General features: G+C 69.2%; 59 protein-coding genes, 1 tRNA gene and 1 pseudogene. 52 read left to right on the plus strand and 9 right to left on the minus strand.

Features of this window, described 5'->3' with window-relative positions; translation table 11 throughout:
• From rpsJ to VNW53_RS01870, 23 genes and pseudogenes are all read left to right on the plus strand, one after another.
• Window positions 1–84 (plus strand): annotated as a pseudogene (gene rpsJ, locus VNW53_RS01760) (30S ribosomal protein S10); the annotation flags it as partial.
• A 12-nt stretch (window positions 85–96) separates the two neighbouring features.
• Window positions 97–954 (plus strand): 50S ribosomal protein L3, encoded by an 858-nt coding sequence (gene rplC, locus VNW53_RS01765; protein WP_325553214.1) that lies wholly within the window; start codon window positions 97–99, stop codon window positions 952–954.
• The gene (rplD, locus tag VNW53_RS01770; protein ID WP_325553215.1) at window positions 954–1,592 is read left to right on the plus strand and encodes a 50S ribosomal protein L4; all 639 of its coding nucleotides are present in this window, start codon (window positions 954–956) and stop codon (window positions 1,590–1,592) included. The genes rplC and rplD overlap by 1 nt, the downstream gene beginning before the upstream one ends.
• A complete protein-coding gene (locus tag VNW53_RS01775; RefSeq protein WP_293371489.1) occupies window positions 1,592–1,894 on the plus strand; it encodes a 50S ribosomal protein L23 in 303 nt (100 codons plus the stop codon). The genes rplD and VNW53_RS01775 overlap by 1 nt, the downstream gene beginning before the upstream one ends.
• Before the next feature lie 4 nt (window positions 1,895–1,898).
• Window positions 1,899–2,735 carry a 50S ribosomal protein L2 gene (rplB, locus tag VNW53_RS01780; RefSeq protein WP_325553218.1) on the plus strand — a complete coding sequence of 279 codons (837 nt, stop codon included), beginning with the start codon at window positions 1,899–1,901 and terminating at the stop codon, window positions 2,733–2,735.
• A 3-nt stretch (window positions 2,736–2,738) separates the two neighbouring features.
• On the plus strand, window positions 2,739–3,017 hold the full coding sequence (gene rpsS / locus VNW53_RS01785) for a 30S ribosomal protein S19 (RefSeq protein ID WP_293370216.1): 279 nt from the start codon (window positions 2,739–2,741) through the stop codon (window positions 3,015–3,017).
• Window positions 3,018–3,019: 2 nt separating this feature from the next.
• A complete protein-coding gene (gene rplV / locus VNW53_RS01790; RefSeq protein ID WP_325553220.1) occupies window positions 3,020–3,400 on the plus strand; it encodes a 50S ribosomal protein L22 in 381 nt (126 codons plus the stop codon).
• On the plus strand, window positions 3,400–4,161 hold the full coding sequence (gene rpsC / locus VNW53_RS01795; protein WP_325553222.1) for a 30S ribosomal protein S3: 762 nt from the start codon (window positions 3,400–3,402) through the stop codon (window positions 4,159–4,161). Before rplV ends, rpsC begins: the two co-directional genes overlap by 1 nt.
• Before the next feature lie 11 nt (window positions 4,162–4,172).
• Window positions 4,173–4,604 carry a 50S ribosomal protein L16 gene (rplP, locus tag VNW53_RS01800; protein WP_325553224.1) on the plus strand — a complete coding sequence of 144 codons (432 nt, stop codon included), beginning with the start codon at window positions 4,173–4,175 and terminating at the stop codon, window positions 4,602–4,604.
• Window positions 4,604–4,798, plus strand: a complete 195-nt coding sequence (gene rpmC, locus VNW53_RS01805) for a 50S ribosomal protein L29 (protein ID WP_325553226.1) — start codon at window positions 4,604–4,606, stop codon at window positions 4,796–4,798. Before rplP ends, rpmC begins: the two co-directional genes overlap by 1 nt.
• Window positions 4,799–4,811: 13 nt before the next feature.
• Window positions 4,812–5,063 (plus strand): 30S ribosomal protein S17, encoded by a 252-nt coding sequence (gene rpsQ, locus VNW53_RS01810; RefSeq protein ID WP_325553227.1) that lies wholly within the window; start codon window positions 4,812–4,814, stop codon window positions 5,061–5,063.
• 13 nt (window positions 5,064–5,076) lie between these two features.
• Complete coding sequence (rplN, locus tag VNW53_RS01815; RefSeq protein WP_325553228.1) at window positions 5,077–5,445, plus strand: 50S ribosomal protein L14; 369 nt, start codon at window positions 5,077–5,079, stop codon at window positions 5,443–5,445.
• Window positions 5,445–5,762: a 50S ribosomal protein L24 gene (rplX, locus tag VNW53_RS01820; RefSeq protein ID WP_325553230.1), complete on the plus strand. Its 318-nt coding sequence runs from the start codon at window positions 5,445–5,447 to the stop codon at window positions 5,760–5,762. Before rplN ends, rplX begins: the two co-directional genes overlap by 1 nt.
• A complete protein-coding gene (rplE, locus tag VNW53_RS01825; RefSeq protein ID WP_325553232.1) occupies window positions 5,755–6,324 on the plus strand; it encodes a 50S ribosomal protein L5 in 570 nt (189 codons plus the stop codon). The genes rplX and rplE overlap by 8 nt, the downstream gene beginning before the upstream one ends.
• A 19-nt stretch (window positions 6,325–6,343) precedes the next feature.
• Window positions 6,344–6,649, plus strand: coding sequence for a 30S ribosomal protein S14 (gene rpsN, locus VNW53_RS01830; protein WP_325553233.1), 306 nt, complete (start codon window positions 6,344–6,346; stop codon window positions 6,647–6,649).
• Window positions 6,650–6,661: 12 nt separating this feature from the next.
• Entirely contained in the window at window positions 6,662–7,057 is a 396-nt protein-coding gene (rpsH, locus tag VNW53_RS01835; protein ID WP_325553234.1) for a 30S ribosomal protein S8, read from the plus strand.
• Between the two features lies 1 nt (window position 7,058).
• Window positions 7,059–7,592 (plus strand): 50S ribosomal protein L6, encoded by a 534-nt coding sequence (gene rplF, locus VNW53_RS01840; protein WP_325553236.1) that lies wholly within the window; start codon window positions 7,059–7,061, stop codon window positions 7,590–7,592.
• A gap of 3 nt (window positions 7,593–7,595) precedes the next feature.
• Window positions 7,596–7,955, plus strand: a complete 360-nt coding sequence (gene rplR, locus VNW53_RS01845) for a 50S ribosomal protein L18 (RefSeq protein ID WP_325553238.1) — start codon at window positions 7,596–7,598, stop codon at window positions 7,953–7,955.
• Window positions 7,956–7,965: 10 nt separating this feature from the next.
• The gene (rpsE, locus tag VNW53_RS01850; protein ID WP_325553240.1) at window positions 7,966–8,550 is read left to right on the plus strand and encodes a 30S ribosomal protein S5; all 585 of its coding nucleotides are present in this window, start codon (window positions 7,966–7,968) and stop codon (window positions 8,548–8,550) included.
• Between the two features lie 6 nt (window positions 8,551–8,556).
• A complete protein-coding gene (gene rpmD / locus VNW53_RS01855) occupies window positions 8,557–8,736 on the plus strand; it encodes a 50S ribosomal protein L30 (RefSeq protein ID WP_325553242.1) in 180 nt (59 codons plus the stop codon).
• 208 nt (window positions 8,737–8,944) lie between these two features.
• A complete protein-coding gene (gene rplO / locus VNW53_RS01860; RefSeq protein ID WP_325553243.1) occupies window positions 8,945–9,430 on the plus strand; it encodes a 50S ribosomal protein L15 in 486 nt (161 codons plus the stop codon).
• Between the two features lie 99 nt (window positions 9,431–9,529).
• The gene (gene secY, locus VNW53_RS01865; protein WP_325553244.1) at window positions 9,530–10,879 is read left to right on the plus strand and encodes a preprotein translocase subunit SecY; all 1,350 of its coding nucleotides are present in this window, start codon (window positions 9,530–9,532) and stop codon (window positions 10,877–10,879) included.
• 48 nt (window positions 10,880–10,927) lie between these two features.
• Window positions 10,928–11,497 carry an adenylate kinase gene (locus VNW53_RS01870; protein WP_325553245.1) on the plus strand — a complete coding sequence of 190 codons (570 nt, stop codon included), beginning with the start codon at window positions 10,928–10,930 and terminating at the stop codon, window positions 11,495–11,497.
• 45 nt (window positions 11,498–11,542) lie between these two features.
• Here VNW53_RS01870 and VNW53_RS01875 read toward each other — a convergent pair whose 3' ends face one another.
• Entirely contained in the window at window positions 11,543–12,559 is a 1,017-nt protein-coding gene (locus tag VNW53_RS01875; protein ID WP_325553247.1) for an adenosine deaminase, read from the minus strand.
• 39 nt (window positions 12,560–12,598) lie between these two features.
• Entirely contained in the window at window positions 12,599–13,924 is a 1,326-nt protein-coding gene (locus VNW53_RS01880) for an amidohydrolase family protein (RefSeq protein WP_325553248.1), read from the minus strand.
• Window positions 13,925–14,265: 341 nt separating this feature from the next.
• Between VNW53_RS01880 and rpsM the strand changes: the two genes are divergently transcribed.
• The 13 genes from rpsM (at window position 14,266) to VNW53_RS01945 (ending at window position 24,981) form a co-directional block, all read left to right on the plus strand.
• Entirely contained in the window at window positions 14,266–14,634 is a 369-nt protein-coding gene (gene rpsM / locus VNW53_RS01885; RefSeq protein WP_293367171.1) for a 30S ribosomal protein S13, read from the plus strand.
• A gap of 15 nt (window positions 14,635–14,649) precedes the next feature.
• Complete coding sequence (gene rpsK / locus VNW53_RS01890; protein WP_293367170.1) at window positions 14,650–15,039, plus strand: 30S ribosomal protein S11; 390 nt, start codon at window positions 14,650–14,652, stop codon at window positions 15,037–15,039.
• Window positions 15,040–15,115: 76 nt separating this feature from the next.
• Entirely contained in the window at window positions 15,116–16,132 is a 1,017-nt protein-coding gene (locus VNW53_RS01895; RefSeq protein WP_325553251.1) for a DNA-directed RNA polymerase subunit alpha, read from the plus strand.
• Window positions 16,133–16,320: 188 nt separating this feature from the next.
• Entirely contained in the window at window positions 16,321–16,731 is a 411-nt protein-coding gene (rplQ, locus tag VNW53_RS01900) for a 50S ribosomal protein L17 (protein WP_325553253.1), read from the plus strand.
• 105 nt (window positions 16,732–16,836) lie between these two features.
• Window positions 16,837–18,069 carry an ectonucleotide pyrophosphatase/phosphodiesterase gene (locus VNW53_RS01905; protein WP_325553255.1) on the plus strand — a complete coding sequence of 411 codons (1,233 nt, stop codon included), beginning with the start codon at window positions 16,837–16,839 and terminating at the stop codon, window positions 18,067–18,069.
• 24 nt (window positions 18,070–18,093) lie between these two features.
• Window positions 18,094–18,540 (plus strand): DUF1801 domain-containing protein, encoded by a 447-nt coding sequence (locus VNW53_RS01910; protein WP_325553257.1) that lies wholly within the window; start codon window positions 18,094–18,096, stop codon window positions 18,538–18,540.
• 54 nt (window positions 18,541–18,594) lie between these two features.
• Window positions 18,595–19,083 carry a VOC family protein gene (locus VNW53_RS01915; RefSeq protein ID WP_325553258.1) on the plus strand — a complete coding sequence of 163 codons (489 nt, stop codon included), beginning with the start codon at window positions 18,595–18,597 and terminating at the stop codon, window positions 19,081–19,083.
• On the plus strand, window positions 19,076–19,531 hold the full coding sequence (locus tag VNW53_RS01920; RefSeq protein ID WP_325553259.1) for a VOC family protein: 456 nt from the start codon (window positions 19,076–19,078) through the stop codon (window positions 19,529–19,531). Before VNW53_RS01915 ends, VNW53_RS01920 begins: the two co-directional genes overlap by 8 nt.
• Entirely contained in the window at window positions 19,528–19,869 is a 342-nt protein-coding gene (locus VNW53_RS01925; RefSeq protein WP_325553260.1) for a metalloregulator ArsR/SmtB family transcription factor, read from the plus strand. The genes VNW53_RS01920 and VNW53_RS01925 overlap by 4 nt, the downstream gene beginning before the upstream one ends.
• Window positions 19,866–20,342 (plus strand): SRPBCC family protein, encoded by a 477-nt coding sequence (locus VNW53_RS01930; RefSeq protein ID WP_325553261.1) that lies wholly within the window; start codon window positions 19,866–19,868, stop codon window positions 20,340–20,342. Before VNW53_RS01925 ends, VNW53_RS01930 begins: the two co-directional genes overlap by 4 nt.
• Window positions 20,343–20,347: 5 nt before the next feature.
• Window positions 20,348–21,688, plus strand: a complete 1,341-nt coding sequence (locus tag VNW53_RS01935; protein WP_325553263.1) for a TCR/Tet family MFS transporter — start codon at window positions 20,348–20,350, stop codon at window positions 21,686–21,688.
• A gap of 69 nt (window positions 21,689–21,757) precedes the next feature.
• Entirely contained in the window at window positions 21,758–23,164 is a 1,407-nt protein-coding gene (locus tag VNW53_RS01940) for a Do family serine endopeptidase (protein ID WP_325553265.1), read from the plus strand.
• An 83-nt stretch (window positions 23,165–23,247) separates the two neighbouring features.
• Window positions 23,248–24,981, plus strand: coding sequence for a serine hydrolase domain-containing protein (locus tag VNW53_RS01945; protein ID WP_325553266.1), 1,734 nt, complete (start codon window positions 23,248–23,250; stop codon window positions 24,979–24,981).
• 58 nt (window positions 24,982–25,039) lie between these two features.
• Here VNW53_RS01945 and VNW53_RS01950 read toward each other — a convergent pair whose 3' ends face one another.
• Window positions 25,040–25,666, minus strand: coding sequence for an FMN-dependent NADH-azoreductase (locus VNW53_RS01950; protein ID WP_325553268.1), 627 nt, complete (start codon window positions 25,664–25,666; stop codon window positions 25,040–25,042).
• A gap of 79 nt (window positions 25,667–25,745) precedes the next feature.
• Here VNW53_RS01950 and VNW53_RS01955 point away from each other — a divergent pair, with 79 nt between their 5' ends.
• From VNW53_RS01955 to VNW53_RS01985, 7 genes are all read left to right on the plus strand, one after another.
• The gene (locus tag VNW53_RS01955) at window positions 25,746–26,225 is read left to right on the plus strand and encodes a helix-turn-helix domain-containing protein (protein WP_325553270.1); all 480 of its coding nucleotides are present in this window, start codon (window positions 25,746–25,748) and stop codon (window positions 26,223–26,225) included.
• 9 nt (window positions 26,226–26,234) lie between these two features.
• Window positions 26,235–27,539: a replication-associated recombination protein A gene (locus VNW53_RS01960; protein ID WP_325553271.1), complete on the plus strand. Its 1,305-nt coding sequence runs from the start codon at window positions 26,235–26,237 to the stop codon at window positions 27,537–27,539.
• Between the two features lie 186 nt (window positions 27,540–27,725).
• A complete protein-coding gene (locus VNW53_RS01965) occupies window positions 27,726–28,463 on the plus strand; it encodes an RluA family pseudouridine synthase (protein ID WP_325553273.1) in 738 nt (245 codons plus the stop codon).
• A gap of 82 nt (window positions 28,464–28,545) precedes the next feature.
• Window positions 28,546–29,037 carry a CC0125/CC1285 family lipoprotein gene (locus tag VNW53_RS01970; protein WP_325553275.1) on the plus strand — a complete coding sequence of 164 codons (492 nt, stop codon included), beginning with the start codon at window positions 28,546–28,548 and terminating at the stop codon, window positions 29,035–29,037.
• Window positions 29,038–29,077: 40 nt separating this feature from the next.
• Window positions 29,078–29,461 (plus strand): fluoride efflux transporter CrcB, encoded by a 384-nt coding sequence (crcB, locus tag VNW53_RS01975; RefSeq protein WP_325553276.1) that lies wholly within the window; start codon window positions 29,078–29,080, stop codon window positions 29,459–29,461.
• On the plus strand, window positions 29,458–30,450 hold the full coding sequence (locus VNW53_RS01980; protein ID WP_325553278.1) for an RluA family pseudouridine synthase: 993 nt from the start codon (window positions 29,458–29,460) through the stop codon (window positions 30,448–30,450). Before crcB ends, VNW53_RS01980 begins: the two co-directional genes overlap by 4 nt.
• On the plus strand, window positions 30,447–31,946 hold the full coding sequence (locus tag VNW53_RS01985) for a putative 2OG-Fe(II) oxygenase (protein ID WP_325553279.1): 1,500 nt from the start codon (window positions 30,447–30,449) through the stop codon (window positions 31,944–31,946). Before VNW53_RS01980 ends, VNW53_RS01985 begins: the two co-directional genes overlap by 4 nt.
• A 153-nt stretch (window positions 31,947–32,099) precedes the next feature.
• Here VNW53_RS01985 and VNW53_RS01990 read toward each other — a convergent pair whose 3' ends face one another.
• Both VNW53_RS01990 and VNW53_RS01995 read right to left on the minus strand, forming a co-directional pair.
• Window positions 32,100–33,347, minus strand: coding sequence for a DUF1501 domain-containing protein (locus VNW53_RS01990; protein ID WP_325553280.1), 1,248 nt, complete (start codon window positions 33,345–33,347; stop codon window positions 32,100–32,102).
• Window positions 33,344–34,858, minus strand: coding sequence for a DUF1800 domain-containing protein (locus tag VNW53_RS01995; RefSeq protein ID WP_325553282.1), 1,515 nt, complete (start codon window positions 34,856–34,858; stop codon window positions 33,344–33,346). The genes VNW53_RS01990 and VNW53_RS01995 overlap by 4 nt, the downstream gene beginning before the upstream one ends.
• 93 nt (window positions 34,859–34,951) lie before the next feature.
• Here VNW53_RS01995 and VNW53_RS02000 point away from each other — a divergent pair, with 93 nt between their 5' ends.
• The 5 genes from VNW53_RS02000 to VNW53_RS02020 all read left to right on the plus strand — a co-directional run bounded on the left by VNW53_RS02000 (window position 34,952) and on the right by VNW53_RS02020 (window position 39,529).
• Window positions 34,952–35,683: an ATP12 family chaperone protein gene (locus tag VNW53_RS02000; protein ID WP_325553283.1), complete on the plus strand. Its 732-nt coding sequence runs from the start codon at window positions 34,952–34,954 to the stop codon at window positions 35,681–35,683.
• Between the two features lie 72 nt (window positions 35,684–35,755).
• Window positions 35,756–36,109, plus strand: coding sequence for a hypothetical protein (locus tag VNW53_RS02005; protein WP_325553284.1), 354 nt, complete (start codon window positions 35,756–35,758; stop codon window positions 36,107–36,109).
• Window positions 36,110–36,186: 77 nt separating this feature from the next.
• Window positions 36,187–37,719, plus strand: a complete 1,533-nt coding sequence (locus VNW53_RS02010; RefSeq protein ID WP_325553285.1) for an acyl-CoA carboxylase subunit beta — start codon at window positions 36,187–36,189, stop codon at window positions 37,717–37,719.
• 78 nt (window positions 37,720–37,797) lie between these two features.
• Window positions 37,798–38,904: a BON domain-containing protein gene (locus VNW53_RS02015; protein WP_325553287.1), complete on the plus strand. Its 1,107-nt coding sequence runs from the start codon at window positions 37,798–37,800 to the stop codon at window positions 38,902–38,904.
• Window positions 38,905–39,001: 97 nt separating this feature from the next.
• Window positions 39,002–39,529, plus strand: coding sequence for a hypothetical protein (locus tag VNW53_RS02020; protein WP_325553289.1), 528 nt, complete (start codon window positions 39,002–39,004; stop codon window positions 39,527–39,529).
• A 16-nt stretch (window positions 39,530–39,545) separates the two neighbouring features.
• Here VNW53_RS02020 and msrB read toward each other — a convergent pair whose 3' ends face one another.
• Window positions 39,546–40,040, minus strand: a complete 495-nt coding sequence (gene msrB, locus VNW53_RS02025; protein WP_414693228.1) for a peptide-methionine (R)-S-oxide reductase MsrB — start codon at window positions 40,038–40,040, stop codon at window positions 39,546–39,548.
• A gap of 57 nt (window positions 40,041–40,097) precedes the next feature.
• Between msrB and VNW53_RS02030 the strand changes: the two genes are divergently transcribed.
• On the plus strand, window positions 40,098–42,077 hold the full coding sequence (locus VNW53_RS02030) for an acetyl/propionyl/methylcrotonyl-CoA carboxylase subunit alpha (RefSeq protein ID WP_325553293.1): 1,980 nt from the start codon (window positions 40,098–40,100) through the stop codon (window positions 42,075–42,077).
• Window positions 42,078–42,125: 48 nt separating this feature from the next.
• Window positions 42,126–42,533 (plus strand): DUF805 domain-containing protein, encoded by a 408-nt coding sequence (locus tag VNW53_RS02035; protein ID WP_325553294.1) that lies wholly within the window; start codon window positions 42,126–42,128, stop codon window positions 42,531–42,533.
• Here VNW53_RS02035 and VNW53_RS02040 read toward each other — a convergent pair.
• The 3 genes from VNW53_RS02040 to lipB all read right to left on the minus strand — a co-directional run bounded on the left by VNW53_RS02040 (window position 42,530) and on the right by lipB (window position 46,316).
• A complete protein-coding gene (locus tag VNW53_RS02040; RefSeq protein ID WP_325553296.1) occupies window positions 42,530–44,584 on the minus strand; it encodes a S9 family peptidase in 2,055 nt (684 codons plus the stop codon). The genes VNW53_RS02035 and VNW53_RS02040 overlap by 4 nt on opposite strands.
• Before the next feature lie 64 nt (window positions 44,585–44,648).
• On the minus strand, window positions 44,649–45,548 hold the full coding sequence (locus VNW53_RS02045; protein WP_325553297.1) for an SPOR domain-containing protein: 900 nt from the start codon (window positions 45,546–45,548) through the stop codon (window positions 44,649–44,651).
• 42 nt (window positions 45,549–45,590) lie between these two features.
• The gene (lipB, locus tag VNW53_RS02050) at window positions 45,591–46,316 is read right to left on the minus strand and encodes a lipoyl(octanoyl) transferase LipB (protein WP_325553299.1); all 726 of its coding nucleotides are present in this window, start codon (window positions 46,314–46,316) and stop codon (window positions 45,591–45,593) included.
• A 67-nt stretch (window positions 46,317–46,383) separates the two neighbouring features.
• On the opposite strand from lipB, the gene VNW53_RS02055 reads away from it, so the two are divergent.
• Window positions 46,384–46,635, plus strand: coding sequence for a FliM/FliN family flagellar motor switch protein (locus VNW53_RS02055; RefSeq protein ID WP_293369979.1), 252 nt, complete (start codon window positions 46,384–46,386; stop codon window positions 46,633–46,635).
• Window positions 46,636–46,712: 77 nt separating this feature from the next.
• Window positions 46,713–46,797 (plus strand) — tRNA-Leu (locus VNW53_RS02060).
• Window positions 46,798–46,903 lie beyond the last annotated feature (106 nt).

Here is a 46,903-nt window from a genome sequence, read left to right on the forward strand (position 1 = left end):
ATCGTCGACCCCACCCCGCAGACCGTGGACGCGCTGATGAAGCTCGACCTGTCCGCCGGCGTGGATGTCGAGATCAAGCTTTAAGGGGTCAGCCAGATGCGTACCGGCGTGATCGCCAAAAAGCTGGGCATGGCCCGCTTCTTCGATGAAGCGGGGACCCATGTGCCGGTGACCGTCCTCAGCCTCGAAGGCTGCACGGTCGTCGCCCAGCGCACCCAGGACAAGGACGGCTATGTGGCCCTCCAGCTGGGCGCGGGCGCCAAGAAGCCCAAGAACACCTCCAAGGCCATGCGCGGCCATTTCGCCAAGGCGGAAGTGGAGCCCAGGCGCCAGCTCGCGGAGTTCCGCGTGTCCGAGGACATGCTGATCGACGTGGGTTCGGAGTTCACCGCCGACCACTACGTTCCGGGTCAGAAGATCGACGTCACCGGGACCACGGTCGGCAAGGGCTTCCAGGGCGCCATGAAGCGCTGGAACTTCGGCGGCATGCGGGCCACCCACGGTGTGTCCGTCTCCCACCGGGCCCACGGCTCGACCGGCCAGCGCCAGGATCCGGGCAAGACCTTCAAGGGCAAGAAGATGGCCGGCCACCTCGGCCAGGAAACCGTCACCACCCTCAACCTCACCGTCTGGCGCGTCGACGTCGAACGCGGCCTGATCCTGGTGAAGGGCGCCGTCCCCGGCACTGAAGGCGACTTCGTGAAGATCCGCGACGCGGTGAAGATCGCCGCGCCCAAGGACATCCCGACCCCCGGCGCCTTCCGCAAGGCCGGCGAAGAGCCCAAGGCTCCCGCCGCTGAGGAAGAGACCCCGGTCGTGGAAGCCGCCGCCGAGGCGCCCGCCGCGGAAGAACCCGCGGTGACCGCGGCGCCGGAAGCCGAGGCTCCCGCCGCCGAGGCCACCGAAACCGAAGCGCCGGCCGCGCAAGCGCCGGAAGCCGGGGATGAAGCGTAATGAAACTCGACGTCCTTAAACTCGACGGCGGGAAGGGCGGCTCGATCGAGCTGTCCGACGAGATCTTCGGCATTTCCGAGATCCGCGCCGACATCCTGCAGCGCTGCGTGACCTGGCAACTGGCCAAGCGCCGCGCCGGCACCCACAAGATCCAGGTCCGCAACGAAGTCTCGCGGACCTCCAAGAAGATGTACAAGCAGAAGGGCACCGGCGGCGCCCGTCACGGTTCGCGCCGTGCGGCCCAGTTCGTCGGCGGCGCCAAGGCCCACGGCCCGGTCGTCCGCAGCCACGCCTTCGACCTGCCCAAGAAGATCCGCGCCATGGCCCTGCGCCATGCGCTGTCCTCGAAGGCCAAGGACGGTTCGCTGATCGTCGTCGACAGCGTCGCCCTGAAGGACGCCAAGACCGCCGGCCTGCGCGAGCAACTGGGCGCCATGGGCGTGACCCACGCCCTGGTGATCGCCGGCGCCGAGGTCGACAAGAACTTCGGCCTGGCCGCGCGGAACATCCCCAATGTGGACGTGCTGCCGAACGCCGGCCTGAACGTCTATGACGTGCTGCGCCGCCGCACCCTGGTCCTGACCAAGGACGCGGTCGAGGCGATCCAGGCGCGCTTCCAAGAGAAGGAGGCTGCGTGATGGCCGAGCAACCTACCGCCCGCCACTACGACACCATCCTGTCGCCGATCATCACCGAGAAGGCGACGCTGCTCAGCGAGCACAACAAGGTGGTCTTCCGGGTCGCCGGCGATGCGTCGAAGGACGAGATCGCAGCGGCCGTCGAGGCGCTGTTCAAAGTGAACGTGACCAAGGTCAACACCCTGAACGTCAAGGGCAAGACCAAGCGGTTCCGCGGCATCAAGGGCCGGCGTTCCGACGTCAAGAAAGCTGTCGTGACCCTGGCCGAAGGCCAGTCGATCGACATCACCACGGGGCTCTGATCCGATGGCCTTGAAGCAATATAATCCGACCTCGCCGGGTCGCCGCCAGCTCGTGCTGGTGGACAAGTCCGAGCTCCACAAGGGCCGTCCTGAGAAGTCCCTCGTCGAGGGACTGACCAAGACCGGCGGGCGTGGCGGCGGCGGCCGCATCGCGGTGCGTTTCCGCGGCGGCGGCGCCAAGCGGCTCTATCGCAAGATCGACTTCAAGCGTCGCAAGTTCGACGTGGTCGGCACGGTCGAGCGCCTGGAGTACGACCCCAACCGCACGGCCTTCATCGCGCTGGTGAAGTACGCCGACGAGGAGCTGGCCTACATCCTGGCCCCGCAACGGCTGAAGGTCGGCGATCAGGTGATCGCCGCCGAGAAGGCCGACGTGAAGCCCGGCAACGCCATGCCGCTGCGCGGCATGCCGATCGGCACCATCATCCACAACGTCGAGCTGAAGCCCCTGAAGGGCGGCCAGATCGCCCGCTCCGCCGGGACCTACGCCCAACTCGTCGGCCGCGACGCCGGCTACGCCCAGATCCGCCTGAACTCGGGCGAGCTGCGCATGGTGCCGGACGGCTGCATGGCCACGGTGGGCGCGGTGTCCAACCCCGACCACATGAACGAGGTCATGGGCAAGGCGGGCCGCAACCGCCACAAGGGCCGCCGCCCGCACGTCCGCGGCGTCGCCATGAACCCGGTCGACCACCCGCACGGCGGCGGTGAAGGCAAGACCTCCGGCGGCCGCAACCCGGTCACCCCGTGGGGCAAGCCGACCAAGGGCGCCAAGACCCGCACCAACAAGACGACGGACAAGTTCATCATCCGGTCCCGTCACGCCAGGAAGGCTCGTTAAGAGATGACCCGTTCTGTCTGGAAAGGTCCGTTCGTCGACGGATACCTGCTCAAGAAGGCCGACGCCGTTCAAAGCTCGGGCCGTAAGGACGTGATCAAGACCTGGTCGCGCCGCTCCACCATCATGCCGCAGTTCGTGGGTCTCACGTTCGGCGTGCACAACGGCCAGAAGCACGTCCCCGTGCACGTGTCGGAAGACATGGTCGGCATGAAGCTGGGCGAGTTCGCGCCCACCCGCTTCTTCCCCGGCCACGCCGCCGACAAGAAGGCCAAGAGGAAGTAGCCATGTCGCAGACGAAGAAAGTTCGCCGACTGGCCGGCATCGAAGCGATGGCCAAGGTGCGCACCCTGCGCACCTCGGCGCGCAAGCTGAACCTGGTCGCCCAGTCGATCCGCGGCCTCAAGGTCCAGCGGGCGCTGAACGAGCTCGAGTTCAGCCACAAGCGCATCGCCAGCGATGTCCGCAAGGCGCTCTACTCGGCGATCTCCAACGCCGAGAACAACCACAACCTCGACATCGACTCCCTGGTCGTGGCCGAGGCCTATGTGGGCAAGAACCTGGTGATGAAGCGCTTCTCCGCCCGTGCGCGGGGTCGGGCTTCGCGCATCGAGAAGCCGTTCAGCGAGATCACCATCGTGGTCCGCGAACTGGGTGAGGCCGCCTGATGGGTCAGAAAGTCAATCCGGTCGGGCTGCGGCTCGGCATCAACCGCACCTGGGACAGCCGTTGGTTCGCCGACGGCGCCGAGTACGGCAAGCTGCTGCACGAGGACATCAAGGTCCGCCGCGCGCTGAAGAAGCGCCTGTATCAGGCCGGCGTGTCGCGCATCACCATCGAGCGTCCGCATAAGAAGTGCCGCATCACCATCTATGCCGCGCGCCCCGGCGTGATCATCGGCAAGAAGGGCGCGGACATCGACAAGCTGCGCAAGGACATCGCGGCCATGACGGACGGCGAGGTTCACCTGAACATCGTCGAGATCCGCAAGCCCGAGACCGACGCCCAGTTGATCGCCGAGAACATCGCCCAGCAGCTCGAGCGCCGCGTGGCCTTCCGCCGCGCCATGAAGCGCTCGATGCAGTCGGCCATGCGCCTGGGCGCCAAGGGCGTCCGCATCAACGTCTCCGGCCGCCTCGGCGGCGCGGAAATCGCGCGGATGGAATGGTATCGCGAAGGCCGCGTGCCGCTGCATACGCTGCGCGCCGACATCGACTACGGCTTCACCGAGGCCAAGACCACCTACGGCATCATCGGCGTGAAGGTCTGGGTCTTCAAAGGCGAAGTCCTCGAGCACGACCCGATGGCGCTGGACAAACGCCTGGCCGGCGAAAGCGGGCCCGCGGGTGAAGGCGGCGGTCGTGACCGCTCCGGCGATCGCCCCGACCGCGGCCCGCGCCGCGATCGGCGCGAGCAGGCGAACGCTTAAGGGTCCGACCGATGCTGTCTCCGAAAAAGACCAAGTACCGCAAGCAGTTCAAGGGCAAGATCCATGGTCTTGCCAAGGGCGGCTTCACGCTGAACTTCGGCTCCTACGGCCTGAAGTCGGTCGAGCCCGAGCGCATCACCGCGCGCCAGATCGAGGCGGCCCGCCGCGCGATCACGCGCCAGATGAAGCGCCAGGGCCGGGTGTGGATCCGGATCTTCCCGGACGTGCCGGTCACCGACAAGCCGGCCGAAGTGCGGATGGGCAAGGGCAAGGGCTCGGTCGAGTACTGGGCCGCGCGCGTCCACCCCGGCCGGATCATGTTTGAAATCGACGGCGTGCCCGACGACGTGGCCCGCGAAGCCCTGCGCCTCGGCGCGGCCAAGCTTCCGGTGAAGACCCGCATCGTCACCCGCATCGACGCCGCCGTCGCGGAGCACGCCTGATGAAGATCGACGAAGTTCGCGGGCTGACGCCCGACCAACTGGCCGACCAGTTGATCAGCCTGAAGAAGGAGCAGTTCAACCTGCGCTTCCAGAAGGCCACCGGCCAGATCGAGAAGACCCACCGCGTGGATCAGGTGCGCAAGGACATCGCGCGCATCAAGACCCACCTGCGGGCCAAGCAGGCGCAGGCCTGAGGAGAGCTGACAGATGCCGAAACGAATTCTCGAGGGCGTTGTCGTCTCCGATAAGGGCGACAAGACGGTGGTGGTGAAGGTCGAGCGGACCTTCCTGCACCCGGTGCTGAAGAAGACCGTCCGTCGGTCGAAGAAGTACCACGCCCACGACGAGGCGAACGCCTACAAGGCCGGCGACAACGCGCGCATCATCGAGTGCGCGCCGAAGTCGAAAACCAAGACTTGGGAGGTGCTGCCCAAGGGCGGCGCCGACCAGGCAGCGTAAGGGATCAGAACCTATGATCCAGATGCAAACTAACCTGGACGTCGCCGACAACTCCGGCGCCCGCCGAGTCATGTGCATCAAGGTGCTGGGCGGCGCTGGGCGCCGTTACGCCGGCGTCGGTGACAAGATCGTGGTCTCCGTGAAGGAGGCCATCCCGCGCGGCCGCGTGAAGAAGGGCGATGTGCTGCAGGCCATCGTCGTGCGCACGAGCCAGGCCATCAAGCGCAAGGACGGCTCGGTCATCCGCTTCGACAAGAACGCGGCGGTGATCGTCAACAAGCAAAGCGAGCCGATCGGCACGCGGATCTTCGGCCCGGTTCCTCGTGAACTGCGCGCCAAGAACCACATGAAGATCATTTCGCTCGCCCCTGAGGTGCTGTGATGGCGGCGAAGATCAAGAAGGGGGACCGCGTCGTGGTCCTCACCGGCAAGGACAAGGGCCGTCAGGGCTCGGTGTCCAAGGTGATGCCGAAGGAAGAGCGCGTCGTGGTCGCCGGCCTGAACCTGGTTCAGCGCCATACCCGCCCCACGCAGGGCGACCCGCAAGGCGGCATCAAGAGCAAGGAAGCCCCGATCCACATCTCCAACGTGGCCGTGGTGGACTCCAAGGGTAAGCCCACCCGCGTCGGCTTCCGCATGGACGGCGACAAGAAGGTCCGGTTCGCCAAGACGACCGGCGAGGTGATTGCAAATGGCTGAGCAAGCCTACGAACCGCGGCTGAAGACCGACTACCGGACCCGTATCCGCAAGTCGCTCAAGGATCAGTTCGGCTACACCAACGAGATGCAGATCCCCAAGCTGGACAAGATCGTCCTGAACATGGGCATCGGCGAATCCGTGGCCGACTCCAAGAAGGTCAACGCCGCCATCGCCGACCTGGCGAAGATCGCGGGCCAGAAGCCCGTGCCCACCAAGGCGCGCACCTCCATCGCCGGCTTCAAGCTGCGCGAAGGCATGGTGATCGGCGCCAAGGTGACCCTTCGCGCGGACCGCATGTATGAGTTCCTGGACCGCCTGATCACCATCGCGCTGCCGCGGGTGAAGGACTTCCGGGGCCTCAAGCCGACCTCGTTCGACGGCCGGGGCAACTACGCCCTGGGTCTTCGCGAACACATCGTGTTCCCGGAGATCAACTACGACGAGATCGACCAGATGTGGGGCATGGACATCATCGTCGCCACGACCGCGAAGACCGACGACGAAGCGCGCGCGCTTCTCAAGGAATTCCAGTTCCCGTTCGTCACGGCCCAAGCGGCTTAGGGCGGGAGGAAAGAGCACCATGGCCAAGAAAAGCGCCGTCAACCGCAACCTGCGGGTCCAGGCCCTCGTCAAGCAATACGCCGCCAAGCGCACCGAGCTGAAGGCGATCGCCAACAACGAGGCGCTGCCGCTGGAAGAACGTTTCGAAGCCCGGCTGAAGCTGGCGGAATTGCCGCGCAGTTCGTCCAAGACCCGCATCCGTAACCGATGCCTGGTGACTGGCCGTCCGCGCGCCTACTACCGCAAGCTGAAGATGAGCCGGATCTCCCTGCGCGACCTCGGTTCGCACGGGCTGATCCCCGGCCTCGTCAAGTCGAGCTGGTAGGGGAGGTCACAGATGGTCAACGATCCCATCGGCGATCTGATCGCCCGCATCAAGAACGCCGCCATCCGCGGCCGCTCGAAGGTGATGACGCCCGCGTCGAAGATGCGCGCCCGTCTCCTCGACGTGCTGACCGACGAAGGCTACATCCGCGGCTACCACCTGGTGGAAAAGCCCGGCGCCTTCCCGGAATTCGAGATCGAGCTGAAGTACTTCGATGGCGCGCCCGTCATCGTCGACATCGCCCGCATCTCCAAGCCCGGCCGTCGCGTCTATTCGTCGATCAAGGACCTGAAGCCCGTGAAGAACGGCCTCGGGATCTCGATCCTGTCGACGCCCAAGGGTGTCATGTCGGACACGGCCGCGCGTGACGCGAACGTGGGCGGCGAAGTCCTCTGCCGGGTCTACTGATATGTCTCGTATCGGAAAGAAGGCGGTCGCCATCCCCAACGGGGTCACGGTGACCCTCGACGGCCAGACGGTCACGGTGAAGGGGCCCAAGGGCCAGCTCGCCTGGACGGTCGCCGAAGAGATCGAAGTGCGCCAGGAGAACGGCGAACTGACGCTCTCCAAGAAGGCCGACAGCCAGCGCGCCCAGGCCATGTGGGGCCTGTCGCGCAGCCTGGTGGCCAACATGGTCACCGGCGTCACCACCGGTTTCGAGCAGACGCTGGAGCTGGTGGGCGTGGGTTACCGCGCGGCGATGAAGGGCCAGGCGCTCTCCATGCAGCTCGGCTTCAGCCACGACGTCGACATTCCGGCCCCGGCCGGGATCGCCTTCGCCGTGCCGAAGCAGACCGAGATCAAGATCAGCGGCATCGACAAGCAGGCCGTCGGCGAGATGGCCGCCCGCATCCGCCGCATCCGCCCGCCGGAGCCCTACAAGGGCAAGGGCGTGCGCTATGCCGGCGAGAACGTGCGCCGCAAGGAAGGCAAGAAGAAGTAGGTCATGGCCCTTTCCTCCCGAGATTCCTCGCAGAAGCGCGCGCAACGTACGCGCACCCGTCTGCGCAAGCTGGCCAACGGGCGTCCGCGTCTGTCGGTCTTCCGTTCGTCGAAGAACATCTACGCCCAGGTCATCGACGATGAGCGCGGCGTGACGCTCGCCGCCGCCTCGTCGCTGGAAGGCGGCGAGAAGAAGACGAAGGGCGCCGACAAGGACGCCGCGGCCCGCGTGGGCGCCCTGGTGGCCCAACGGGCCATCGAAAAGGGCGTCAAGGACGTGGTCTTCGATCGCGGTGGCTATCTTTATCACGGCCGGGTGAAGGCGCTGGCGGATGCCGCGCGTGAAGCCGGCCTGAACTTCTAAGGAACGCTAGATGGCTCGCAGGGACGACAACCGCGGCGGCAATCGCAACAATCGCGAAGAAGAACGCGATAGCGAAATCGTCGAAAAGCTGGTGCACATCAACCGCGTCGCCGCCACCGTGAAGGGCGGGCGCAGGTTCTCCTTCGCCGCTCTGATGGTCGTCGGCGACCAGAAGGGCCGCGTCGGCTTCGGTCACGGCAAGGCGCGCGAAGTGCCGGAAGCCATCCGCAAGGCGACCGAGGAAGCCAAGAAGACCATGATCCGCGTGCCGCTGCGCGAAAGCCGCACCCTGCACCACGACGGCAACGGCCGTTGGGGCGCGGGCAAGGTGATGGTCCGCTCGGCGCCTCCGGGCACCGGCGTCATCGCCGGCGGCCCGATGCGCGCGGTGCTGGAAACCCTGGGCGTGCAGGACGTGGTCGGCAAGTCGGTCGGCTCGTCCAACCCCTACAACATGGTGCGCGCGACCTTCGAGGCGCTGAAGGCTCAGTCTTCGCCCCGCCAGGTCGCCGCCAAGCGCGGCAAGAAGGTCTCGGACGTCATCGGCCGCCGCGCCGACGGCGCCTCGACGCCGGCCGCGGACGTCGAAGGATAAACTGACATGGCAACCGTCACCGTTCGCCAGACCGGCAGCCCGATCCGCCGCAAGAAGGATCAGCGCGCGACCCTTTCGGGCCTCGGCCTGAACCGCGTCGGCCGCGTCTCCACCCTGGAAGACACCCCCTCCGTGCGCGGCATGATCGCCAAGGTCGCCCACATGGTCGAGGTGGTGGAGAAGTAGCTCCGAGCCATCCCTCCTCTTTGGGGGAGGGTGGCTCGCGTCGGAGACGCGAGACGGGCGGGGAAGTCACGATCAAGCGTCGAGCTTGAACCCGTAACCCCCACCCTCGCTCGCCTTCGGCGAGTCGTTCCCTCCCCTGAAGAGGAGGGATGAATTCAACAGCCGAGTCGGGGCTTCGCTCCGGCGCCAGATCTCCAAGGAGAGGCACATGACCAAACTCAACGAACTTTCGCCCCGTGAAGGCTCCGTCAAGGGCCGGATGCGCGTCGGCCGCGGCCCGGGTTCGGGCAAGGGCAAGACCGCCGGCCGCGGCGTGAAGGGCCAGAAGGCGCGCTCCGGCGTCGCCATCGCCGGCTTCGAAGGCGGCCAGATGCCGCTGCACATGCGCATGCCCAAGCGCGGCTTCAACTCGCGCAACCGCAAGGACTTCGCCGAGGTGAACCTGTGGCGCCTGGAGCAGGCGATCGCCGCCGGCAAGCTCGACGCCAAGAAGGCCATCAGCGCCGACGAGCTGCTGAAGGCCGGTGTCATCCGCCGCGCCAAGGACGGCGTGCGCCTGCTGGGTAAGGGCGAGCTCAAGACCAAGCTCGACATCACCGTCTACTCCGCCTCCGCCTCGGCGGTCGCTGCGGTGGAAAAAGCCGGGGGCAAGGTGACCACCACCAAGAAGGAAGCTCCGGCCGTCGAGGCCTGAGCCGGACCCGGGACCATTCCGGCCTCGCAAGTGGGGCCGGCGTGTCCTATCTGGTGGTGACGACGAGTCAGGCTCATCAAGAGTCAGGGGATCTGGTGAATGGCTTCGGCCGCTGAACAACTCGCAGCCAATCTGAACGTCGAGGCCTTTTCGAAGGCCACGGAGCTGCACAAGCGACTGATCTTCACCCTGGTGGCGATGATCGTCTATCGGATCGGCTGCTACGTCCCGATCCCCGGCATCAACATCGCGGCGTTCAGCCAGGCCTTCCAGGGCCAGGCCAGCGGCATCCTCGGCATGTTCAACATGTTCTCCGGCGGCGCCGTGCGGAACATGGCCGTCTTCGCCCTCAACGTGATGCCCTACATCTCGTCCTCGATCATCGTGCAGCTCATGGGCACGATCTATCCGCCCTGGGAGAAGCTCAGGAAGGAAGGCGGCGAGGCGGGGCGCAAACAGCTCAACCAGTACACCCGCTACTTGACGGTGATCCTGGCGCTCTTCCAGTCCTTCGGCATCGCCATGGGCCTGCAGGCGGGGCAGGGGATCGTCGACAATCCCGGCATCTTCTTCGTGATCTCGACGGTGGCGACGCTCACCGGCGGCACCCTGTTCCTGATGTGGCTGGGCGAGCAGATCACCAGCCGCGGGGTGGGCAACGGCGTCTCGCTGATCATCTTCGCCGGCATCGTGGCGGTCTTCCCGCGCTACCTGGCCCAAGCCTTCTCCCTGGCGCGCACGGGGGCGATGAACCCCGGCGCCCTGGTGGTGATCTTCGCCCTGGTGATCGCCGTGACCATGGCCATCGTCTTCATGGAGCGCTCGCAGCGGCGCCTGCTCGTGCAGTACCCCAAGCGCCAGGTGGGCAACCGCATGTTCGGCGGCGACACCTCGTTCCTGCCGCTGAAGATCAACACGTCCGGCGTGATCCCGCCGATCTTCGCCTCCTCGCTGCTGCTGCTGCCGGCGACGGTGATGGGCTTTGCGGCGAACACGAACCTGCCGTCGTGGCTGCAGTGGCTGCCCGGCGCGGTGGGTCAGCTTCAGCACGGCCGGCCGGCGTTCATGATCGCCTACGGGCTGCTGATCGTCTTCTTCTGCTTCTTCTACACCTCCGTGGTGTTCAACCCGGAGGACACCGCGGAGAACCTGCGCAAGTACGGCGGCTTCATGCCCGGCATCCGGCCCGGCAAGCGCACGGCGGAATATCTCGATTTCGTGCTGACGCGCCTGACGGTGATCGGCGCGGCCTATATCGCCGTCGTCTGCCTGCTGCCGGAGGTGCTGATCGGCTACTACAACGCCCCCTTCTATATGGGCGGCACCTCGGTCTTGATCGTGGTCAGCGTCACCATGGACACGGTGACCCAGATCCAGTCCCACCTGCTGGCGCACCAGTACGAAGGGCTGATCAAGAAGTCGAAGCTGCGGGGCAACCGCGGCCGCTAAGGGCAAGCATCGCAGGCTCCGCAAAGAGGGCCGGCGACGGGAGGGCTGATGAATCTGATCCTGTTTGGGCCGCCGGCGGCGGGGAAGGGCACCCAGGCCAAGCGCCTGGTCGAGACCCGCAAGATGGTCCAGCTCTCCACCGGCGACATGCTGCGCGCCGCCATCGCGTCCGGCTCCGAACTCGGCAAGCGCGTGGCCGGCATCATGGAGCGCGGCGACCTGGTTTCCGACGACATCGTCATCGAGCTGATCGAGAGCCGGTTGCCCGAGGCCGAGGCCGCCGGCGGGGCGATCTTCGACGGCTTCCCGCGCACGCTCGCCCAGGCCGAGGCGCTCGACCGCATGCTGGAACACCGCGGCTCGCGCATCGACGAGGTGATCCGCCTGAAAGTCGACGACGAGGCCCTGATGCAGCGCATCGCCGGCCGCTACGCCGAAAGCGGCCGCCCCGACGACAACCCGGAAAGCTTCAAGGTCCGGCTCGACGCCTACAACACCCAGACCGCGCCCCTGCTGCCCTATTACCAGGGCCAGAAGAAGCTGGTGGAAGTCGACGGCATGGGCTCGATCGAGGCGGTGGCCGCCGGGATCGACAAGGCGTTGGACAAGGCGCGGTAGCCTCACCTGCGCCGCTCATCCCCGCGAAAGCGGGGATGAGCGGTGCTATGAGTGCGCGTTGGCATACTCATCCACCGCCGCCAGGTGCGGCGCGACCTCGGCCGCGGTCAGGAACGAGCCGGTGAAGCTGTTCTTGGCGAGCGTGACGAGTTCGTCCCGGGTCAGGCCGACCGCGGCGGCGGTCTGGATCCAGTTCTCCGCCAGGTAGCCGCCGAAATAGGCTGGGTCGTCGGAGTTGACGGTGGCCTTCAGCCCCAGGCCCAGCATCCGCTTCAGCGGATGGGCCTTCAGGTCGTCCACCACGCAGAGCTTCAGGTTGGAGAGCGGGCAGACGGTGAGCGTCATGCCGGACTTCGCCAGGCGCTCCACCAGGGCCGCGTCCTCCAGGCTGCGGTTGCCGTGGTCGATGCGGTCGACGCCCAGCACGTCCAGGGCTTCCCAGACATATTCCGGCGGCCCTTCCTCGCCGGCGTGGGCGACCAGTTTGAGGCCGCGCGCTCGGGCCTCGCGGTAAACCTTGGCGAATTTCGAAGGCGGATGGCCGAGCTCCGAGGAATCCAGGCCGACGCCGGCGATGCGGTTAAGCCAAGGCTCGGCGGCTTTCAGCGTGGCGAAGGCGGCGTCCTCGTCCAGGTGGCGCAGGAAGCAGAGGATCAGCTTCGAGGTGATCCCAAGGCTCGCCTTGGCCTCGGCCATGCCGGACAGCAGGCCCTCGACGGCCACCGAGAACGGCAGGCCGCGGTCGGTGTGGGTCTGCGGGTCGAAGAACAGCTCCACGTGCCGGCAACCGTCGGCGGCGACGCGGCGGAAATAGGCCATGGCCAGGTCGTGGAAATCCTGCTCGGTCCGCAGCACGGCGGCGCCCTGGTAATAGATGTCCAGGAAGTCCTGCAGGTTTCCGAAGGCATAGGCCGCGCGGACCTCCTCCACCGTCGCGAACGGCAGGCTCACGCGGTTGCGCCGCGCGAACTCGAACATCTGCTCAGGCTCGAGGCTGCCCTCGATGTGCAGGTGCAACTCGGCCTTGGGCAGGCCGCGGATGAAATCGGCGTCGGAGGTCATGGGCCGACTGTCGGGACTGCCGATGGCCCGCGTCAAGCGCTAGCGGGCGACCGGCGCGCCCTTGGCCTTGTAGACGACGCCGCCCTTCATCACGAAGGCGACGTGCTCGAGGACGGTGACGTCCTTCAGGGGGTCGGCGTCGACGGCGATGATGTCGGCGTAGCGGCCGGGCTGCACCGTGCCCACGTCCTTGGTGTCGCCGAGCAGGTCGGCGGCGTTCCAGGTGGCGGCCTTGATGGCCTCCATCGGCGGCATGCCGGCGTTGACCATCAGCTTGAGCTCCTGGGCGTTCTCGCCGTGGTTGGACATGCCGAAGGTGTCGGTGCCGAAGGCGATCTTCACGCCCGCCGCGTAGGCGTCGTGCAGGTTCTTCAGCATGGTCGGGATCACCTCGAAGGTCTTGCGCACCGTGTCGGGGTTGAGGTCCTCGGGATGGGTCTTGGCGTGCTCATAGATCTTGGCGCCCACCAACTGGGTCGGCACCAGATAGGTCCCGTGCTCCTTGAACAGCCTGTAGCTCTCGGCGTCGGCGTAGGTGCCGTGCTCGATGGAATCGACGCCCAGGGCGATGGTGTGGTCGATCGCCTGTTTGCCGTGGGCGTGGGCGGCGACCTTCATGCCCAGCGAATGGGCGGTCTCGATGATCGCCTTGATCTCGTCGTCGGCCATCAGTTGCAGGGCCGGATTGTCGCCGATCGAGGCCACGCCGCCGGAGGGCATGATCTTGATCAGGTCCGCGCCGTTGCGGCGCAGGGTGCGCACCGCCCGGCGGCCGGCCTCGGGGCTGTCGACCAGGTTTTCGGTCCAGTGCGGGTGCTCCAGCTCGGGATCCAGGCCGTCGGCCGCGTCGCCGTGGCCGCCGGTGGGGCTCAGCGGAGTCCCGGCCACCCACAGCCGCGGGCCGGGGATCACGCCGGCGTTGATCTGACGCTTCAGGGCCACGATCACCTCGGTGGAGGCGCCCACGTCGCGCGCGGAGGTGAAGCCGGCCATCAGGGTGTCGCGGGCGTAGGTGGTCGCCTCGATCGCCCCGTCATAGTCGGTGTGGGTCATGGCGGTCCGGATGGGGTCGCCCTTGTGATAGCCCTGGGTGATGTGGACGTGGTCGTCGATCAGGCCGGGCAGGACCGTGGAATTGGACAGGTCGACCACCTCGGCGCCCTTCGGCGCGGTGAAGCCAGTCTGAACCGCGGTGATCCGGTCGTCGTGGACCAGGATGGTGACCTGGGTCTGCGGGGCCTTGCCGGTCCCGTCGATCAGCCGTCCGGCGTGGATCGCCAGGTCCTTGGCGGCCGCCGAGGAGCCGCCCAGCGCCAAGACGGCCACGAAACCCGCCGCCGCCATCATCCTGTTGCGCAAGGCCATCACGATCTCCCCCGATTCGACGCGCTAAGTGACGGCGCCGGGGGAATCGACGCAAGGGGGCCAAAGCCTGGGGAATTGCGCCCCGGGGCGTCTTCATGCTTTCCTCAGGCGTTCCCCGGCAGAGTCGAGGGGCGTTATGCGTACGGACGCGGGCGGGGCAGGGCCTTGCGCCCGCCCTTTTCCGTTCATAAATGGGCGTTTCCGTTGTTGACGGACCCGCAACGATCCCTATAACGGAGCGCTTCCGCGAAAGAGCGCGAAGGACGAACCGGCTTGACCTTCGGGGCGAGGGGCCGGGGCGCCGTTCGCGCTTCTCTTGCGTGACCAGGAGAGATCGACACGTGGCCCGTATTGCTGGCGTCAACATTCCGACTAACAAGCGCGTGGTGATCGCGCTTCAGTACATCCATGGCATCGGCCCCGCGAAGGCTCGCGAGATCGTATCCAAGGTTGGCATCGAGGACGCGCGCCGCGTCAACCAGCTCACCGACCAGGAAGTGCTGCAGATCCGTGAGACCATCGACCGCGACTTCACCGTCGAGGGCGACCTGCGCCGCGAGACCGCGGTCAATATCAAGCGCCTGATGGACCTGGCCTGCTACCGCGGCCTCCGTCACCGCAAGGGCCTGCCGGTCCGCGGCCAGCGCACCCACACCAACGCCCGGACCCGCAAGGGCCCCGCCAAGCCGATCGCCGGCAAGAAGAAGTAAGAGAGCTTATCTCCGATGGCCAAGGAACCGGGTCGCGTCAAACGCCGCGAACGTAAGAACATCACGTCGGGCGTGGCGCATGTGAACGCCTCGTTCAACAACACGATGATCACCATCACCGACGCCCAGGGGAACACGATCTCCTGGTCCAGCGCCGGCATGATGGGGTTCAAGGGGTCGCGTAAGTCGACGCCCTACGCCGCCCAGATGGCGGCCGAGGACGCGGGCCGGAAGGCTGCGGAACACGGCGTGAAGACCCTGGAAGTCAATGTTTCCGGCCCCGGTTCGGGCCGCGAGTCGGCGCTCCGCGCCCTGCAGGCCGTCGGCATGACCATCACCACCATTCGCGACGTCACGCCCATTCCGCACAACGGCTGCCGGCCGCCCAAGCGTCGGCGCGTCTAGAGTTCAAGTACCTAATTCCCTGCGCCGGACCGCGTTGGCGGCCGGCGATCCTGCGTTTTCAAGGGACACCTAATCCGTGATCGAAAGAAACTGGAACGAGCTTATCCGTCCCGAGAAGCCGCAAATCGAGACCGGCGCCGACGCGAACCGTAAGGCGCGTCTGGTGGCCGAGCCCCTCGAGCGCGGGTTCGGCGTGACGCTGGGCAACAGCCTGCGCCGCGTGCTTCTCTCCTCCCTGCAGGGCGCGGCCGTGACCGCGGTGCAGATCGACGGCGTCGTGCACGAATTCTCCTCGCTTGAGGGCGTGCGCGAGGACGTCGTCGACATCGTGCTGAACATCAAGCAACTGGCCGTGCGCATGCACGCCGAGGGCCCGAAGCGGATGACGCTGCGCGCCACCGGCCCGGGCGCGGTGACCGCCAGCCAGATCGAGGCTCCCTCGGACATCGAGATCCTCAACGGCGACCACGTGCTCTGCACCCTGGACGACGGCGCCCAGGTGCGCATGGAATTCACGGTCCAGACCGGCAAGGGCTACGTCCCGGCCGAGATGAACCGTCCGGAAGACGCCCCGATCGGCCTGATCGCCGTCGACGCGCTCTATTCCCCGGTCAAGCGCGTCGCCTATCGCGTCGAGCCGACCCGCCAGGGCCAGAGCCTCGACTACGACAAGCTGATCATGGAAGTGGAGACCAACGGCGCGGTCACGCCCGTGGACGCCGTGGCCTATGCCGCGCGCATCCTGCAGGACCAGCTCCAGATCTTCATCACCTTCGAAGAGCCGAAGAAGAAGGTCGAGGGCGAAGCCAAGCCGGAGCTGCCGTTCAACCCGGCGCTGCTGAAGAAGGTCGACGAGCTGGAGCTGTCGGTCCGTTCGGCCAACTGCCTGAAGAACGACAACATCGTCTACATCGGCGACCTGATCCAGAAGACCGAAGCCGAGATGCTGCGCACCCCGAACTTCGGCCGCAAGTCCTTGAACGAGATCAAGGAAGTGCTGGCCGGCATGGGCCTGCACCTCGGCATGGACGTGCCCAACTGGCCGCCCGAGAACATCGAAGAGCTGGCCAAGAAGTTCGAAGACCAGATGTAAGACGTCTTCCGCGCCGACTCCGGGGCCGTTTCGGCGGCCCGGGCCCGATGAAGCCGCAACAGCGGTGAAGGGCTCCGGCGCTTCGCAGTGACCCAGGCGGGAGCAGGCTGGGATTTGGTTAGGCAGGACGGCTTCCCAATGGATCGGGGGCGTCCCCGGTGGGCCAGTCGGCCCAGGAGATACAACAGATGCGTCACGGTTCCGCGCACCGCAAACTGGGACGGACGTCCGCCCACCGCACCGCCATGTTCGCCAACATGGCGGCCAGCCTGATCAAGCACGAGCAGATCGTGACCACGCTGCCGAAGGCCAAGGAGCTTCGCCCCTTCGTCGAGAAGCTGGTGACGCTGGGCAAGCGCGGCGACCTGCATGCCCGCCGCCAGGCGATCAGCGCGGTGCGCGACGTCGAGCAGGTCGGCAAGCTGTTCGCCGTGCTGGGCCCGCGCTACGCGGAACGTAACGGCGGCTACATCCGCGTGCTGAAGGCGGGCTTCCGCCACGGCGACAACGCGGCCATGGCGGTCATCGAGTTCGTCGACCGCGATCCGTCCGAAAAGGGCAAGGACAGCGGTCCGGTCGCCGAGACCTACGGCGACTGAGCCGACCCGCCGACAAGCTGAATTCGAAAGCCCCGGAGCGACCCTCCGGGGTTTTTGTTGCGCGGCTGTCCTCGAACTGACGGAGATAGCGGCTAAGCTGGTGGCATGACCCGACTCCTGCGCCCGCTGTTCCTCGCCGCCGCCCTCGTTCTGGGCGTCCTCGCCCAGCCCGCGTCCGCCCAGGCGCCGAAGCCTGCGCCGCTCACCATCCTCGTCTCCATCGACGGCTTCCGCGCCGACTATCTGCAGCGCGGCAAGACGCCCGCGCTGGCCGCCATGGCCGCCGACGGCGTGCGCGCCATGGCCATGCGACCCTCGTTCCCCAGCATCACATTCCCCAACCACTACACCCTGGTGACCGGGCTCAGGCCAGACCGCCACGGCATCGTCGACAACACCATGGAGGACGCCGCCCGTCCCGGCGTGGTCTTCAGGCTCAACCGGCCTGACGTCGTCCACGATCCGATCTGGTGGGACCAGGCCGAGCCCTTGTGGGTCACCGCCGAAAAACAGGGGGTGAGGACCGCCACCATGTTCTGGCCCGGCTCCGACGCGCCGATCCGAGGCGTGCAGCCGCACGACTGGCGGTTGTTCGACAAGACCGTGCCGAGCGTGGCGCGGGTGGAGCAGGTGTTGACCTGGCTCGACCGGCCGGCGGCCGAGCGGCCGAGATTCATCACCCTCTATTTCAACGCCGTGGACAGCGCCGGCCACGCCGGCGGACCGGACTCCGATCTCGTCGACAACGCCCTCGTGGAGACCGACGCCGCCCTGGGCCTACTGCTGCGCGGCTTGGGGAAGCGTGGCCTGTTGGAGACCACCAATATGGTCGTCGTCGCCGATCACGGCATGGCCGCCACCTCGCACGAACGGGAAACCTATCTCACGGACCTGATGCCGGCGGCGGATTTCCACGCCGTGTCCCAGGGCGCCATGGCGGGCGTGCGGGCCGAAGCCGGTCATGAGGATGAGGTGGCCCAGGCGCTGCTCAAGCCCCATGACCACATGACCTGCTGGAAGAAGGCCGAAATACCGGAGCGCTTCCATTACGGCCACAACCCGCGCGTGCCGCCGTTTGTCTGCCTGGCCGAAGTCGGCTGGATCATTGAGGCCGCTCACAGCGGCTACCCCACGCCGAAAGGGGAGCACGGCTATGACCCCTCCGATCCGCAGATGGCGGCCCTGTTCGTGGCTCATGGCCCGGCCTTCAAGCACGGCGCGGCGCAGCCGGCGTTCGACAACGTCGACGTCTACCCGCTGCTGGCGGCCCTGATCGGGGTGACGCCGGAGCCGAACGACGGGCGCCTGGCCGACCTGGCGCCCGCCCTGGCGAACTGAGCTTTTCGGGCGCAGGCTTCGGTGATGGACGCCGAAGCCCAGATCGAGAGCTTCATCGCCAAGTTCTCCGACGGCGTGGCCGCCGATATCCGCGCGGCCCGCGCCGAGATGCGCCGCCGCCTGCCGGGCGCGGTGGAGATGGTCTACGACAACTACAATGCGCTCGCGATCGGCTACGGGGCCACCGACAGGCTGGCCGATGTGGTGTTCTCCATCGCCGCCTTTCCGAAATGGGTGCGACTCTTCTTCTATCGAGGCGCGGAGCTGGACGACCCGGATGGCTTGCTGGACGGCGAGGGGGCGCAGGTGCGCAGCCTGAAGCTGCCCAACCTGGCCGTGCTCGACGAGCCCGGCGTCCAGGCGCTGATGGCCCAGGCCCTGGCCAAGGCCACCCCCATCGATCCGACCGCGCCGTCCCGCAGCCTCGTGAAGTCGATCTCCGCCAAACAGCGGCCCCGCCGGCCGGCTTGACGAGTTAGTTACGATATGAGTTAAATATTGTCGTCTGATGCAAGGAGGCGCGCCATGGCCGACGGTCCCATCTTCCACCCCACCGCCTTCTACCGGGATCCGCTGGCCGCCCTGAAATGGCTGGAGGCGGCGTTCGGCTTCGAGACCACGACCCTGGTGACCGAGCCATCGGGCCGCGTCGGCTATTCGGAGATGAGCTTCAACGGCGGCGTGGTGAGCATCAATCCGGAGTTCTCCGGCGAAATCATCGGCGACGCGCGCATGGTCAGCCCGCTGGAGATAGAAGGGCGCGGCACCCAGTTCATTCGCGTGCATCTCGCCGAGGGCATCGACGCCCACTGCGAGCGGGCCCGGGCCGCCGGCGCGCGGATCACTCAGGAGCCCCATGACGAGTTCTATGGAGAGCGCACCTATCGGGCGATGGACCCGGAGGGCCACGTCTGGAACTTCGCCCAGCCGGTCGCGGCGCCCAGCTTGGAAGACATGGAAAAGGCCAGCGGCCTGAAACTCGCGACCTCGCTGAGGGAGGCCGGCCATGGCTGACTGGCGCGCGCCGTTGATGTCGGCGGTCTGCTATGTGGACCCGAAGGCCGCGCTCAAATGGCTGGAGCAGGCGTTCGGCTTCGAGGTCTCGATGCTGATCGAGGACGGGGAGGGCGTCCTGGCCCACTCCGAGATGCGCTTCGGGAACGCCGTGGTGATGGTCGGCAGCGAGTGGAGCGCCGACCACAAGAGCCCCAAGTCGATCGGCGGCAAGAACACCCAGACCGTCCACATCCAGATCGAGACCGACCTCGACGCCCACTGCGAGCGCGCCCGGGCCGCCGGAGCCGAGATCATGGTCGAGCCGGCGACCCAGTTCTACGGCGACCGCACCTACCGCTGCCGCGACCCCGAGGGCCACATCTGGACCGTCGCCCAGACCGTCGAGACGGTCACTCGCGAGGAAGCCGAGGCGGCCAGCGGGCTGAAGATCACGGGCTGGGTATGAGCGCGCCGGCCGCCGCCGCGGAGCTGGACCGCACCCTGGCGGCCCTGGCCGATCCGCATCGCCGCCGCGCGGTCGATCTGTTGAGCCACGGGCCGCGGGCCGCCGGCGACCTGGCGCGGGAGTTGGACCTGACGCCGCCGGCCATGAGCCGCCACCTGCGCACCCTGCGGCAGAGCGGCCTGGTGGAAGAGTCCCATCCGGCCTTCGACGCGCGCGTGCGCATCTATGCCCTGAGGCCCGAACCCATGGTTCATCTGCTGCGCTGGCTGGAGGACGCCGAGCGGCTCTGGAGCGAGCAGCTCGTCGCCTTCAAGGCCCACATCGAGAAAGACACGTGACCTCCAAGGTCTATGTGGCCCTGCGGGTGAAGGCCTCGCCGCGGCGGGCGTTCGAGGCCTTCGTCGGCGAGATCGGCGTCTGGTGGCGGTCGAGTCCGCTGTTCCAGACCACGCCGCGGCCCGGCGTCCTGTCGTTCGAATTTGAAGGCGACGAGCCCGGCCAGGGCGGACGGCTGATCGAGACGCGGGCCGGCGGCAAGGTGTTCGAGATCGGCCGGATCAGCGTCTGGGAGCCACCGCACCGAATAGTTTTCTCGTGGCGACAGGCGAACTTCCCACCCGATCTTCACACAGAGGTTGAGGTCCGCTTCGAGGCCGTCGGCGATGAGACCCGCGTCAGCGTCGAGCATCGCGGCTTCGACCGCGTGCCCGCCGGCGCGGCGCGTCACGGCTTCCCCGACCCGGTGCTGCTGGCGCGGCTGGCCGACTTCTGGCGCGCACAGATCGTCGCCGTGGGAGACCTGCTGGGATAACCCGGTTGCGTGAGTTCCTGCTTCGTTTCAAGGTCGCCGAGGGAGAGACCGCCATGGATCAGCCGCCCACCGTCGCCCCGACCCGGTCCAGCCGCCAGGCCGCGTTCCGGTTCGTCTTCGCCGCCGCGCTGATGAACGCGGTCTCGTTCGGGATCATGATCCCGGTGCTGCCGAACCTGATCAAGCACCTGGTCGGCGGCGACACCGCGACGGCCTCTGTCTGGAACGTGCTGTTCTCGGTGACCTGGGGAACCATGCAGCTCTTCTGCGGGCCGATCCTGGGCATACTGTCGGACCGCATCGGCCGGCGGCCGGTGCTGCTGATCTCGCTGGGTGGACTGGCGATCGACTTCCTGTTCATGGCCTTCGCGCCGAACCTCGCCTGGCTGTTCGTAGGCCGGGTCATCAACGGCATGACGGCCGCCAGCTTCTCGACCGCCAACGCCTACGTGGCCGACGTCACGGAGCCCAAGGACCGGGCCAAGGCGTTCGGCTGGATGGGCTCGGCCTTCAGCTTCGGATTCCTGGTGGGCCCCGTGCTCGGCGGCTTCCTGGCCGGCGAGTTCATGCACGGCTACCTGGGCGACTTCGCCCTGCGCCTGCCGTTCCTGGTGGCGGCGGGCCTGACCGCCATCAACTGGCTCTACGGCCTCTTTGTGCTGCCGGAATCCCTGCCGCCGGAGCGCCGGGTGACCCGGTTCAACTGGGCGCGGGCCAATCCGCTGGGGTCGCTGGCGTTCCTCAGGGAGCATGGCGAACTCCTCGGCCTGGCCACGGTGGGCTTCCTCTTCCAGTTGGCCCACACCGTGCTGCCCTCGATCTTCGTGCTCTACGCCGGCTTCCGGTACCACTGGGGCTCGGACATGGTCGGCCTGACCATGATGCTCACCGGAATTCTGGGGGTCGTCGTGCAGACCTTCTTCGTGGGGCCGGTGGTGGCCCGGATCGGCGAGCGCGGGGCGCTGCTGCTCGGGACCCTCGGGGGCGCGGCCGGCTTCACGCTTTATGGCCTCGCGCCCAACGGCTGGGCCTATATCGGCTCGGCGCCGGTCTTCGCCCTGATGAGCTTCCTGCAGCCCGGCCTGCAGGGCCTGATGACCCGGCGGGTGGGACCGCAGGAGCAGGGCCAGCTCCAGGGCGCCAACCAGAGCCTCCAGGGGATCGCCTCGGTGACCGGCCCCATGGTCTTCGGCCTGACCTTTGCCTGGGCGGTGAGCCACGACGCCTCGCTGCATGCGCCGGGCCTGCCGATCTTCATCGCCGCGGGGCTGCTGCTCAGCGCCTTCATGCTGGCGGTGCGCGTGGGGCATGCGCCCGCCAAGGTCGCGGCCGCGCCGGCGGAGTAGGCAAGCCTCGCCATCAAAGCGCCAGAAAACTTCGCGGAACTGCGCCGGATGTCTATGCTCGGAGCGACCATGCGCGCCCAACGCCTCCTGATCCCGACCCTGGCCCTGCTGGCCTCCGCCGCGCCGCTTGCCGCCGCGCGCGCCGAGCCGACCCTGCCCGACGCAGGCCGTGTGGTTCCCGCCAGCGCCACGGCCATGAAGCAATCCTTCGCCACGGTGGTGAAGCGCGCCGCCCCGGCGGTGGTGAACATCTCCTCGAAGCGCACCGTCCGCCAACAGGATCCGTTCTGGCAGATGTTCGGCATCGGCGCCCCGCGCAACCGCATCGAGGGCTCGCTGGGCTCCGGCGTCATCGTCCGCGCCGACGGGGTGATCGTCACAAACAACCACGTGATCGAGCACGGCACCGACATCACGGTGTCCCTGGCCGACCGGCGCGAGTTCCAGGCCAAGGTGCTGCTGGCCGACGCGCGCACAGACCTGGCGATCCTGAAGATCGACCTGCCGGCCGGTGAGAAGCTGCCGACCATGGCGATCGGCGACCGCAGCGACATCGAGGTGGGCGACCTGGTGCTGGCCATCGGCGACCCCTTCGGCGTCGGCCAGACGGTCACCAACGGCATCATCTCGGCCAAGAACCGCACCGCCAATCCGGACGGGGACGCCGGCGCCTACATCCAGACCGACGCGGCGATCAACCCGGGCAACTCCGGCGGGGCGCTGGTGGGCATGGACGGCGACCTGATCGGAGTGAACAGCTTCATCTATTCCCAGTCGGGCCAGTCCTCCGGCATCGGCTTCGCGATCCCCGCCGCGGTCGTGCGCAGGGTGGTCGAGACCGCCATGAACGGCGGCCACACCGTGGTTCGGCCCTGGTTCGGCGCGCGGCTGCAGAGCGTGACGCCGGAAATCGCCAAGACCATGGGCCTGGCGACGCCCTCCGGCGCGGTGGTGGCGGATGTCTGGCCGGGCGGGGCGGCGGCGAGGGCCGGCGTCAAGCAGGGCGACGTGGTCACCTCCGTGGACGGCGAGCCGGTGGTCGACGCGGCCGCGCTCAACTATGCCGTCGGGAACCACCGGCCGGGCGAAACGGTCCGGGTCAGCGTCCGCCGCGACAAGGCCGAGCGCGCGCTCAGCGTCGCGGCCGAGGCCGCGCCCGCGACTCCGGCCCGCGACGAGAAGGTGATCGACGGGCGCAACCCCTTCCAGGGCGCCACGGTGGTCAACCTGTCGCCCGCCGTCGCCGAGGAGGTTGGCATCGACCCGTTCGGCCGCGCGGGCGTCCTCGTGACCAAGACCGCCGCGGGCGTCGCGCAGCAGGTCGGCGTGCAGCCCGGCGACATCATCCGGGCGGTCAACGGGCGCGACATCAAGAGCGTCACCGACCTGACCAGCGCGGTGGTCGCACCGGCGCCTGTGTGGCAGGTGACCATCGAGCGCAACGGCCGTCAGCTCACCGCCACCTTCCGCACCTGACCCGCGCGGGGCGCCTTGCGCGCCGGCCCGGCGGCTGAGCATCCTTCCTGCGCGGCTCAGTTGGCCACGGGGGATTTCGGGCAATGGACATGCATCGGCGCGCGGTGATGGGCCTTGGGCTGGCCGGCGCGGGCCTCGCCGCCGCCGGCGGCGCGGCGGCGGCCGGGGCCGAGCCTGCGGGAGCCGTGGTTGTCGAGGGCCAGGGCGCTGGCCGCTTCGCCCCGGCGATCGAGGACATCCGCGCCTACGCCGCCCAGCACATGGCCGCCTATGGCCTTCCGGGCCTGACGGTCTGCGCGGTCGCCCCGGGGGAAACCACCGCCTTCATGCGGTTCGGCTATGCGGACGTGGGACGCAAGGCGCCGGTGACGCCCGAGCACCTCTTCGAGATCGGCTCGATCTCCAAGTCGTTCACCGCTCTTTGCATCTTCCACCTGATGGAGGCGGGCAAGCTCACCCTTGACCAGGACATCGCGACCCTGCTGCCCGGCGCGCCCTTGCCCGCGGGCGCCTGGATCTCGGTGCAGAACCTGCTGAACCACTCCTCCGGCCTGCCGGACGACGCGCCGCTGTTCCCTCGGGGCGGCGACGGGCGGCTGTGGCGCGGCTTCGAGCCGGGGAGCCAGTGGTCCTATTCCAACCTGGGGTTCCTGATGCTGGGGACCATCGTCGAGCGCCTGGAGGGCAAGCCGCTGGCGGAGGTGATCCGACTGCGGATCCTGGGGCCGCTCGGCATGAGCGCCACCAAGGGCTCGATCCTGACCGGCGACCGGGCAAGCTACGCCCAGGGCTATTCGGCGCTCTATGGCGACCGGCCCTATCCGGTGGCGGGACCCCTGGGTCCGGGGCCCTGGACCGACGTGACCCAGGGCGCGGGCTGCGTCGCCTCCACGGCCCACGACATGGCGCTCTACTGCCGCTGGCTGGTCGCGGCGGGGCAGGGCAGGGGCGCGCCTATCCTGTCGGACGCGGGCGCCGCGCGGTTCACCAGGGCTACCATCGAAGCGCCCGGCTGGGCGGCGACGGGGGCGCCGCAGTACGCCAACGGCCTGGCGGTGGTCGAGGTGGGCGGCCGCAAGCTGCTGCACCACACCGGCGGCATGCTCGCCTACAACTCCGCCCTGCACGTCGATCCCCAGGCCGGGGTCGGCGCCTTCGCCAGCACCAACGTGGGCTTGGTGCCCTATCGCCCACGGGACATCACCGCCTTCGCCTGCGCCAGGCTGCGCGAGGTGGTGGAGGGCGGCCCCAAGGCCGCCCCGGCGCCCGCGCCGCCCAAGGGGCCGAGGGTCGACGCCTATCTCGGACGTTTCGTCAGCCGGGACGGCCCCGCCCTGACGGTCTCCGCGGCCGGGCGCGGGATCTCCGCCCGGATCGGCGACGAGGTCCTAACCCTTGAGCCCTACGAGCAGGACGCCTTCATCTCGACCGCGCCGGAGGCCACGGCCCATCCGCTGGTGTTCCGCCGCACGGACAGGGCGGTGGTGCGGGCCTGGTGGAACGGGGTGGAATTCGTCCGCGCCGTCGGCGACCGGCCGGTCGCGGCCTTCAGCCCCAGGACCCCGCCAGCGCTGGCAGCGCTCACCGGCTTCTACGGGTGCGACGATCCATGGCACGGCAACCTGCGGGTCACCGCCCAGGGCGAGGCCCTGTTCGTCGACGATGTGACGCCGCTCACCCGTCTGCCGGACGGTAGCTGGCGCGTGGGCGAGAAGGACTGGTCGCCGGAGCGTGTCCGGTTCGACGCCGTCATCGACGGCCGGCCCAGCCGGGCGATCGCCTCAGGCGTCGACCACCTGAGGCGTCCGGTTCCTTAAGGGGCGTCAGGGTGAAGCGGTAGCCGGTCCACCCGTTCGACGCGGCCCAAGCTAGAGTCTAGGCCGCCTCCAGGGCCCGGCCCAGGCTCGCGGCCTGGCTTACCGCGCCCTCGAGCGCCTTCTGCTTGTGATCGGGGCTGATGTTCACGCCCTCGGCGCTGACCACCTCGATGTCCGGCACGCCGATGAAGCCGAAGAAGCCGCGCAGGTAGCTCTCCTGGTGCTGCAGGAAGGCGGCCGGGCTGCCGGCGCCGTAGAAGCCGCCGCGCGAGGAGGCGATGATGATCCGCTTGCCGCCGGCCAGGCCTTCGACCCCGCTCTCCGAGTAGCGGAAGGTCTTCCCGGCCACGGCCAGGTGGTCGATCCAGCTCTTCAGTTGGCTGGGGATGCCGAAATTGTACATCGGGACTCCGATCACCACGACGTCGGCCGCGAGGAACTCGTCGAGGATGGCGTCGACTTCCGCTACGTCGCGGGCCTGGTCGGGGCTGCGGGCGGCGGGATCGAGACCGCGGGCGGCCATCAGCGCCCCCGACTGATGCGGCGCGGGCCGTGCGTCCAGGTCGCGGTAGGTCACCTTCGCGCCGGGATTGGCGGCGACGATCGCAGCGACCGCGGCGGCGGAGACTTTCCGGCTGACCGAATAGTCGCCGAGGATGCTGGAATCGATATGGAGCAGGTTCACGGTGGGGGCCTCTACTGGTATTGGTTAGTAACCAGCACTATTTGAGTAACCGACCGAAACCTCGCAAGAAGGCACTTTTTTGAAACCCGCGCACATCGATGTAACCGCCTCCGAGGCCTCCTGCCCGCCGGCGCCCAAGAGCACCCGGGGCGGCCTCTCGCACGCCGAGCTGTTCGCCCAGATCGAGAAGGGCGGCGTGGCTTCGGTGGCCAACACCTGCCGCCCGGTCACCGACATCCTCTCGCGCGTCGGCGACAAATGGAGCGTGATGATCGTCATGCTGCTGGGCCCGGGCCCGCGGCGGTTCAACGAGATCCGCCGCGCGATCAACGGCATTTCGCAGCGGATGCTGACGCTCACCCTGCGCGGCCTGGAGCGCGACGGCCTGGTGACCCGCACCGTCACCCCGAGCATTCCGCCGCGCGTGGACTACGAACTGACGCCGCTCGGCCAGTCCCTGCGCTGCCCGATCGACGCCCTGGGCGAGTGGGCCTTCGCCAACAGCGACGAGATCGTCGCCGCCCGCGCGCGGTTCGACCGGAACGCCGATCGCGGCTAAGACACCCGGATGGCCGACCTCTTCGAAGCCGCGGGCCTGACGCCCCAGGCGCCATCGCCGCTCGCCGACCGGCTGCGCCCGCAGAAGCTCGACGAGGTGGTGGGCCAGGATCATCTGCTGGGCCCCCACGGCCCGGTCCGGCGGATGGCGGAGGCCCATCGCCTGGCCTCGATGATCCTCTGGGGGCCGCCCGGCACCGGCAAGACCACCATCGCGCGCCTGCTGGCCAAGGAGGCGGGCTACGAGTTCCAGCAGCTCTCCGCGGTCTTCTCCGGCGTCGCCGACCTGAAGAAGGCGTTCGAGCAGGCTCGCGTCCGGCGGCTGGCCGGCCAGTCGACCCTGCTGTTCGTCGACGAGATCCACCGCTTCAACCGCGCCCAGCAGGACGGCTTCCTGCCCTTCGTCGAGGAGGGGATCGTCACCCTGGTGGGCGCCACCACCGAGAACCCGTCCTTCGAGCTGAACGGAGCGCTCCTGTCCCGCTGCCAGGTCTTCGTACTGAAGCGCCTGGACGACGCGGCGCTGGAGACCCTGCTGGAGAAGGCCGAGGCCTTCGAGGGCCGCCCGCTGCCGCTGGAACCGGACGCCCGCCAGGCGCTGACCGCGCTCGCCGACGGCGACGGGCGTTATCTGCTGACCCTGTCCGAGACCCTGTTCAACATCGGCTCGGCCCGGCCGCTCTCGATCAAGGACCTGGGTCAGGTGCTGCAGAAGCGCAGCCCCGCCTACGACAAGGACCGCGAGGAGCACTACAACCTCATCTCGGCGCTGCATAAATCGATCCGCGGCTCCGACCCCGACGCGGCGCTCTACTGGCTGGCGCGCATGCTGGCCGGCGGCGAGGACCCGCTGTTCGTGGCGCGGCGCCTGATCCGCGCGGCGGCCGAGGACATCGGCGAGGCCGACCCCATGTCGCTGATCCTCGCCAATGCGGCGAAGGACACCTACGACTTCCTGGGCTCGCCCGAAGGCGAGATCGCCCTGGCGCAGCTCACCGTGCACCTGGCCACCGCGCCCAAGTCCAACGCCGTCTACAAGGCCTATGGGGCGGCGATGAAGGCGGCGCGGGAGACCGGCTCGCTCGGCCCGCCGATGCACATCCGCAATGCGCCCACGCGGCTGATGAAGGACCTGGGCTACGGCAAGGGCTACGCCTACGACCCCGATCAGGCCGAGGGCTTCTCCGGCCAGAGCTATTTCCCCGACGAGATGGACCGCCAGGTCTTCTACACGCCCAAGGGCGAGGGCGCCGAGGCGCGGATCAAGGAACGGCTCGACCGCTGGGCGGCTCTGCGCAAGGAACGGGGCTCGTGACGCCGCTCTCCAATATCGCGATTTCCCTCCCCTCCATGGGGAGGGCGGCCGCGGCCCCCGGGTCCCGCGAACGCGGGCCCGAGGATAAACTCCGCCGAGGTCGGGTGGGGAAGTGCGGGCCGGAGTGATGAGTCAGCGCTTGAACGCGATTTCCCCACCCGTCTCGCTGCGCTCGCCACCCTCCCCATGAAGGGGAGGGAAAAGCCGCCGATCAGGCTCACGCCGGCCGAGATCGCCTTCGTGCGCGGCCTGGCGATCTACGAGGACCCCGACGTCCTGGCGCTGAACAAGCCCGCGGGCCTGTCGAGCCAGGGCGGGCGCGGCCAGGTCCATACGCTGGACGAGTTGCTCTGGGCCTTCGCCAAGCCCGGCAAGGCCCGGCCCCGGCTGATCCACCGCCTCGACCGCGACACCTCCGGCGTGATCCTCACCGCCCGGACCAAGCCCGCCGCCGGCTTCCTCGGCAAGGCGATGATGGCCCGGAAGTTCGCCAAGACCTATCGCGCCATCGTCACCCCCGGCGCGCCGGAGCCCCGGGCCGGGACCATCGACGTCTCCCTGCGCCGCGACGAGCAGGGCCGCGAGGCCTACATGCGCGTCTGCGACCCCGGCCATCCCGACGCCGAGACCGCCCGCAGCCGCTATCGCACCCTGGCCGAGGCGCCCGGCGCGGCCCTGCTGGAGCTCGACCCTGAGACGGGGCGCATGCACCAGTTGCGCGTCCACCTGGCCCATATCGGCCGCCCCATCGCCGGCGACGCCCGCTATGGCGGCGCCCTGGTGGCGGGCGGCCACCCGGTCCCGCGCCTGATGCTACATGCCGCCGCGCTCACCTTTCCGCACCCCTCCGGCGGCGAGAAACGGCTGGAGGCGCCGGTTCCGGCGGACATGGCCGCCCTGATCGCCGCGCTGGGCCTCGGCTAGGCCGCGGAACTGCGCAGCCGCGCGGCCCGTATTCAGGCTAGGATTCACGACTCGGGACGGAGTGTTCGCGAAAGGTCGTCACATGAAACGCCTGATCCTGCCCGGCCTCGCCGCGCTTTCGCTGGCGGCCTGCGCCACCCCGCCGCCGACCGCCTATCAGCCGGCTGCCGGCCCGCAAGGCGTCGGCTTTTCCGAATCCCGCATCGAGCCCGGCCGCTATCGCGTGACCTTCCACGGCGGGGAGGGCGCGCCCCGGGGGCAGGTCTCCGACTATGCGCTGCGCCGCGCCGCCGACCTAGCCCTGGCCGACGGCTACGACTGGTTCCGGGTCACCGGCCGGTTCGTGAGCTGGGACCGGGCCGACGCCGGCCCGCGGGTGGGCCTCAGCGTGGGCGGCGTCAGCTTCGGCCGCCACAGCGCCGTGGGCGCCGGCCTCGGCACGGCCTTCAACCTCGGCGGCGGCCCGGCGCTGACCGCCACGCTTGAAGTACTGATGGGCCGCGGCCCCAAGCCCGCCGACGGCGATGTCTATGACGCGCGCGGCGTGCAACGCTCGATCGCCGGGCCCGCCTGACGGCCTTTGCGCGGGCCCCGCGCCGTCGCATAAGGGGGCGATGTTGAATCTGCTGTTCGTCGCGCTGGGCGGCGCCCTGGGCTCGGTGAGCCGCTACCTGCTGAACGACCGGGTGCGCGCCGTGCTGGGGACCGGCTGGCCCAGCGGCATCTTCACCATCAACCTATTGGGCGGCTTCCTGATGGGCTGCCTCATCGGCGTGCTGGCGCACCGCGGGGGGGCGGACCAGGAGCGGTGGCGGGTTCTGGTGGGCGTTGGCGTGCTGGGCGGCTTCACCACCTTCTCGGCCTTCTCGTTGGATGTCGCCCTGATGATCGAGCGGCGCGAGTGGGCGGCGGCGGCGCTCTACAGCGTCGCCTCGGTGGTGCTTTCGGTCGTCGCCCTGTTCGCTGGCCTGATGCTGATGCGCAAGGTCCTGGCATGAAGGAGGTCCGCACCCTCTATGTCGACGCCGGCGAGGACGGGGTGCGCCTGGACCGCTGGTTCAAGCGCCGCTGGCCGCACCTGAACCACATCCAGATCCAGAAGCTGGCCCGCTCCGGCCAGATCCGCGTCGACGGCGGCCGCGCCAAGCCGGAAACCCGCCTCGCCGCCGGCGCCCAGGTGCGCGTGCCGCCCCTGCCGGAGGCCGGACCCCAGCGGGAGAAGGGCCAGCTCGACCCGCGCGAGATCGCCTACGCCAAGTCCCTGGTGCTCTACGAGGACGAGGAGGTGCTGGCGCTGAACAAGCCCGCTGGTCTCGCGGTCCAGGGCGGCACCAAGACCGTCAAGCACGTGGACCGCCTGCTCTCGGCCTGGGGCGAGGGGCTGGAGCGGCCGAGGCTCGTCCACCGGCTGGACCGCGACACCTCCGGCGTCCTGGTGCTGGGCAAGTCGCCGGGCGCGGCGGCCAAGCTCGCCGGCGCCTTCGCCAAGCGCCGCGCGCAGAAGACCTACTGGGCGCTCGTCGCGGGCCTGCCCAAGCCCGGCCAGGGCGTGCTGGAGCTGCCGCTGATGAAGACCGGCGTCGGCGACCGCGAGATGGTGGTCCCCGCCGACCCCAAGGACCCGCGCGCCGAGCCTGCGGAAACCGAGTTCGTCACCCTGTCCCGCGCCGCCGACAAGGCCGCCTGGATGGCGCTTTGGCCGCACACCGGGCGCACCCACCAGCTACGCGCGCACATGCTGGCCATGGGGCATCCGATCCTGGGCGATCCGAAATACGCCACCGAGGCCTCCCGCGAGCTGTCGGGCGAGCTGAAGCTGCAGCTCCATGCGCGCCGCCTGGTCCTGGCCCATCCCTCCCGCGGCCAGTTGGTCCTCGAGGCGCCGATCAGCCCGGAATTCCGCGCCGGCCTGCGCCGCTTCGGCTTCGACGAGCACGAGGCCGATCCCGAACCCTTCACATCCAGTTCCAAGAGAGTCCGCCGATGAGCGAAGCCGCCGAGATCGAGCGCGCCGAGGCCCTGATGGCCCAGGGCATGACCGACGCGGCGGTGGCCATCACCGCGGCCCTGGCGGGCGGCCCCGCGCCCAGCCATCTGGCGCTCGCCTCCCACTCCGGCGCCCTGAAGCGCGTCGGGCGCAACGAGGAGGCGCTCGCCTTCGACCTCCAGGCCATCGAGCGGTTCGGATCGAGCCCCATCGCCTGGCACAACTACGCCGCCACCCTCGATGACCTGGGCCGGGCGCAGGAGGCCGTGGCCGCGGCGGAGAAGGCCTTCAGCCTTGGCATCGACACGCCGCAGACCTTCGCCGTCTACGCCCGGGCCCTGCGCGCGGCGGGCAACCACCAGCGCGCCGACTACGCCTACCGCCAGGCGCTGATGCGCGCCCCGGCCTCGCTGGACGTGGCCGCGGAATACGCCAACTACATCTGGATGCTGGGCGGCGACCTGGCCGTGGCCGATAGTGTGCTGGATTCCGCCTTCCACGCGGGCGCGCCGCCCACGCCGCTGCTGGTCGCCAAGGCGACGCTCTATGACGCCGCGGGCCAGGCCGAGCGCGCCGCGAGCCTGCTGGAGGCGGCCAGCCGCAAGATGCCGGGCGACGCCATCATCCTGATGTCGGCCACGGATTTCGCGCTGCGCCTGGAGCGCCCCGACGAGGCCGAACGCTATGTGCGCCTGGCCGAGGCCGCCCAGCCTGCCTCGCGCAGCGTGATGCAGTACGCCGCCATCGTCGACCTGGCGCGGGGCCGCCCGGAGGCGGCGCTGGCCAAGCTGAGCGCCGCCCTGGAGACCCATCCGGACGACCAGTCGCTCTGGGGCTGGGCGGCGACCGCGGCGCGGGCCGCCGGCGACCCGCTATACGGCCGGCTCTGCGACTACGACGCCATGGTCGGCGCCTACGACCTGGCCACGCCGGAGGGCTGGCCGAGCCTCGAGGCCTTCTTAGGTGATCTCGCCAAGGCCTTGAAAGAGGTGCATTCCTACCAGCAGCACCCGACCAACCAGTCGCTGCGCCACGGCAGCCAGTCGATGCACCTGCTGACCGGCTCCAACGCCCCGGCGGTGCAGGCCTTCTTCCGGGCGATCGACGCGCCGATCCGCGAACACATGGCCAGGCTGGGGCCGGGCGACGATCCGCTGCGGCGGCGCAACATGCTCGACTACCGCATCCAGGGCGCCTGGTCGGTGCGCCTCAGGCCCAACGGCTTCCACCGCGACCATTTCCATCCGGAAGGCTGGCTGTCCTCGGCCTTCTACGTCGAGACCCCGGATGCGGCGCTGGACAGCCCGGACAGGCAGGGCTGGATCCGCTTCGGCCAACCGCCGTTCATGACCGACCCGCCGCTGCCGCCGGCCCATTTCGTGCGGCCGAAGCCCGGCCGGCTGGTGTTGTTCCCGTCCTACATGTGGCACGGCACGGTGCCGTTCACGACCGACGAGACCCGCCTGACCGTCGCCTTCGACGCCGTGCCGAAGTGATGTTGCTTTCCCGCGAAGCGGGAGCGGTCGAGAGGGTGGGGCTCAGGCCGTGGGGCCCGGCGGATGGCGAAGCGCCGAGCTTGTGGCTCGGCCTTCCTACCATCCGCTCTTCGGCGGACGGTCCCCCCTTCCCATGAATGGGAAGGGAAGCCCTTAGACCAGACCCAGCACCGGTTTCACGGCCGCACTGCTCGGGAAGATGGCGTTGTCGAGGGCCGCGCGGTCGACGCCCATGTGCTCCGCCAGCACGCCCTTGAAGAGGCCGCGCATGTCCACCGTGGGGGCCACGTCGCGGTTCTCGAACAGGGCGTTCGCTTTGAGCGTCGGCCAGTCGCCGACAATGCCGCCCGGCTTCAGCGACCCGCCCAGGATCAGCGCGGTCGAGCCGGTGCCGTGGTCGGTGCCGCCGGTGCCGTTGGCGCGCGCGGTGCGGCCGAACTCGGTCGCCACCAGCACCACGGTGTTCTTCCATTCCGGGCCGAGGCCCGTGTGCACGCCGTCCAGCACCGCGTCGAGATAGGCCAGGCGCTGGTTCAGCAGCCCGGCCTGGTTGGCGTGGCTGTCGAACCCGTCGAGGGAGATCGCCGCCACTGTGGGCCCGCCGGGCTCGCGCATGAAGCCCGCCAGGGACTGGCCGAGCGTCTTGGCGGCCTCGCGGCCCTGTTGTGCGCCCCCGCCGACACCTTTGCCGCTCGCCATCATGGCCGGCTGGCCGCCGTCGAGGCCGGCGGTGGCGTCCTTGGCCATGGTCTCGGTCGCCAGGCCGCGGGCCAGGGCCGGGCCGAGCAGGGCGTCGTTGCGGTAGAGGTCCTGCAGCAGGGTCGGCAGGCGCGCCTCGGCGTCGACCCCGCGGCCGGGGGACCAGGAGGCGGTCTGGACCTTGCCGCGCAGGATCAGCGGCGCGGTGGCGCCAATCGACAGGGCGTCGACCTTGCGGTGCGCCGACAGCGTCTCGACCGTGCGGTTCAGCCAGCCGGAGGTGGTCGAATAGACACCGGCCGCGCCGGTTTCCAGCACGTCCTGCGCCTCGAAGTGCGAACGCGCCCGGTCGGGCGTCGCCACCGCCGGCGCGATCCGCGCCTCGCCGGCCTTGGCCAGGGCGTGGACGGCGGTGAGCTGCGGGTGCAGCGCGAAGGTCCCGTCCAGGGGCAGGGCGGCGTCGCCGAGCGCCAGGCCGCCACGCAGGCCCCGGTATTCGCCGTCGCCGATCGGCGGGGCGACGGTGAGGCCGTCCATGCCGCCGCGGCAGATGACCACGATCACCTTGCGCTTGTTGAGCTCGCCGTCGGCCGCCATGGCCGGCACGGCCAGGAGCTGCAGCGAGAGCCCGAAGCCGGCCGCGGTCGCGAGCAGGCCCCGTCTTGTCGGCGAATGGGCGCGGGAGGGCGTGAAAGCGTTCATCGGCGTTGGAACTCCGGGCTCATCAGGAGGAGGGCGAAGCCCTCGGGGCGCGACTCGGCCCGCGCTATGGCCTTGGCGGTCTCCGGGCTGAGCCGTTCGCCCAGCGCATCGGCCGCCAGGGCCTTGGGGTCGCGGTCATGCACGGCGCCGGCCGAGAAGGCCTGGGCGAACTGCATGCGCTTGACGATGGCGTCGGGGGCCGCCCAGGACTGGGCGTCCTCCGGCCAGCCCTTGGGCGAAGGGGCCGAGAACGGCTTCTGGCCGAGAGAGGTCAGGATCGGCCCCACCTGCTGGAAGCCCATCGGCGAGCCGCCCGCGGCGCGGAAGCTGGAGACGATGAACTCGTAGGGCGTCTTGAACTTGGCCGGCGTCGGGTCCCAGGCCTCCGGCGCGGACACCAGGGCGTCGGCCACCGTCGCCAGGTCGCCGCGGCTGCCGGTCCAGGCCGCCTCCAGGCGCGCCACCAGGGCCGGCGACGGATCGTCGGCGACGAAGTGGCGGGCGAGCTTGGCGCAGATGAACCGCGCGGTCTGCGGCTTGGCGGCCAGGTCGGTCAGGATGGCGTTGGCCTGGTCCTTCCCCCGCTGGTCGTAGCGCACGCCCATCACCGTCCGCTCGCCCGGCTCGTGGGCCTGGACCCGGAAAACCGGCGCGCCATAGGCCCCGTCGCGCTCGCCGCCGATGGAGATGCCGGTCATGGCGCGGGCGAACTCGGTGACGTCGGCCTGGGTGTAGCCGCCGTTCACGCCGACGGTGTGCAGCTCCATGATCTCGCGGGCGAGGTTCTCGTTGAGACCGACCGTCCGCTGAGCCGCCAGTTGCAGGCGCGCGCCGCCGAAGGCGCCGGCCCCGCGCCCGCCGCCGTTTCGCATGGCCTGGGCGGCCTGGCTGTCCGGCCCGATGGACTGGATCTGGTCGAGATAGGTCAGCATGGCCGGATGGGTCTCGGCCGCGCCCAGCAGGTCGTCGAAGCGGCCGAAGGCGTGCGGCCGGATGGCCTCCTCTTCGAAGGGGCCGACGACGGTCCCAGTGATCGCCTTGGTGGCCGAGACCGTGAAATGGTTGGCCCAGAACAGGGTCCAGCGCTCGCGGAAGCCGGCATCCGTGGTCGCGGCCAACTGGATGCGGGCGGTGAAGTCCTCGCTGATATCCTTGCGCAGCATATTGCCGACGACCTTCACCGGGTCGCGGGCGTCGCCCTTGGCGGCGGCTGCGGCCATGGCCGGATCGGTCGCGTCCATCGCCGCGCCGGCGGGCTTGGGCGGGCGCACGTCGGAGGCCTTCTCGATGCGGAGTTCGCGCCGTTCGCGCTGGTATTCGCGGAATTCGGCCATGCGCTGGGCGCTGGTGGGCGCGGCGCCGGCGGGCTGATCGGCGCCGGAGCGGCGGATCTGGTCCTTGAGGAACCCTTGCGGGTCGCGGCGAGCCTGGTCGATCTCGCCGGGTCGGGCCCCGAGCCCGAAACGGGTGACCGCGATCGCGGCCTTCATGTCCTGGTCGGCAAGCGCCACGCCGTCTGTCTCCTTGCGCTTGTCCCTCCGGGCGGTCATGCCACCGGAAAGCGGCTGAATCCCGGCCGGGACGTTACGGGAGCTATTCGAGCCTTGCCGAAAGGATTTCACGAACCCGGCGACAAGCCCAGGCGGTTCTACAGCAGCGTTTCTGTCGCTGCGATGAACGGCGGTTTTTCCGTGATGCTCGACGGCCGGACGCTGCGCGGGCCAAAGGGCGCGCCGACCGTGCTGCCGAACGAGCCCCTAGCGGAGCTGGTCGCAGGCGAATGGGCCGCCCAGGGCGAGCGCCTGGAACTGGGCGCCATGCACGCCACGCGCCTGGCCAATACCGCCATCGAGGCCATCCCCGACGCCCGCGACGCCACGGCGCAGCAGATCGCCGACTACGCCGCCTCTGACCTGCTCTGCTATCGCGCGACCGAGCCCGCGGGCCTGGTGGCCCGCCAGCAGCAGCATTGGGACCCGGTCCTGGCGCGCGCCGAGGCCGAGCTGTCGCTGAGCTTCATCCCCGTGAGCGGGATCGTCCACCAGCCCCAGCCGGCCCAGACCCTTGAGCAGGTGAAGGCCCTGGCGCTGCGCCTCGACGATTTCGGCCTGGCGGGCCTGGCGTTCGGCGTCCCGCTGTTCGGCTCGTCGGTGCTGAGCTTCGCGGTGCAGCGCGGCTGGTTCTCCGGGGAGGCGGCCTTCGACCTCTCGCGCCTCGACGAGGCCTGGCAGGAGGAGAAATGGGGCGTCGACGCCGAGGCGGCGGAGCGCACCGAGCGCCTGCGCGGCGAAGCCGCGATGCTCGACCGCTGGTTCAAGGCGCTGCCCGGAAGCTGAACTCGGCCCGGAACTTGCCGCGCTGCATCCGAATCCACGGCCCCTGTGCCGGAATGGAGCGGAGTGAGTCCCGTGGTCGCGTCGGTCGCGCCTTTCGGACGTCTCGGCCTGATGCAGGCGGTGATGGCGCGCGCCGTCGCGCCGGCCGCCGATGCGCCGATCGTCAAGGACCGCCCGCGGCCGTCCGCCGCCCAGCACGCCGCGGCCACGGTGGCCTTCGCGCCGGCCGCCATGCACGCCCTGCTGCAGGCCCAGGAGCAGATGGACAAGAACGCGCCGATCCTGGCACGCACGCCCACCGTCATCGCCATCGACCAGCTTATCGTCCAGATGGCCGACGGGCGCGTCACGGCCGCACCGACACCGGACGCGCCGCTGACCCTGCGCCGGCTCGAGACCGCCCGCCTCCAACTCGCCGAGGCCTGAACCGGCCGCCACGGCGGCTTGCCACCCGCGCGGGCGCGCTCTACGCCTTGCGCCCGGGTAGGGAAGGGCCGTTCCGCGTGAAGCATATCCTCGAAGAGCTGGAAAAGCGCCGCGAAGAGGCGCGCGCCGGGGGCGGCGAGCGCCGGATCGCCAGCCAGCACGCCAAGGGCAAGCTGACCGCCCGCGAACGGATCGACCTGCTGCTCGACGAAGGCTCCTTCGAGGAGTTCGACATGTTCGTCGAGCACCGGGCCACCGACTTCGGCATGGCCGACCAGAAGATCCCCGGGGACGGCGTGATCACCGGTTGGGGCCGCATCAACGGCCGGGTGGTCTTCGTCTTCTCCAAGGATTTCACGGTGTTCGGCGGATCCCTGTCCGGCGCGCACGCCAGCAAGATCCTCAAGGTGCAGCGCCAGGCGCTGAAGGTGGGCGCCCCGATCATCGGCCTCTTCGACGCCGGCGGCGCGCGCATCCAGGAGGGCGTGGAGAGCCTGGCGGGCTACGCCGACATCTTCCTGGAGAACACGCTCGCCTCGGGCGTCATCCCGCAGATCAGCGTGATCATGGGCCCCTGCGCCGGCGGCGACGTCTATTCGCCGGCCATCACCGACTTCATCTTCATGGTGAAGGACACCAGCTACATGTACGTGACCGGCCCCGACGTGGTGAAGACGGTCACCCACGAGGACGTCAGCCACGAGGACCTCGGCGGCTACCGGGTCCACGCGCTCAAGTCCGGCGTCGCCGACGGGGCCTTCGAGAACGACCTGGAGGCCCTGACCCAGGTCCGCCGGCTGGTCGACTTCCTGCCGCTGTCGAACCGCGAGAAGCCGCCGATCCGCGAGAGCTTCGACGAGCCCTACCGCGACGAGATGAGCCTCGACACCCTGGTCCCGGCCAATCCCAACAAGCCGTACGACATGAAGGAGCTGATCCTGAAGATCGTCGACGAGGCGGACTTCTTCGAGATCAGCCCGGACTACGCCAAGAACATCGTCTGCGGCTTCGCGCGCCTCGACGGTCAGCCGGTGGGCATTGTCGCCAACCAGCCGCAGGTGCTGGCCGGCGTGCTGGACATCGACGCTTCCCGCAAGGCGGCCAGGTTCGTCCGCTTCTGCGACGCCTTCGAGTTCCCGCTGATCACCCTGGTCGACGTGCCGGGCTTCATGCCCGGGACCAAGCAGGAGCAGGGCGGCCTGATCCGCCATGGGGCCAAGCTGCTGTTCGCCTTCGCCGAGGCGACGGTCCCGAAGATCACTCTGATCACCCGCAAGGCCTACGGTGGCGCCTACGACGTGATGAGCTCCAAGCACATCCGCGGCGACATCAACTACGCCTGGCCCACCGCCGAGATCGCCGTGATGGGCTCGAAGGGCGCGGTGGAGATCATCTTCCGCTCCGAGATCGGCGACCCCGACGCCATCGCCGCGCGCGAGGCCGAGTACAAGGCGCGCTTCGCCAACCCCTTCGTCGCCGCCTCCCGCGGCTACATCGACGACGTGATCATGCCCCACGGCACCCGGCGGCGGATCGTCAAGGCGCTGAAGAACCTGAAGGGCAAGCAGCTCACCAACCCCTGGAAGAAGCACGACAACATTCCGCTATAGCGGCGGATTTCCAGGAACCTCCGCCGGACGGCTCCGGTTGTGGGCGCAAGAACGCCCAACACATCGGAGGAACTTCCCATGGCCGGCAACTGGATGGACGATCGCGAGCGGCAAATCCGTGACCGCGGCGGGCGAGGGCTCACCGGCGACCAGAGCCGCTACGACGAGGACCGCACCTGGGACCGCGACGCCGAGCCCGGCGCCTATGCCGCCCGCCGCGGTGGGCCGGGCCGCGACCGGGTGTTCGGCGAGCGTGAGAGCGGGGCGAGCTACGGCCGCGCCGCGCCGGAAAGCTACGGCGGCGGCTATCGCGGAGGCTCGGTCGGCCGCGGATGGCAGGATCCGGCCTACGGCGGGGTGAGCCCGGCCATGCGGCGCGGCGAGTACGGCAAGCTGCCGCGGGTTTCCGGCCAGGACTACACCGGCGGCCGCTTCTACGGCGACGACGGCGAACGGATCTACCGCGAGGAATACGGCGAGGGCGGCCTGGACTACGGCGAACCGGCCGGCGGCTATGACGCCGGCTACAGCCCCACCCGCGCCCGCTACCACGCCCAGGGCTATGGCGAGCCGGGGTATGGCGGCTATCGCGGGGAGTTCCGCAGCAACCGTCCGGCCAGCGGCGGGACCGGCGGCTACGACTACGAGCGCGGCTACGGCTATGGCGACAATGCGCGGCCCGAAACCCGCTCCGACCGCTTCGAGGAAGCCGGCCGCAAGTCCGGCGAGTTCCTGCACCGGGCCGGCGAGAAGGTGGCGTCCTGGTTCGCCGGCGGCTCGGAGGCGCGGGCCTATGATCGCGGCGCCCGGGGGCTTGGGCCCCAAGGCTACAAGCGCGCCGACGAGCGGATCAACGACGACGCCCACGAGCGGCTGACCGACGATCCCTGGCTCGACGCCACCGAGATTTCGATCTCGGTCTCGGGCGGGGAGGTGACGCTGTCGGGCACGGTGGAAAGCCGCGAGGCCAAGCACCGCGCCGAGCGCCTGGTGGAGGACATCTCCGGCGTGGTCCACGTGCAGAACAACCTGCGTCTGGCCAAGGGCAATTACTTCACCCGAGCGGGCTCGGGCTATGGGGACAGCGTCCTGGGCGCCCAGATCCGCGACGCCGGCGGCGAACCGGCCGAAGGCGGCACGGGCGGCGCGGGCTCCGGGCAGTCTCCGGCGGGCAAGAAGAACTAGGCCGAATCACGCAGTGTCCCTTCTCGCAGGAAGAGAAGGGACATTTCCGCCTCGCCGTGGGATCTAGGGGTGCGGGCTGCGCACGTCGGGAGGGGCCATGATCGAGCGAAGCGCATCGTGTGTTTGCGGCCGGGTGCAGTTGAAGGCGGTCGGCGAGCCGATCCTGGGCGCGGTCTGCTGTTGTTCGGATTGCCAGGCCGGAGGGCGGCTCATCGAGGCGTTGCCCAATGCGGCGGCGATCCGCGATGGGTTCGGTGGGACGCCATATCTGATCTATCGCGATGACCGATTCGCCTGCGTGGCCGGCGCCGAGGCGCTCGAGGGGATCAAGCTTTCGGAGTCCGCGCCGACCACCCGGTATGTCGCGACCTGCTGCAATTCGGGCATGTACCTGAAGCACGGTCCGGGGTGGTGGACGTCCGTCTATCGCGCCCGCTTCTCCGGCGACCCGCCTCCCGTGGAGGTGCGAAACAAGGTCGCCAGCCTGCCGCCCGGCGTCACGCTTCCGGGCGACATCCCGTCCTATCGAGGATTTCCGCTGAAGCTCATCCGCCGCCTGCTGGCGGCGCGGCTGGCGATGTGGATGGCGCGATCGGCGCCCGGTGAAGGGGCCCGAGTTCCTTGAGTGAGCTGTTCAGGCGCTAGGCCGGCGCGGTGGCCTTGGCCACGCCTTCGCCGCGGCGCAGGCGGTCCGGCAGGGGCGCGCCGTAGGGGACGAACTCCAGCGACACCGAGTTGATACAGTAGCGCAGCCGGGTCGGCGGCGGACCATCGGGGAAGACGTGGCCCTGGTGGCTGCCGCAGCGCGCGCAGGTCGTCTCGACGCGCAGCATGCCGTAGGAGCGGTCCTCGATCGCCTTGACGTGCGTCTCGTCCACCGGCGCCCAGAAGGACGGCCAGCCGGTGCCGCTTTCGAACTTGGTCTTGTGCTCGAACAGCGGCAGGCCGCAGAGGCGGCAGCAGTAGATCCCCGCGTCCTTCTGATCCAAGAGACCGCCACAGAAGGGCGCCTCGGTGCCGTGGTGCAGCAGGACATCGGCCTCTTCCCGCGTCAGCGAGGCCTCCAGGGCCTTGCGTTCCTCCGCGCCAGGTGGCGTCAGGTCGAAGCCGGATGGGGAGAGTTGTGGCGTGCTCATGGCGGTCAATCTAAGGTCCCCGCCTTCGGTTCGGAAGTGAGGCGCGTGCTCGGCTAGATGTTTTCCAAGATCCTGATCGCCAATCGGGGCGAAATCGCCGTCCGCATCATCAAGACCTGTCGCCGGATGGGGATCGCCACCGTAGTGGTCTATTCCGAGGCCGACGCGGACTCCATGGCCGTCGAGATGGCCGACGAGACCGTGTTCATCGGCCCGGCCCCGGCGGCGCAGTCCTATCTGGTGGCCGACAAGATCATTGCCGCGGCGCGCGAGACGGGCGCCCAGGCGATCCACCCGGGGTTCGGCTTCCTGTCGGAGAACGCCGGCTTCGCCAGGCGTTGCGCGGAGGAGGGGATCGTCTTCATCGGCCCCAACCCGCACGCCATCGAAGCGATGGGCGACAAGATCGAATCGAAGAAGTTCGCCGCCAGGGCCAACGTCTCGGTCGTGCCCGGCCATGTGGGCGAGATCGACGACACCGCCCACGCCATCCGGATCTCCGAGGAGATCGGCTACCCGGTGATGATCAAGGCCTCGGCCGGCGGCGGCGGCAAGGGCATACGCGTCGCCTGGAACACCCAGGACGTCGAGGAGGGTTTTCCGGCGGTGAAGGCCGAGGCCAAGGCGAGCTTCGGCGACGACCGGATCTTCATCGAGAAGTTCATCGAGAGCCCGCGCCACATCGAGATTCAGGTGCTGGGCGACAAGCACGGCAATGTCGTCCACCTGTTCGAGCGGGAATGCTCGATCCAGCGGCGCAACCAGAAGGTCATCGAGGAGGCGCCGAGCCCGCTGCTGGACGCCAAGACCCGCGAGGCCATGGGCGCCCAGGCCGTGGCGCTGGCCAAGGCGGTGAACTACGACTCGGCCGGCACCGTCGAGTTCGTGGCCGGCCAGGACAAGAGCTTCTTCTTCCTGGAGATGAACACCCGCCTGCAGGTGGAGCACCCGGTTACCGAGTTGATCACCGGTCTCGACCTGGTCGAACAGATGATTCGCTCGGCCTATGGGGAGAAACTCGCCTTCGCCCAGAAGGACCTGAAGATCGGCGGCTGGGCCATCGAGAGCCGCATCTACGCCGAGGACCCCTATCGCGGCTTCCTGCCTTCCATCGGCCGCCTGGTCCGCTACGACCCGCCCGCCGAGGGCGAGGTCGCGCCCGGCGTGCTGGTCCGCAACGACGCGGGCGTGCGCGAGGGCGACGAGATCTCGATGTTCTACGACCCGATGATCTCCAAGCTCTCCACCTGGGCCGGAACACGCCTGGAGGCCGTCGACGCCATGGGCCGCGCGCTGGAGGACTTCCACATCGAGGGGCTTGGGCAGAACATCCCCTTCCTGGCCGCGGTGATGGACCAGGAGCGGTTCCGCTCCGGCAAGCTCTCCACCAACTACATCAAGGACGAGTTCCCCGACGGGTTCTCAGGGACGACGCCCACGGCCTTCCAGCGCGACCTGATGGCCGCGGTGGCCTGCGCCATGCACCGCACCATCACCCGGCGCGCCGCCCCGGAGCTGATGCGCGACGACTGGGTGGTGATCGAGGGCGGCGAGCGGCGGCTGGTGCGGGTCACCAACGGCGAGGCGCTGACCGTGGAGTTCCTCGAAGACGGCCGCACGCTGACGCTGGAGGACATCGACTGGCGGCCCGGCAAGGCGGTGTTCCGCGGCGTCCTCGACGGCCGCGCCTTCTCCGCCCAGGTGGAGCCCCTGCCGGAGGGCTTCCGCATCCGCCACCGCGCCGCGGCCGCCAAGGTGCTGGTGTTGACCCCGCGCATCGCCGAACTGCACGAGCGCCTGCCGCCCAAGGCCGCCGCCGACACCTCCAAGATGGTGCTGTCGCCGATGCCGGGCCTGGTGGTGACCCTCGACCTCGCCGTGGGCCAGCAGGTCCGCGCCGGGGAGCCGGTGGCGGTCATCGAGGCCATGAAGATGCAGAACATCATCCGCGCCGAGCGCGACGGCACGGTGAAGGCGGTCAACGCCGCCGCCGGCGACAGCGTGGCGGCCGACGAGGTGCTGGTGGAATTCGCCTGACCGCGGACCCGAGGCTATGCTGAAGCCTCGGATTCGCTGGGGCGCGCCATGAACGGCCAGATCGACTGGAGCGAGGTGTTCTTCTCGGCCGACGGCCGGGCGGCGCGCATGCCCTCGCTGATCGCCGCCTTCGCGCTGTTGATGATCGCGGTGGTCTACGAGGCCATCGCCGGCACGACGCTGCACTGGATCACGGGGTGGTTCGTCTATCCGCCGCTGTTCTATTGCGGCGCCTGCGTGCTGTCGAAGCGCCTGCACGACCGCGGCCGCTCCGGCTGGTGGGCGGCGTTGGTGCTGACCTCCGTGGTGGCCGTCTGGCCGCAGCCGAACAGCTTCTTCGACTTCGCCTTCACCCTGGTGCTCGTCTGGGCCGGCGTCGAGCTGGGCGCCATGCCCGGCGAGGCCGGCGCCAACCGCTATGGCCCCAACCCGCTGGGCCCGGCGCTGACGATCTAGTTCGCGGGGGTCAGCGCCGGGGCCAGCGGTTCGCCGAAGATGTAGTGGCCGAACCAGTTCTCGTTCTCCTCCATCACCGCGCGCTGCTGCTTGGGCTTGTTGATGGGGTGACCGAAGCCGTCGTAGAGCACCATCTTCACCGGCACCCCATGGTCTTCCAGCGCCTGGCGCAGCTCGAAGGAGTTGGCCACCGGCACCCGCTTGTCGGCGCTGCCCTGCTGGATCAGCGTCGGGGTCTTGGCCTTGGCGATGTAGGTGATGGGCGAGGTCTTGGCGTAGATCTTCGGGTCGTCCCAGGGCGTGGCCAGCAGGTACTGCCGGGTGAAGGGCGTGATGTCGGTGTTGGCGTAGTAGGTCATCCAGTCGGAGATGCCGGCGCCCACCGAGACCGCCTTGAACCGGTCCGACGAGGTGGTGATGAAGGCCGAGATATAGCCGCCCTCGCTCCAGCCCATGGCGCCCACGCGGTCCTTGTCCACGAAGCCCTTGGCGATCAGGGAATCCACGCCTGAGATCACGTCGGCGTAGTCGCCCACGCCGAGGTTGCGGACGTTGAGCGAGCGGAACTTCTCGCCGTAGCCGGCCGAGCCCCGGTAGTTGGGCCGCAGCACGACGGCGCCCTTCTCCACGAACCGCTCGATCGGATAGTAGCGGTCGGCGCCCAGCGCGGGGACGTCGATGCCCGTGGGCCCGCCGTGGATCACCACCAGCAGGGGGTATTTCTTTTTGGGGTCGAAGTCGGCGGGTTTGTAGAGCACGCCCTCCACCGCCGCGCCGTCGCCGGACTTCCACCTCACCAGCTCGCGCCTGGCGATCGCCAGGCCCGCGAACTGCTCCGCGCCATGGGTGAGCTGGACGGGCTTCGGCGTCGCCAGGTCGGCAGCGTAGATTTCCGGGAACAGGTTCGCGCCGGCGCCCACATAGGCTGCGCGCCGGAAGCCGTCGGAGAACGAGAACCGCGCGGCGATGTCGGAGCCGGGCAGGGCGATCTTCTTCACCGCCAGGGTCTTCGGGTCGGCCAGGAACAGGCTGGAGTTGGTCCCCTCGCGGCCGGCGAAATAGATGCCCTCGGGCGCCCAGCGCAGGATGGCGGCGTCCTCGTCGAAGCCCGGATCGACCACCTTCACCGGCCCACCGTCGCGGCTGACCACGGCGATCTTCTGGTTGGCGTAGAAGAAGTACTTGGCGCCCGGCGCGGCGCGGAAGGCGATCTGGCCTCCGTCCGGCGACCAGTGCGGGTCGCTGTTGGGTCCGGGCGCGTCGACGATCGTCTTCACCGTCCCGCTCGCCACGTCGACGGTGTAGATCTTGCTGGTGAAGGCCGAGATCAGGTCCGGGTCGCGCTGGGCGGAGAAGGCGATGGTCCTGCCGTCCGGCGAGAAGGCAAAGCCCTCGACGCTGAAGGTCTCGCTCTTGGTGATCGGCGTGGGGCCGGCCACCGCGCCCGCCCGGCCCGCGGCGTCCGCGCGGGGCAGGGTCACGCGCCACAGCTGCACCAGGCCGTAGTCCGCGTGGATCACATGATAGTCGCCGAAGGTCTCCTTGCGGTCCTTCATCGCCTTGGGCTCGGGGACCTCGGCGGCGACGGCGAGGCTCCTGGAATCAGGCGCCCATTCGAAGGCGTTGGCGCCCTTCTCGAAGACGCCCATCTGCTGGGCCTCGCCGCCGTCGGCGGGCATGACGTAGAGCTGCTTCTTGTCGGCCGGCGATTTGGGCAGCGCGCCCGGGCGGTCGGAGAGGAAAGCGATCCAGCGGCCGTCCGGCGACCAGGCCGCGTCGCTGGAGGATTTCACCGCCAGGGTCAGCCGCCGCGGCGCGCCGCCGGCGGCGTCGGCCAGCCACAGCGAGGTCTCGAAGGCGTTGGTCTCCCAGTTGGTGGCCGTCTGCTCGAAGACGACCTTCTTGCCGTCCGGCGAGATCTTCGGCGCGCCGTAGCTCACCATGTCGAGCGACTCGGTGATGGTCGGGGCCCGGCCGGGTCCCGCCGCCCAGGCTGGGGCGGCCAGCATCGCCAGGGCGCAGATCACCGCGCCGATCTTGAAAGCTTTCATCACAGGTCCCCGAGGAAGTTCGCCCGCCGTCACGATGCACCCTGGGGCGGCGGCGTCAAACGACTCAGCGCCGGACGAAGCAGGCTTGGCCGCCGGCCTTCAGCTTTTCGCACAGGCTGCTCGCTTCGGCGGCGGAGACGAAGCCGGTGATCAGGGCGCGGTGCACCGTCTTGCCGTCCACCTCGGCGGTGACGACCTCGGCGCCGTGGCCGCCGACGTCGGTGGCGAACTTGGTCTTGAGGCGGGCCAGCAGCGCCTCGGCGTCCTTGGCGTCGGGCGAGGCGCCGATCTGCACCGCGGCGCCGCCGGCGGACGCCGCGGCCGTCGCCTTGGGCTTCGGCGGCGCCGGAGACGCCGGCGTGAGGGTCGGGCGCAGGGCCGGCGTGCGCGGGGCGTCCGCTGCCGGCGCGGGAGGCGTCGGCGCGGGCTTTGGCGGTGGCGCGGACCGGGCGGCGGCGACCTTCAGCCTGCCGTCGAAGGGGCGGCGGAAGTCGCGGTCGCACAGGGCGCGCATCACGGCTCCCAGGGGCGCGCTGGCCACCGGATTGACCCAGGCGTCGTCGGCGTCACGCACCGTGCGCGGGTCGGTGCGCAGGTCGCGGGTGTGGAAGCCGGTCATCACGCCCAGGCGCACGATGCGCTTTTCGCAGTCGACCTCCACCGGAATGCTCCAGGAGGCGACATCCTCGTGCGCGAGGATCTGGGGGTCCACCGCTTCGGAGACGATATTGGCCAGGAAGCCGCGCGGCTGGCCGGTGGGCTGGGCCGCGGTGATGGCGGTGACCGCCGAGGGGCTGACGTCGACCACCTGGCCCGGCAGGATCGGCGTGTCGCGCTGCAGCCAGGCGGCGATGTCGCCCAGCGCCCTCGATGGCGGATAGCTTACGTCCAGGGCCAGCGCCGAGCCGGCGGAGGCCAGGAAGGCGGCGAACAGGACAGGGGTCGCAAACGCACGGTACGGCATCGAGGCTTCCATCGCACCGACTCAGGGGCTTGGGGAAGGTGCCTACACTGGCGGATCGGCGGGCGCGAGGGGTCCGAACACGGCTTCGAAGCTGGCGCGCAAGGCCGCGTCGGCCTCGTCCATGGTCGCCGGCAGGCCCAGGTCGACCAGGCTGGTCACCCCGTGCTCGGTGACGCCGCAGGGGACAATGCCGTTGAAATGGCTGAGGTCCGGCTCGACGTTCAGGGAAATCCCATGGAACGACACCCAGCGGCGCAGTTTGACCCCGATGGCGGCGATCTTGTCCTCGCGAGCGGGCGCGCCGGGCTGGCGCCGCGCCACCCAGACGCCGACGCGGCCCGGGCGAACCTCGCCGGCGACATTGAACCGGCCGAGCGCCCCGATCACCCAGGCCTCCAGGGCGGCCACGAAGGCGCGCACGTCGCGGCGGCGCCGGCTCAGGTCCAGCATGACATAGGCCACCCGCTGGCCGGGGCCGTGATAGGTGAATTGCCCGCCGCGCCCGCTCTCGAACACCGGAAACCGGTCCGCATCCAGCAGGTCGCCTGGCTTCGCCGAGACGCCGGCGGTGTAGAGCGGCGGATGCTCCAGCAGCCAGACCAGCTCCTGCGCCCGGCCCTCGGCGATGGCCGCGGCGCGCGCCTCCATGGCCGCCACGGCGTCCGGATAGGCCACGGGGCCGCGCGAAACCGCCCAACCGGCGGGCAAGTTGTCGCTGCGGCCGAAAATCGGCGCTTCCGTCGCTGGATTTAACACCCGGTCAAGCATGTCGCGGCCAATGTGGGGTCTGGGCTGAGCCGACGCAAAGCCCTCGCGTACTGAGAGGCGTAACTCCGTGAGCCAGGTCAAGGCGGTCAATGTCGAGATTCAGGTGGTGCTGGGGCGCTCGACGCTTCCCATGCAGCAACTGCTGCGCATGGGCCGCGGTGCGGTGATCCCGCTCGACACGGCGGTCAATGACGAGGTCTGGATCCTGGCCAACAACCACCCGATCGCCCGCGGCGAAATCCAGATCAACGACGAGAAGATCTCCATCGCGGTGACCCGCGAGGCCAACGTCTACGACTTCATGGCCGGCGGCCAGTAGCCGCCCAGCCAGGGCGGGCGTTTTCGCCGCCCTTCACAAAGCCTCCGCCGTTTGCTACCCCCCGCGGCTCACCACGAGCGGTCGTGGCGGAATTGGTAGACGCGCAGCGTTGAGGTCGCTGTGGGGCAACCCGTGGAAGTTCGAGTCTTCTCGACCGCACCAGTGAATTAAGGTCCTTCAACTCTTCAGGAAAACAACGCTTCGACATAGCTGAAGGAGGTCCGCGATGAGCCGTGAAACGGACGACCTTGAGCTACGAGAGCGATCT

It is taken from the genome of Phenylobacterium sp., assembly GCF_035569475.1.
Classification (GTDB): Bacteria; Pseudomonadota; Alphaproteobacteria; order Caulobacterales; family Caulobacteraceae; genus Phenylobacterium.

Bases quoted from the DNA above. Each gene is read 5' to 3' on its own strand.
- rplC (WP_325553214.1), top strand. From the start codon at position 97: ATGCGTACCGGCGTGATCGCCAAAAAGCTGGGCATGGCCCGCTTCTTC.
- rplD (WP_325553215.1), top strand. From the start codon at position 954: ATGAAACTCGACGTCCTTAAACTCGACGGCGGGAAGGGCGGCTCGATC.
- VNW53_RS01775 (WP_293371489.1), top strand. From the start codon at position 1,592: ATGGCCGAGCAACCTACCGCCCGCCACTACGACACCATCCTGTCGCCG.
- rplB (WP_325553218.1), top strand. From the start codon at position 1,899: ATGGCCTTGAAGCAATATAATCCGACCTCGCCGGGTCGCCGCCAGCTC.
- rpsS (WP_293370216.1), top strand. From the start codon at position 2,739: ATGACCCGTTCTGTCTGGAAAGGTCCGTTCGTCGACGGATACCTGCTC.
- rplV (WP_325553220.1), top strand. From the start codon at position 3,020: ATGTCGCAGACGAAGAAAGTTCGCCGACTGGCCGGCATCGAAGCGATG.
- rpsC (WP_325553222.1), top strand. From the start codon at position 3,400: ATGGGTCAGAAAGTCAATCCGGTCGGGCTGCGGCTCGGCATCAACCGC.
- rplP (WP_325553224.1), top strand. From the start codon at position 4,173: ATGCTGTCTCCGAAAAAGACCAAGTACCGCAAGCAGTTCAAGGGCAAG.
- rpmC (WP_325553226.1), top strand. From the start codon at position 4,604: ATGAAGATCGACGAAGTTCGCGGGCTGACGCCCGACCAACTGGCCGAC.
- rpsQ (WP_325553227.1), top strand. From the start codon at position 4,812: ATGCCGAAACGAATTCTCGAGGGCGTTGTCGTCTCCGATAAGGGCGAC.
- rplN (WP_325553228.1), top strand. From the start codon at position 5,077: ATGATCCAGATGCAAACTAACCTGGACGTCGCCGACAACTCCGGCGCC.
- rplX (WP_325553230.1), top strand. From the start codon at position 5,445: ATGGCGGCGAAGATCAAGAAGGGGGACCGCGTCGTGGTCCTCACCGGC.
- rplE (WP_325553232.1), top strand. From the start codon at position 5,755: ATGGCTGAGCAAGCCTACGAACCGCGGCTGAAGACCGACTACCGGACC.
- rpsN (WP_325553233.1), top strand. From the start codon at position 6,344: ATGGCCAAGAAAAGCGCCGTCAACCGCAACCTGCGGGTCCAGGCCCTC.
- rpsH (WP_325553234.1), top strand. From the start codon at position 6,662: ATGGTCAACGATCCCATCGGCGATCTGATCGCCCGCATCAAGAACGCC.
- rplF (WP_325553236.1), top strand. From the start codon at position 7,059: ATGTCTCGTATCGGAAAGAAGGCGGTCGCCATCCCCAACGGGGTCACG.
- rplR (WP_325553238.1), top strand. From the start codon at position 7,596: ATGGCCCTTTCCTCCCGAGATTCCTCGCAGAAGCGCGCGCAACGTACG.
- rpsE (WP_325553240.1), top strand. From the start codon at position 7,966: ATGGCTCGCAGGGACGACAACCGCGGCGGCAATCGCAACAATCGCGAA.
- rpmD (WP_325553242.1), top strand. From the start codon at position 8,557: ATGGCAACCGTCACCGTTCGCCAGACCGGCAGCCCGATCCGCCGCAAG.
- rplO (WP_325553243.1), top strand. From the start codon at position 8,945: ATGACCAAACTCAACGAACTTTCGCCCCGTGAAGGCTCCGTCAAGGGC.
- secY (WP_325553244.1), top strand. From the start codon at position 9,530: ATGGCTTCGGCCGCTGAACAACTCGCAGCCAATCTGAACGTCGAGGCC.
- VNW53_RS01870 (WP_325553245.1), top strand. From the start codon at position 10,928: ATGAATCTGATCCTGTTTGGGCCGCCGGCGGCGGGGAAGGGCACCCAG.
- VNW53_RS01875 (WP_325553247.1), bottom strand. From the start codon at position 12,559: ATGACCTCCGACGCCGATTTCATCCGCGGCCTGCCCAAGGCCGAGTTG.
- VNW53_RS01880 (WP_325553248.1), bottom strand. From the start codon at position 13,924: ATGGCCTTGCGCAACAGGATGATGGCGGCGGCGGGTTTCGTGGCCGTC.
- rpsK (WP_293367170.1), top strand. From the start codon at position 14,650: ATGGCCAAGGAACCGGGTCGCGTCAAACGCCGCGAACGTAAGAACATC.
- rplQ (WP_325553253.1), top strand. From the start codon at position 16,321: ATGCGTCACGGTTCCGCGCACCGCAAACTGGGACGGACGTCCGCCCAC.
- VNW53_RS01905 (WP_325553255.1), top strand. From the start codon at position 16,837: ATGACCCGACTCCTGCGCCCGCTGTTCCTCGCCGCCGCCCTCGTTCTG.
- VNW53_RS01910 (WP_325553257.1), top strand. From the start codon at position 18,094: ATGGACGCCGAAGCCCAGATCGAGAGCTTCATCGCCAAGTTCTCCGAC.
- VNW53_RS01915 (WP_325553258.1), top strand. From the start codon at position 18,595: ATGGCCGACGGTCCCATCTTCCACCCCACCGCCTTCTACCGGGATCCG.
- VNW53_RS01920 (WP_325553259.1), top strand. From the start codon at position 19,076: ATGGCTGACTGGCGCGCGCCGTTGATGTCGGCGGTCTGCTATGTGGAC.
- VNW53_RS01925 (WP_325553260.1), top strand. From the start codon at position 19,528: ATGAGCGCGCCGGCCGCCGCCGCGGAGCTGGACCGCACCCTGGCGGCC.
- VNW53_RS01940 (WP_325553265.1), top strand. From the start codon at position 21,758: ATGCGCGCCCAACGCCTCCTGATCCCGACCCTGGCCCTGCTGGCCTCC.
- VNW53_RS01945 (WP_325553266.1), top strand. From the start codon at position 23,248: ATGGACATGCATCGGCGCGCGGTGATGGGCCTTGGGCTGGCCGGCGCG.
- VNW53_RS01960 (WP_325553271.1), top strand. From the start codon at position 26,235: ATGGCCGACCTCTTCGAAGCCGCGGGCCTGACGCCCCAGGCGCCATCG.
- VNW53_RS01965 (WP_325553273.1), top strand. From the start codon at position 27,726: ATGAAGGGGAGGGAAAAGCCGCCGATCAGGCTCACGCCGGCCGAGATC.
- VNW53_RS01970 (WP_325553275.1), top strand. From the start codon at position 28,546: ATGAAACGCCTGATCCTGCCCGGCCTCGCCGCGCTTTCGCTGGCGGCC.
- crcB (WP_325553276.1), top strand. From the start codon at position 29,078: ATGTTGAATCTGCTGTTCGTCGCGCTGGGCGGCGCCCTGGGCTCGGTG.
- VNW53_RS01980 (WP_325553278.1), top strand. From the start codon at position 29,458: ATGAAGGAGGTCCGCACCCTCTATGTCGACGCCGGCGAGGACGGGGTG.
- VNW53_RS01985 (WP_325553279.1), top strand. From the start codon at position 30,447: ATGAGCGAAGCCGCCGAGATCGAGCGCGCCGAGGCCCTGATGGCCCAG.
- VNW53_RS01990 (WP_325553280.1), bottom strand. From the start codon at position 33,347: ATGAACGCTTTCACGCCCTCCCGCGCCCATTCGCCGACAAGACGGGGC.
- VNW53_RS02015 (WP_325553287.1), top strand. From the start codon at position 37,798: ATGGCCGGCAACTGGATGGACGATCGCGAGCGGCAAATCCGTGACCGC.
- VNW53_RS02020 (WP_325553289.1), top strand. From the start codon at position 39,002: ATGATCGAGCGAAGCGCATCGTGTGTTTGCGGCCGGGTGCAGTTGAAG.
- msrB (WP_414693228.1), bottom strand. From the start codon at position 40,040: ATGAGCACGCCACAACTCTCCCCATCCGGCTTCGACCTGACGCCACCT.
- VNW53_RS02030 (WP_325553293.1), top strand. From the start codon at position 40,098: ATGTTTTCCAAGATCCTGATCGCCAATCGGGGCGAAATCGCCGTCCGC.
- VNW53_RS02035 (WP_325553294.1), top strand. From the start codon at position 42,126: ATGAACGGCCAGATCGACTGGAGCGAGGTGTTCTTCTCGGCCGACGGC.
- VNW53_RS02040 (WP_325553296.1), bottom strand. From the start codon at position 44,584: ATGAAAGCTTTCAAGATCGGCGCGGTGATCTGCGCCCTGGCGATGCTG.
- VNW53_RS02045 (WP_325553297.1), bottom strand. From the start codon at position 45,548: ATGCCGTACCGTGCGTTTGCGACCCCTGTCCTGTTCGCCGCCTTCCTG.
- lipB (WP_325553299.1), bottom strand. From the start codon at position 46,316: ATGCTTGACCGGGTGTTAAATCCAGCGACGGAAGCGCCGATTTTCGGC.